At 71.2% G+C, this 56,726-nt stretch carries 47 protein-coding genes (1 of these 47 running past the window's edge); 27 read left to right on the top strand and 20 right to left on the bottom strand.

The genetic code is table 11. The features are described from left to right. Positions 1 to 168: 168 nt before the first annotated feature. Both ACFVS9_RS00540 and ACFVS9_RS00545 read right to left on the bottom strand, forming a co-directional pair. Positions 169 to 1,128: an ATP-dependent DNA ligase gene (locus tag ACFVS9_RS00540; RefSeq protein WP_389929161.1), complete on the bottom strand. Its 960-nt coding sequence runs from the start codon at positions 1,126 to 1,128 to the stop codon at positions 169 to 171. A gap of 152 nt (positions 1,129 to 1,280) precedes the next feature. Continuing rightward, positions 1,281 to 1,799 carry an isochorismatase family protein gene (locus ACFVS9_RS00545; protein ID WP_389929163.1) on the bottom strand — a complete coding sequence of 173 codons (519 nt, stop codon included), beginning with the start codon at positions 1,797 to 1,799 and terminating at the stop codon, positions 1,281 to 1,283. 323 nt (positions 1,800 to 2,122) lie between these two features. Between ACFVS9_RS00545 and ACFVS9_RS00550 the strand changes: the two genes are divergently transcribed. Next, on the top strand, positions 2,123 to 2,527 hold the full coding sequence (locus ACFVS9_RS00550) for a hypothetical protein (RefSeq protein ID WP_389929165.1): 405 nt from the start codon (positions 2,123 to 2,125) through the stop codon (positions 2,525 to 2,527). 348 nt (positions 2,528 to 2,875) lie between these two features. Here the strand turns inward: ACFVS9_RS00550 and ACFVS9_RS00555 are convergent, their stop codons facing one another. After that, positions 2,876 to 4,555 (bottom strand): cellulase family glycosylhydrolase, encoded by a 1,680-nt coding sequence (locus ACFVS9_RS00555; RefSeq protein ID WP_389929167.1) that lies wholly within the window; start codon positions 4,553 to 4,555, stop codon positions 2,876 to 2,878. 726 nt (positions 4,556 to 5,281) lie between these two features. Further along, entirely contained in the window at positions 5,282 to 5,947 is a 666-nt protein-coding gene (locus ACFVS9_RS00560) for a hypothetical protein (RefSeq protein ID WP_389929168.1), read from the bottom strand. Between the two features lie 442 nt (positions 5,948 to 6,389). Here ACFVS9_RS00560 and ACFVS9_RS00565 point away from each other — a divergent pair, with 442 nt between their 5' ends. The 3 genes from ACFVS9_RS00565 (at position 6,390) to ACFVS9_RS00575 (ending at position 10,575) form a co-directional block, all read left to right on the top strand. Then, positions 6,390 to 8,606, top strand: coding sequence for an MMPL family transporter (locus ACFVS9_RS00565; protein WP_389929170.1), 2,217 nt, complete (start codon positions 6,390 to 6,392; stop codon positions 8,604 to 8,606). A 101-nt stretch (positions 8,607 to 8,707) separates the two neighbouring features. Next, the gene (locus ACFVS9_RS00570) at positions 8,708 to 9,901 is read left to right on the top strand and encodes a sensor histidine kinase (RefSeq protein WP_389929172.1); all 1,194 of its coding nucleotides are present in this window, start codon (positions 8,708 to 8,710) and stop codon (positions 9,899 to 9,901) included. Beyond that, the gene (locus ACFVS9_RS00575) at positions 9,898 to 10,575 is read left to right on the top strand and encodes a response regulator (RefSeq protein ID WP_383113088.1); all 678 of its coding nucleotides are present in this window, start codon (positions 9,898 to 9,900) and stop codon (positions 10,573 to 10,575) included. Before ACFVS9_RS00570 ends, ACFVS9_RS00575 begins: the two co-directional genes overlap by 4 nt. 43 nt (positions 10,576 to 10,618) lie before the next feature. Here the strand turns inward: ACFVS9_RS00575 and ACFVS9_RS00580 are convergent, their stop codons facing one another. Then, positions 10,619 to 11,683 (bottom strand): MarR family transcriptional regulator, encoded by a 1,065-nt coding sequence (locus ACFVS9_RS00580; protein WP_389929174.1) that lies wholly within the window; start codon positions 11,681 to 11,683, stop codon positions 10,619 to 10,621. Between the two features lie 363 nt (positions 11,684 to 12,046). Continuing rightward, complete coding sequence (locus ACFVS9_RS00585; protein ID WP_389929435.1) at positions 12,047 to 14,257, bottom strand: HelD family protein; 2,211 nt, start codon at positions 14,255 to 14,257, stop codon at positions 12,047 to 12,049. A 310-nt stretch (positions 14,258 to 14,567) separates the two neighbouring features. On the opposite strand from ACFVS9_RS00585, the gene ACFVS9_RS00590 reads away from it, so the two are divergent. Genes ACFVS9_RS00590 through ACFVS9_RS00605 form a run of 4 tightly spaced genes read left to right on the top strand, consistent with a single transcriptional unit; the run spans position 14,568 to position 18,177 of the window. Beyond that, on the top strand, positions 14,568 to 15,494 hold the full coding sequence (locus ACFVS9_RS00590; RefSeq protein WP_383113090.1) for an ABC transporter ATP-binding protein: 927 nt from the start codon (positions 14,568 to 14,570) through the stop codon (positions 15,492 to 15,494). After that, positions 15,491 to 16,303, top strand: coding sequence for an ABC transporter permease (locus ACFVS9_RS00595; protein ID WP_383113091.1), 813 nt, complete (start codon positions 15,491 to 15,493; stop codon positions 16,301 to 16,303). The genes ACFVS9_RS00590 and ACFVS9_RS00595 overlap by 4 nt, the downstream gene beginning before the upstream one ends. A gap of 48 nt (positions 16,304 to 16,351) precedes the next feature. Continuing rightward, positions 16,352 to 17,575 (top strand): sensor histidine kinase, encoded by a 1,224-nt coding sequence (locus ACFVS9_RS00600; protein WP_389929177.1) that lies wholly within the window; start codon positions 16,352 to 16,354, stop codon positions 17,573 to 17,575. Continuing rightward, the gene (locus tag ACFVS9_RS00605; protein ID WP_383113093.1) at positions 17,572 to 18,177 is read left to right on the top strand and encodes a DNA-binding response regulator; all 606 of its coding nucleotides are present in this window, start codon (positions 17,572 to 17,574) and stop codon (positions 18,175 to 18,177) included. The genes ACFVS9_RS00600 and ACFVS9_RS00605 overlap by 4 nt, the downstream gene beginning before the upstream one ends. 319 nt (positions 18,178 to 18,496) lie before the next feature. Here ACFVS9_RS00605 and ACFVS9_RS00610 read toward each other — a convergent pair whose 3' ends face one another. Beyond that, complete coding sequence (locus ACFVS9_RS00610) at positions 18,497 to 19,108, bottom strand: TetR/AcrR family transcriptional regulator (protein WP_383113094.1); 612 nt, start codon at positions 19,106 to 19,108, stop codon at positions 18,497 to 18,499. A 105-nt stretch (positions 19,109 to 19,213) separates the two neighbouring features. Between ACFVS9_RS00610 and ACFVS9_RS00615 the strand changes: the two genes are divergently transcribed. After that, the gene (locus ACFVS9_RS00615; RefSeq protein WP_383113095.1) at positions 19,214 to 20,410 is read left to right on the top strand and encodes an MFS transporter; all 1,197 of its coding nucleotides are present in this window, start codon (positions 19,214 to 19,216) and stop codon (positions 20,408 to 20,410) included. A gap of 75 nt (positions 20,411 to 20,485) precedes the next feature. On the opposite strand, the gene ACFVS9_RS00620 is transcribed toward ACFVS9_RS00615, so the two are convergent. Together ACFVS9_RS00620 and ACFVS9_RS00625 are read right to left on the bottom strand one after the other, a co-directional pair. Beyond that, complete coding sequence (locus tag ACFVS9_RS00620) at positions 20,486 to 20,695, bottom strand: DUF397 domain-containing protein (RefSeq protein WP_383113096.1); 210 nt, start codon at positions 20,693 to 20,695, stop codon at positions 20,486 to 20,488. Beyond that, on the bottom strand, positions 20,676 to 21,542 hold the full coding sequence (locus ACFVS9_RS00625) for a helix-turn-helix domain-containing protein (protein WP_389929180.1): 867 nt from the start codon (positions 21,540 to 21,542) through the stop codon (positions 20,676 to 20,678). The genes ACFVS9_RS00620 and ACFVS9_RS00625 overlap by 20 nt, the downstream gene beginning before the upstream one ends. 210 nt (positions 21,543 to 21,752) lie before the next feature. Between ACFVS9_RS00625 and ACFVS9_RS00630 the strand changes: the two genes are divergently transcribed. Then, positions 21,753 to 22,379 (top strand): ATP-binding protein, encoded by a 627-nt coding sequence (locus ACFVS9_RS00630; RefSeq protein WP_389929182.1) that lies wholly within the window; start codon positions 21,753 to 21,755, stop codon positions 22,377 to 22,379. A gap of 20 nt (positions 22,380 to 22,399) precedes the next feature. On the opposite strand, the gene ACFVS9_RS00635 is transcribed toward ACFVS9_RS00630, so the two are convergent. Then, complete coding sequence (locus ACFVS9_RS00635; RefSeq protein ID WP_389929183.1) at positions 22,400 to 23,212, bottom strand: hypothetical protein; 813 nt, start codon at positions 23,210 to 23,212, stop codon at positions 22,400 to 22,402. 226 nt (positions 23,213 to 23,438) lie between these two features. On the opposite strand from ACFVS9_RS00635, the gene ACFVS9_RS00640 reads away from it, so the two are divergent. The 4 genes from ACFVS9_RS00640 to ACFVS9_RS00655 all read left to right on the top strand — a co-directional run bounded on the left by ACFVS9_RS00640 (position 23,439) and on the right by ACFVS9_RS00655 (position 28,217). Continuing rightward, a complete protein-coding gene (locus tag ACFVS9_RS00640; protein WP_383113100.1) occupies positions 23,439 to 24,113 on the top strand; it encodes a hypothetical protein in 675 nt (224 codons plus the stop codon). 96 nt (positions 24,114 to 24,209) lie between these two features. Further along, positions 24,210 to 25,634 (top strand): transcriptional regulator, encoded by a 1,425-nt coding sequence (locus tag ACFVS9_RS00645; RefSeq protein WP_389929185.1) that lies wholly within the window; start codon positions 24,210 to 24,212, stop codon positions 25,632 to 25,634. Then, on the top strand, positions 25,631 to 27,463 hold the full coding sequence (locus ACFVS9_RS00650) for a DEAD/DEAH box helicase (protein ID WP_389929187.1): 1,833 nt from the start codon (positions 25,631 to 25,633) through the stop codon (positions 27,461 to 27,463). Before ACFVS9_RS00645 ends, ACFVS9_RS00650 begins: the two co-directional genes overlap by 4 nt. A gap of 151 nt (positions 27,464 to 27,614) precedes the next feature. After that, the gene (locus ACFVS9_RS00655; RefSeq protein WP_383113164.1) at positions 27,615 to 28,217 is read left to right on the top strand and encodes a protein NO VEIN domain-containing protein; all 603 of its coding nucleotides are present in this window, start codon (positions 27,615 to 27,617) and stop codon (positions 28,215 to 28,217) included. On the opposite strand, the gene ACFVS9_RS00660 is transcribed toward ACFVS9_RS00655, so the two are convergent. Then, positions 28,106 to 29,191: a DNA cytosine methyltransferase gene (locus ACFVS9_RS00660; protein ID WP_389929189.1), complete on the bottom strand. Its 1,086-nt coding sequence runs from the start codon at positions 29,189 to 29,191 to the stop codon at positions 28,106 to 28,108. The genes ACFVS9_RS00655 and ACFVS9_RS00660 overlap by 112 nt on opposite strands. A gap of 527 nt (positions 29,192 to 29,718) precedes the next feature. Here ACFVS9_RS00660 and ACFVS9_RS00665 point away from each other — a divergent pair. After that, the gene (locus tag ACFVS9_RS00665) at positions 29,719 to 31,026 is read left to right on the top strand and encodes a DNA cytosine methyltransferase (protein ID WP_383113165.1); all 1,308 of its coding nucleotides are present in this window, start codon (positions 29,719 to 29,721) and stop codon (positions 31,024 to 31,026) included. On the opposite strand, the gene ACFVS9_RS00670 is transcribed toward ACFVS9_RS00665, so the two are convergent. The 5 genes from ACFVS9_RS00670 to ACFVS9_RS00690 all read right to left on the bottom strand — a co-directional run bounded on the left by ACFVS9_RS00670 (position 30,961) and on the right by ACFVS9_RS00690 (position 38,015). Then, positions 30,961 to 31,425: a very short patch repair endonuclease gene (locus tag ACFVS9_RS00670; RefSeq protein ID WP_383113104.1), complete on the bottom strand. Its 465-nt coding sequence runs from the start codon at positions 31,423 to 31,425 to the stop codon at positions 30,961 to 30,963. The two genes, ACFVS9_RS00665 and ACFVS9_RS00670, sit on opposite strands and share 66 nt — an antisense overlap. 48 nt (positions 31,426 to 31,473) lie before the next feature. Beyond that, a complete protein-coding gene (locus ACFVS9_RS00675) occupies positions 31,474 to 32,364 on the bottom strand; it encodes a NaeI family type II restriction endonuclease (RefSeq protein ID WP_389929192.1) in 891 nt (296 codons plus the stop codon). Between the two features lie 52 nt (positions 32,365 to 32,416). After that, positions 32,417 to 35,347 carry a Z1 domain-containing protein gene (locus ACFVS9_RS00680; protein ID WP_389929194.1) on the bottom strand — a complete coding sequence of 977 codons (2,931 nt, stop codon included), beginning with the start codon at positions 35,345 to 35,347 and terminating at the stop codon, positions 32,417 to 32,419. Between the two features lie 76 nt (positions 35,348 to 35,423). Further along, complete coding sequence (locus ACFVS9_RS00685) at positions 35,424 to 36,953, bottom strand: ATP-binding protein (RefSeq protein WP_383113107.1); 1,530 nt, start codon at positions 36,951 to 36,953, stop codon at positions 35,424 to 35,426. A gap of 153 nt (positions 36,954 to 37,106) precedes the next feature. Continuing rightward, positions 37,107 to 38,015: a TetR/AcrR family transcriptional regulator C-terminal domain-containing protein gene (locus ACFVS9_RS00690; RefSeq protein WP_389929196.1), complete on the bottom strand. Its 909-nt coding sequence runs from the start codon at positions 38,013 to 38,015 to the stop codon at positions 37,107 to 37,109. 115 nt (positions 38,016 to 38,130) lie between these two features. Here ACFVS9_RS00690 and ACFVS9_RS00695 point away from each other — a divergent pair, with 115 nt between their 5' ends. From ACFVS9_RS00695 to ACFVS9_RS00705, 3 genes are all read left to right on the top strand, one after another. Continuing rightward, on the top strand, positions 38,131 to 39,768 hold the full coding sequence (locus ACFVS9_RS00695; protein WP_389929197.1) for an MFS transporter: 1,638 nt from the start codon (positions 38,131 to 38,133) through the stop codon (positions 39,766 to 39,768). Between the two features lie 15 nt (positions 39,769 to 39,783). Beyond that, a complete protein-coding gene (locus ACFVS9_RS00700) occupies positions 39,784 to 39,960 on the top strand; it encodes a hypothetical protein (RefSeq protein ID WP_389929199.1) in 177 nt (58 codons plus the stop codon). Positions 39,961 to 40,558: 598 nt separating this feature from the next. Continuing rightward, positions 40,559 to 42,934 carry a SpoIIE family protein phosphatase gene (locus ACFVS9_RS00705; RefSeq protein WP_389929201.1) on the top strand — a complete coding sequence of 792 codons (2,376 nt, stop codon included), beginning with the start codon at positions 40,559 to 40,561 and terminating at the stop codon, positions 42,932 to 42,934. 58 nt (positions 42,935 to 42,992) lie between these two features. On the opposite strand, the gene ACFVS9_RS00710 is transcribed toward ACFVS9_RS00705, so the two are convergent. Then, on the bottom strand, positions 42,993 to 43,202 hold the full coding sequence (locus ACFVS9_RS00710; protein WP_389929203.1) for a DUF4287 domain-containing protein: 210 nt from the start codon (positions 43,200 to 43,202) through the stop codon (positions 42,993 to 42,995). Between the two features lie 236 nt (positions 43,203 to 43,438). Here ACFVS9_RS00710 and ACFVS9_RS00715 point away from each other — a divergent pair, with 236 nt between their 5' ends. From ACFVS9_RS00715 to ACFVS9_RS00725, 3 genes are read left to right on the top strand one after another with little or no spacing between them, the layout of a single operon-like run. Beyond that, positions 43,439 to 43,936, top strand: a complete 498-nt coding sequence (locus ACFVS9_RS00715; protein ID WP_389929205.1) for a hypothetical protein — start codon at positions 43,439 to 43,441, stop codon at positions 43,934 to 43,936. Between the two features lie 5 nt (positions 43,937 to 43,941). Next, positions 43,942 to 46,695 (top strand): caspase family protein, encoded by a 2,754-nt coding sequence (locus tag ACFVS9_RS00720; protein ID WP_389929207.1) that lies wholly within the window; start codon positions 43,942 to 43,944, stop codon positions 46,693 to 46,695. Further along, entirely contained in the window at positions 46,692 to 48,128 is a 1,437-nt protein-coding gene (locus ACFVS9_RS00725; RefSeq protein ID WP_389929209.1) for an extracellular solute-binding protein, read from the top strand. Before ACFVS9_RS00720 ends, ACFVS9_RS00725 begins: the two co-directional genes overlap by 4 nt. 40 nt (positions 48,129 to 48,168) lie before the next feature. Here ACFVS9_RS00725 and ACFVS9_RS00730 read toward each other — a convergent pair whose 3' ends face one another. After that, complete coding sequence (locus ACFVS9_RS00730; protein ID WP_389929211.1) at positions 48,169 to 49,176, bottom strand: SEC-C domain-containing protein; 1,008 nt, start codon at positions 49,174 to 49,176, stop codon at positions 48,169 to 48,171. A gap of 464 nt (positions 49,177 to 49,640) precedes the next feature. On the opposite strand from ACFVS9_RS00730, the gene ACFVS9_RS00735 reads away from it, so the two are divergent. The 3 genes from ACFVS9_RS00735 to ACFVS9_RS00745 all read left to right on the top strand — a co-directional run bounded on the left by ACFVS9_RS00735 (position 49,641) and on the right by ACFVS9_RS00745 (position 51,817). Continuing rightward, entirely contained in the window at positions 49,641 to 49,973 is a 333-nt protein-coding gene (locus ACFVS9_RS00735; protein ID WP_383113117.1) for a DUF6412 domain-containing protein, read from the top strand. Positions 49,974 to 50,060: 87 nt separating this feature from the next. Further along, the gene (locus ACFVS9_RS00740) at positions 50,061 to 50,831 is read left to right on the top strand and encodes a YidC/Oxa1 family membrane protein insertase (RefSeq protein WP_389929213.1); all 771 of its coding nucleotides are present in this window, start codon (positions 50,061 to 50,063) and stop codon (positions 50,829 to 50,831) included. 125 nt (positions 50,832 to 50,956) lie between these two features. Next, positions 50,957 to 51,817: a fumarylacetoacetate hydrolase family protein gene (locus ACFVS9_RS00745; protein ID WP_383113119.1), complete on the top strand. Its 861-nt coding sequence runs from the start codon at positions 50,957 to 50,959 to the stop codon at positions 51,815 to 51,817. An 80-nt stretch (positions 51,818 to 51,897) separates the two neighbouring features. Here the strand turns inward: ACFVS9_RS00745 and ACFVS9_RS00750 are convergent, their stop codons facing one another. Together ACFVS9_RS00750 and ACFVS9_RS00755 are read right to left on the bottom strand one after the other, a co-directional pair. Continuing rightward, complete coding sequence (locus ACFVS9_RS00750; RefSeq protein ID WP_383113120.1) at positions 51,898 to 52,377, bottom strand: heme-degrading domain-containing protein; 480 nt, start codon at positions 52,375 to 52,377, stop codon at positions 51,898 to 51,900. Next, positions 52,374 to 53,480, bottom strand: coding sequence for a Gfo/Idh/MocA family oxidoreductase (locus ACFVS9_RS00755; RefSeq protein ID WP_389929215.1), 1,107 nt, complete (start codon positions 53,478 to 53,480; stop codon positions 52,374 to 52,376). Before ACFVS9_RS00755 ends, ACFVS9_RS00750 begins: the two co-directional genes overlap by 4 nt. A gap of 56 nt (positions 53,481 to 53,536) precedes the next feature. Here ACFVS9_RS00755 and ACFVS9_RS00760 point away from each other — a divergent pair, with 56 nt between their 5' ends. The 3 genes from ACFVS9_RS00760 to ACFVS9_RS00770 all read left to right on the top strand — a co-directional run. Beyond that, positions 53,537 to 54,673 (top strand): ROK family protein, encoded by a 1,137-nt coding sequence (locus tag ACFVS9_RS00760; RefSeq protein WP_389929216.1) that lies wholly within the window; start codon positions 53,537 to 53,539, stop codon positions 54,671 to 54,673. A 380-nt stretch (positions 54,674 to 55,053) separates the two neighbouring features. Next, positions 55,054 to 55,932 (top strand): hypothetical protein, encoded by an 879-nt coding sequence (locus ACFVS9_RS00765; protein ID WP_389929218.1) that lies wholly within the window; start codon positions 55,054 to 55,056, stop codon positions 55,930 to 55,932. Positions 55,933 to 56,074: 142 nt separating this feature from the next. Next, positions 56,075 to 56,726, top strand: the 5' portion of a protein-coding gene (locus ACFVS9_RS00770) for an HAD-IIA family hydrolase (protein ID WP_030636522.1). Its footprint extends 143 nt past the window's final position; 652 of the gene's 795 nt are visible here — the first part of the coding sequence; the start codon lies at positions 56,075 to 56,077; the stop codon falls past the right edge of the window.

Genomic DNA, 56,726 nt, shown 5'->3' on the forward strand with positions numbered 1-56,726 from the left:
GTCCGCCCGCTCCGGCCCGCGAGCGCTCCGGCTCACCCAGTGCCCAGGCGTGCCGGTTCTCCCGCCCGCCAGCTCCCCGGCTCTCCCGCCCATCAGCCCCCGGCCCTCTGGTCCGCCACCTCACGCCCCCCTCGCGACACCGTCACCCGCGAGGGCCGCCCCGGCCGGTCACCCGATGTCGTCCGGCGCCAGGTCCGGGCGCAGCCGGTGCCAGGACGGCTGGCGCAGCCGCCCCGCCCTCGTACGGGTCGAGTACCGCACCTCGCCGACCAGTCGCGGCAGTACCCAGCGCGCGCCGGCGACCGGGGGTGTCTCGTCGAAGGGGCAGGTGTCGACCGCGGCGACGCGGAGCAGTTCCGCGAGCCTGGTCCTCTCGGCGTCGCTCCACCCCGTGCCGACGCTCCCCGCGTAGCGCAGGCCGCCCGGGTGCCGCTCGCCGACCAGCAGGGCACCGGGCAGCCCGCCCAGCCGCCCGCGGCCGGGCACCCAGCCGCCGACGACGACGTCCACGGTGTGCGCGTGGCGGATCTTGATCCACGTACGGGCGCGGATCCCTGGTTCGTACACCGAGGTCAGCCGCTTCGCGATCAGGCCCTCCAGCCCGGCCTCCCGCGTCATGGCCAGGGCCTCCTCGCCGTGCCCCACGACCACCGAGGGTGTCGACCAGCGCGGCCCGTCCAGCCCGAGCCCTTCGAGCCTCGCGCGCCGTTCCTCGTAGGGGAGCGCCACGAGGCTCCGGCCGTGCAGGAACACGGCGTCGAACAGCACCAGATGGGCCGGTACCCGCTGCGCCGCGCGGGCGGCCTTCGCGGGTGATCCGGCCAGGCCCATCCGCGACTGGAGCCGTTCGAAGTCGCTGCGCCCCTGGTCGTCGAGGGCGACGATCTCGCCGTCGAGCACCGCCGGTACGCCGCCGAGCGCGGGCCCGAGCCCTGCCAGGTCCGGATACGCCGGGGTGATGACGGCCCCGGATCTGGCCAGCAGTTGCAGCGATCCGTCACCGGGCAGATAGGCCATGGCGCGCTGGCCGTCCTGCTTCACCTCGTACGCCCACCGGTCGTCGACGGCGGCGGACGGCAGGCGGCCGGGGGTGGCGAGCATGGGGGCGATGCGGGGCAGGGAGACCATGGCAGCAGCCTCGCAGCAGATGCGCCCCCCGGCCGGGTGACACCACGCCCTGCCTCCGTCGGGCCCGGAACGCCCGACAGGTCCGGGCTGCCCGTGATGGCGGACCGGAGTACCGCCCGGCCGTCAGGAACGCGCTTGTCCCGCCGCCGGGTTCAGGCGTCTGCGGGCAGGGCGCCCGTGAACGTGACGTCGGCGGCCCGCGAGGTGACGTCCGCGTCCCGGCTGAGGGGCCACGCGGCGCCCCGCGCGACCGTCGCCGCCGGTACCGCGGCGCTGTCGCCGGGCTCCACGGGGATGCCGTGCGTGGCGTGGGCGTCGTACGGCGGGACGGCACGGTGGCCGAGCGCCACGGCCGTACGCGCTGTCGCCTGCACGCACCTCTCCGGCATGAGGCCGCAGACGGCCGGCGACCGCACTCCGTGCGCGCTCAACAGGCCTTCCCACGCGGATTCCTGGAACGCGTCGTCGTGCGTCTCGCGGATCACCACTTCCCCGGGGCCCGTCACGACGGGTGGTGGAGCTCCCAGCCGGCGGTGTGGGTCCGTCCACGGCTCCGGCCGGTCCGTCGTTCTGGACGTGGACGACGGGTGCCCCGGCAGCCCGCGCCCGGGTGATCCGGTCTCCCGTCCGTCCCACGAGGCGCGCCGCCTCCGGCAGCGCGCCGTCACCACGGACGAACACCCGCCGTACCTCGACAACGGGCAGTGTGCGAGGGCCAGTTGGGCGATCCCTCATATCGCCGTCACGCCGGTCTGGAGGACGACCGCGCTGGGGTCCGGGCGCGCCGTCCCGCTCGGACCGGTGCGACCCAGTGAGGGCGGGGCCGCACTGCTGGAGCGGCCTCGTGCGGAACGTCGGCCCTGGTGTCCCCGCCCACGTGTCCGCCCCGCTCCACCCGGCCCGGAAGACCGCGGTGCGCCAGGCGCGCGCCGCCGGAGCCCGCCGCCGAACAAACCAGTGGGAGCCGCCATGACCTTCTGCGATCCTGACCGACGTGTCCGCACGAAACCGAAGACTGCCCCGCCACCGTGCGTGGCCTCTGACCAGCACCGACATCGACGTGTGCCTCGGTCCGTACATGAGCCGCGTCACGGACCTGCGGTTCCTCACCGGGCAGGACAGCGGGTCGATCGTCCTGGGGGCAGCATGGGTCGCTCCCGAATCCCGCACCTACGGCCGCGGCGTCCACCCGGACTCGGTGGGCTTCTCCATAGACGTCCACCCGGTCGATGCCACCGACCGTGCCGCCACTCGCGATGTCCTGCGGGCGCACGCTCTCCCGCAGCTGCGCGCGTGGGTCGAACAGGGGGTCGCCGCCGACGAGACCTGGCGGCTGACCGGCCATCAGCACTACTGGCGGCTCGTGGACGGCCGCCTCACGCACCGCGACGAAGCGTGAGGCCGGGTCAGGGCGAGGCGTGACCCGGACCCCATCGGCACGCGCACCCCTCAACAGCGACGCCGTATACGTGGGTTCACCGTGAACCGAACCCGAGGGCCCGTGCCGGGACACCGGCCTCAGAACAGGGCCCGAAGAACAGGGCCCGGGAGAACAGGGCCCGGGAGCAGGACGGCCCGGAGAACAGGGCCCGAGGGAGCAGGACCGCCCGAAGAGCAGGGCCCCGGGAGCGGGACCGCCGGGGCAGGGTCTCCGTACCCGCCCGCGTCGGTCCAAGTCCCGGCGCACGGCGCGGGACGACCGACCGGCGGGGGTGGGGGCCCCTGCCGGTCGGCGGTACGGCCGGGGTCAGACCGTCGTGCAGGTGCCTCCGCTCAGCGTGAAGGCGGTCGGCGCCGTGTTCGTGGTGCCCTTGGTGCCGGTGAAGCCGACCGTGACGGAGGCGTTCGCGGCGATCACCGAGGTGTACGCGGCGGGGGCGACGCTGACCGTGGCGCCGGTCTGCGTGGGGGTTCCGCCCCACATGTTCGACACGGTCTGGCCGTTGGCGAAGGCGAAGCCGAGGTTCCATCCGTTGATGGTGCTGGTGCCGGTGTTGCGGATGGTGATCTCCCCCTGGAACCCGCCGGGCCACTCACCGACCACCCGGTATCCGACCGAGCAGCCCACGCCCGGCGTGGGCCCGCTCGCGTCGGTGGTGACGCTCACCGTCGCGGAGCGGGGAGAACGGTTGCCGGCCGCGTCGCGGGCGTAGACGGCGAACACGTACGCCGTCTTCGCCGTGAGGCCGGTCACGGTGACGGTGTTGCTGGTGGAGGACGCTACGGCGGTCTCGGTGCCGCCGCTGACGCGGACGACGTCGTAACCGGCGATGGCAACGTTGTCGGTCGCGGCCGGCCAGGAGAGCGTCGCGGAGGTGGCCGTCACCGCGGAGGCCGTCGGGGTTCCGGGGGCGGTCGGGGGCTGGGTGTCGCCCGGGCCGCCGCCGCTGCCGAAGACCGTGGCCTCCTTGGACGTCTGCGCGATGCCGTTCGCACCGTGGAAGATGCGCTCGCCCCAGGAACTCAGCCGGCTCGGGTCGAAGTCGATGGCCAGGTCGAGGATCGGGTCGGTGTTCCCGCTCCAGGACCAGGCCAGGTAACCGAGGCCGAGGCGCTGCGCGGTGGCCATCATGGTGTCCTCGTCCGGATCCCCCCACTGGTCGGCCGGGCCGCCGAACTCACCTATGAGCAGGGGCAGTTTGGCGTCGACGAAGGCGTTCAGGTAGTCGGTGACCGCCTGGGCCGTGTTGTAGACGCTGTACATGTGGATCGAGAAGATCAGGTTGCCCGTGGTGTCGGCGTCGTAGACGGACCGGGCGTTGGTGCGCATGACGCCTTGCCAGTCCTGGCCCCAGTTGGGCGCGTCGACCATGATGGTGTGGGCGAATCCGGCACTGCGCAGCTTCTTGACGGCAGCGGTCGTCGGCGCGGTCCAGCCGGCGGGGTCGGTGTTGCCCCAGGGCTCGTTGCCGATGTTGATGATGACGTAGTTCTCCTGGCCCGCGAGGACGTCCTTGAGGCTGATCCAGTAGTCGGCCGCGTGGTCGAGGGTGCCCGCGGCGGCGTCCTCGCCGTAACCGGTGGTGTCGTGCACCTCCAGTACGCAGATCAGCCGGTTGGTCTTGCAGTCGGCGATGATGCCGGCGACTTCGGCGGGACCGTTCCTCGTCCAGCGGTGGCCGTCGGAGAGGACGACGCGGACGGTGTTCGCGCCGAAGGCCTTGATGTCGGCCAGCGACTGCGTCTCGCCCGGGTACCAGGTGTGCGCGTGGTTGACGCCACGCATGACGAAGTCGTTGCCGTTGCCCTCCAGCAGACGGCCGTTGCTGATGTGCAGGCCGGTCGCCGCGGCTTCCGCCCGTACGGGCTGCGCCTGCGCCGCTGCCGGTCCGAGCGCGCCCAGCAGGACGACGCCGAGAAGGGCGGCCAGGACCTTCAGCAGGACGGTTAAGGGGCTCTTCCGTGCCGTGCTCGTTGCTGATCTCACTGCGACTCCAGAAAGTGGGCGGCGGGTGGCGCACAACGGGGGGAGAGGACGTGGGAGCGCTCCCATAAAGCCATCTCGGCAGGGGCACGTCAAGACATCGCGCACACTTCGGCGTCGGCGTTCCGGCTGTGCCGTGCCGCGCCCCGGCGGACCCCGCCCCTGTCGGCGCGGGGTCCGCCGGCCCTTGGTGCGACCCGGTGGCCACGAGGGCCCGGGTGGTCGGGCGGGCGTCATCGGTGTGTACGCCGAGCGGTTCCGGTGGCCCCGCTTCACCGCCTCGTCGCTCTCGCGTGTGCGCACCGACCGCTTTCGGGGGGCCCGTTCCGGCGTTCCGCCGGGCTCCCGCGCGTGCCCGACCGCTTCGGGGTGGCCTCGCTCTTTCGGGTTCCCGCGCTTCGAAGGGGCCTGGGTGCGTGGTGACGGCGCTTTCAACGGCAATGTGGTGCGGTGCTATTGACGGCCCGTCACTCGGTGGCCGGGTGTGCACCGGGTGGCCTGCCTCGGCCGCGGCAGCACCGCATCCCCGTCGTCCGCCCGGCCCGGTACGTGCGGCCCGCCCTGCCGGCCGGCGGGCGGCGGGCGATCGGCCGGACGGCCGCCCGCTCCCGGGAGGTGCACGTCACGGCTCGCTGTGCGCCTCCCGGGAGCGGATGGCCCACCCGGCTGCCGTGCGGGAGGCGCGTGGCCCGCAGCACCGGCACGGGTGTGCCGGAAGTTGTCGTGCCGTCAGGCCTTGCTGGTGCAGATCGCGTCGTACGGTCGGCCGGGGCTCGGGAAGAGCTCGATGGGGTTGTCCGCCTCCGCCGGGCACTCCTCGGCGGTCTTGGTGAGGGCGAGCACCTTGTTGCCGCCGGTCGCGCAGGCGACCTCCTTGGCCTCGTCGTTCACGCAGTCCCCGACCACGAGCTGTCCGCCGCCCGCGCCCGCGTCGCCGGGATGGTCGTCGGAGAGGTTGCGGCCGCAGATCGTCTTGCTCGGGAGTCCGGCACTGGCGTCCCCGCCGAAGGACACCTTCACCGAGATGATCTCGTCGGTCCCGGCCGGGCACTCCACGGCTCCGGCGAAGAACTCCCCGTCCTTGACCTCCAGTGCCTTGATCGTCGCCTTCGGGTCGTCGCAGCCGAGGGGCTGGAAGCCGTCCTTCGACTCGCTCGTCTCCGGCCCGGCGCAGTCGCCGACCTTCCAGTCCTTGGCCTCGTGGCTGCCGCCCTTCGACGAACCGCTGCCGCCGTCCGCGAACGGGCCGCAGGCCGTGGTGGCACCGAGGACGAGTGCGAGCGTCAGGGCGCCTTTCGCGCAGCTCCGGAGAACCGTGCGACCACTACGCGCCGTCGGGGAGCCGGTGGCCCTCGGGCGGCTGTTCCCTGGTCGCGTACTGCCGTGGGCGGTCATGCTGCTCCTTGTGTGCGAGGCGTGTCCCGCGCGGCACCCGCTGTGACCCGTGCGGTGGTTCGGGCGTGAGGACGGCCGAGGCGCGCGACGCGGTTCCCCGGACGCTGTGGAATGTCTGTGAACGGCGCCGGGGTGGAACCGGCCTGTGGCGACGGCCGGTTCCCGCTCACCCGGCCTCTGTGTCCCGCACCTGGCTACGGCCTGGCCGCCGACCACCCCGGCCGGCTCGAACGGCCGGCCGTCGCCGACGCGGCACCCGGGGTCTCCACCCGTCCCGTACACCCGCTCCCCCCGGACCGCTCCTTCCTGAGGAGGAGTGCGCGGCACGGCTCGTGCGAGCGCACCAGGAGGAAGTGACGGTTGGCGCATGACGCCGGGAGGGCCCCGTTTCGCGAGTCTTGAGCGGTACCCAGGACCGACCGAATGCGGAGATCCCAGACTCGTGGCTACCTTCCTGTATCGCATGGGCCGCGCCGCCTTCCGGCGCCGCTGGCTCGTGGTCCTTCTGTGGGCGGTGGTCCTCGGCGCCGTCGGGGCCGGTGCCGCCAAGGCGCCCGGCGCCGGTGACGAGGGCACCTCCTTCATGCCGGGCATCGAGGCGCAGAAGGCCTTCGACCTCATAGGGGAGCGCTTCCCCGGCTCGGACGCCAACGGCGCCGACGCGCGCATCGTGTTCATCGCCCCCGACGGGCAGAAGGTGACCGCGGCCGGTCACCGTGCCGCCATCGACTCGCTGGTCGAGGAGGCGGCAGGGCAGCCCCGGGTCGCGAGCGCGGTCAGCCCCTTCCAGGCCGGCGCGGTGAGTGAGGACGGCTCCACGGCGTACGCCACCGTCAGCTACAAGGTCGCGGCGGACGACCTCACCGACGCGGACAAGAAGGCCCTGGAGAACGTCATCGACCAGGCCCGCGGCGCGGGTCTCACCGTGGAGGCGGGCGGTACCGCGCTCGCCACGCAGCCGGCCGCGGGCGGGGCGGGGGAGGCCATCGGCATCGGGCTCGCCGCCGTGGTCCTGCTGATCACCTTCGGTTCCGTCGCGGCGGCCGGGCTCCCGCTGCTCACCGCGGTCATCGGCGTCGGGGTCAGCATGTGCGCGATCCTGGCCCTCGGCAGCACCCTCGGCCTGTCCATGACCACCGGCACGCTCGCCTCGATGCTCGGCCTCGCCGTCGGCATCGACTACGCGCTGCTCGTGGTGTCCCGTTACCGCGAGGAGCGTGCGGGCGGACACGAGGCGCGGGAGGCGGCCGCGCTCGCCGTCGGCAAGGCGGGCTCCGCCGTGGTCTTCGCGGGGCTCACGGTCGTCATCGCGCTGGCCGGGCTCTCCGTGATCGGTGTTCCGATGCTGACGAAGATGGGCCTGTGCGCGGCGGGCGCGGTCGTCCTCGGTGTGCTGGTCGCGCTGACGCTGGTGCCCGCGCTGCTCGGGATGTGGCCGGAGGCCGTCCTGTCCCGCCGGGCCCGGCGGCGCGCGGGCGGCGCCCCGGCCCGGCCCGCCCGGGACAACGGCGGCTCCTGGTGGGCACGGTTCGTGCTGCGCCGCCCGGTGGCGGTGCTGCTGGTCTGCGTCGCCGGTCTGGGCGTGCTCGCCCTGCCCGCTGCCGACCTGCAACTGGGTATGCCGGGTGACGAGGCCAAGCCGGTCTCCTCGACGGAGCGGCGCGCCTACGACGCGCTCGCCGACGGCTTCGGCGCGGGCTTCAACGGTCCGCTGACCATCGTCACCGACCTCGGCGGCGCGGCCGATCCCCAGGCCGCGGCCGCCACGATCGCCGGGCAGATCAAGGGCACGGACGGGGTCGTGTCCGTCTCCCCGCCGCAGTTCAACCCGCAGGGCGACGCCGCGATCTTCTCGGCCGTACCGGCCACCGGGCCCAGCGACGGGACCACCAAGGACCTCGTGCAGACCATCCGGGCGGAGCGGCCGGCCCTGGAGGACGGGACCGGGGCGACCTTCGAGGTCACCGGCTCCACCGCGATGAACATCGACGTCGCCCAGGCCCTCCAGGACGCCCTGGTGCCCTACCTGATCGTCATCGTGGCGCTGTCCCTGGTGCTGCTGATGATCGTCTTCCGCTCCGTGCTGGTGCCCGTCAAGGCCGCCGCCGGGTTCCTGCTCTCGGTGCTGGCCTCGCTCGGCGCGGTCGTCGCCGTCTTCCAGTGGGGCTGGGGCGCCGAGCTGCTGGGGGTGGAGCAGGCCGGGCCCATCATGAGCCTGATGCCGATCTTCCTGGTGGGCATCGTGTTCGGCCTGGCCATGGACTACGAGGTGTTCCTCGTGGCCCGGATGCGCGAGGCGTACGTCCACGGGGAGCGCCCCGCGCAGGCGGTCGTCACCGGCTTCCGGCACAGCGCCCGCGTGGTCGCGGCCGCGGCGGTCATCATGATGGCGGTCTTCTCCGGGTTCGTCGGATCGGGCGAGTCCATGATCAAGACGATCGGTTTCGGTCTCGCCGTCGCCGTGCTGTTCGACGCGTTCGTCGTCCGCATGGCCTTCGTGCCCGCCGTCCTCGCCCTGCTCGGGCACCGGGCGTGGTGGCTGCCCCGGTGGCTCGACCGGATCCTCCCCCACGTCGACGTGGAGGGCGCGAGCCTCACCGCCCGGCCCGCCGGGGCGGCCGACGCCCCGGCCCACGAGCGGGAGCCGGCCCGCACCTGACGCGCACCGACAGCGGGGTGAGCCGCGGCGCCGTGTACGACGGCGTCGCGGTCCCGTCTGTCACCATGTCCCTCAGCCATCCCTACCCGGGAGAACGCGCGATGAGCACCAGCCGGCGGCTACTGACGGCACGGCGTCCCCCCGCCACCGAGGGCATGACGGTCGGCCTGCTGTTCGCGGTCGCCGTCGGCGGCTGCCTCCTCTCCTACTGGGTGGCGCCCGGCCCACCCCCGCTGTGGCCCGCCGTCCTGCTGTGCGCGCTGGCCTGTGCGGCACTGCCCTGGAGGCGCGGCCACCCGCTCCCCGTGCTGGCGCTGGCCACCCTGAGCATGGTGGCCGTGTCCGCGCTGGGCCATCTCGTGACGGCCCTGGTGATGGCCCCGCTCATGGCCGCGCAGTACTCCCTGAGCCTGCGCGGCCACCGCAGGACGGCGTGGACGTGGGCGCTCGCGGCGACGGCGGTCATGGTCGTCTCCGGGCTGTTCCACAGGGGGTTCCAGCACGAGTGGGTCATCAGCCTCGTCAACCCGGCGGCCTGGGTCCTGCTGTCCGCCGCGCTCGGGAGCTACGTACGCGTGCGACGCGAGTACGCCGCGGCGCGCACCGAGCACGCGGCCCGCGAACGCGAGGAGGAGGCGCGGCACCGCGTCGTCCAGGAGCGCATGCGCATCGCGCGGGAGCTGCACGACGTCGTCGCCCACCACCTCGCCCTGGCCAACGCCCAGGCGGGCACGGCCGCCCACCTCGCACGGGCCGATCCCGAGCAGGCGTACGAGATCCTGGGCAGGCTCTCGGAGACGACGGCCGCCGCCCTGCGTGAACTCAAGTCCACGGTCGGCCTGTTGCGCCAGGACACCGACGCCGACGACGGGCTGGCCCCCGCGCCAGGTCTCGGTCAGCTGCCTGACCTGGTCGCCGCCTGCGCGGCCGCCGGTCTGGAGGTCACGGTCGCCGTGGACGGCCGGCCGCGGTCCCTGCCGCCGGGGCTCGACCTGACGGCGTACAGGATCGTGCAGGAAGCCCTGACCAACGTCACCAAGCACGCGGCGACCCGCACGGCGCGGGTCAGGGTGGCGTACGCCCCGCAGTTCCTCACCCTCACGGTCACCGACGAAGGCGCCGCCGTCCGCCCCGCGGACCGGCCCGGACCCGGTCACGGTTTCGGGCTTCTCGGCATGCGCGAGCGTGCCCTCGCCACCGGCGGCACCTTCCGGGCGGGGCCCCGCCCGGAAGGCGGCTTCGAGGTCGCCTGCACCCTGCCCCTGGACAGCCACGACGAAAGCACCTCCCCATGACCATCCGCGTCCTGCTCGCCGACGACCAGGCCCTGTTGCGGGCCACCTTCCGCATCCTCATCGAGTCGGACCCCGCCATGACGGTGGTCGCCGAGGCCGCCGACGGCCGGGAGGCGATCGACCTCACCCGCGAACACCGGCCGGATGTCGTCCTCATGGACATCCGCATGCCCGGCACCGACGGTCTGGCCGCCACCACCGGCATCTGCTCACGGCCGGAGCTGGCGGCCACCCGTGTCCTGATCCTCACCACGTTCGAGAACGACCAGAACGTCGCCGAGGCCCTGCGCGCCGGTGCCAGCGGGTTCCTGGGCAAGGACGTCGGCGCGGACGTCCTCCTGACCGGCATCCGCACCGTGGCGGCGGGCGAGTCCCTGCTCTCCCCGACGGCGACCCGCGCGCTCATCACCCGCTTCCTCGCCGCCCCCGACGACACGCCGCTCGCACCCCCCGAAGGGCTCGCCGCGCTCACGGACCGCGAACGCGAGGTCATGGCGCTCGCCGCCCACGGCAAGTCCAACACCGAGATCGCCGAACACCTGGTGGTCAGCCCCCTGACCGTCCGCAGCCACATCCAGCGCGCCATGAACAAGCTGCACGCCCGCGACCGCGCCCAGCTCGTCGTCGTCGCCTACCAGAGCGGACTGGTCCGGCCACGCCCGTACGGCGGCTGACGCGACAACCGGAGAACGGCTCCGCACGCCACGGGCCTTGTGGTCACGGGGACCTGAGCAGGTTCCGCAGTCCGGCGGCGAACGTGCGGACGTCCTCCTCGCTGGGCCTGCCCACGGGTGCCTCGGGTGCGGTGTCCCGGCCGGAGGTGCGGCACGGGCGGCAGAGGCCGTCGGGCAGTGCCTCGGGGCGGCCCGGGGCGCCGCACCTGACGCATTCCAGCATCACGCGGTGCACGGGCGTGCCCGGTGCGGGTGGCGCCGGGGCGGTGGGGACGTGCGGCGGGATCTTGTCGGCGAGGCGGCGGCGGACGAGGCCGACGGGGGATCCGACCCGGGCGGGCAGCCCGGCGGTCAGTGCCCGCGTGAGGTAGTCCGTGTCCACGCCGCGCGCCAGCCACTCGGCGGCTCCGGCCTCCAGGGCGGCGCAGTCGGCGGCGGACAGGGCGAGGCGGGAGTCGACGAGGCCGAGCCGCGCGAGCGCGAGATAGGCGGGGGAGGGGGTGCCCCCGGCCGCCGGGGCGGTGCGCTGCCGTGGCACGGCGGGGGCGGCGGGAGCGGCCGGTCCGGGAGGCGCGGCGGGTGCCGTCACGGGTGCGGGCCGTCCCGCCACCGGCTCCGTGGCCTCCGGAGCGCCGTCGTCCGTCGGCGGTCCGTCCACGGGAGCCTGCGGGCACGGCGGCGCGGGGGCCGGAGCCGCGGCTTCCGGGGGCCCGGGCACCTCGGCGGCGGCCCACCACTCGTTGTCCCGGGCGGTACGCGACCAGAACGTCCGGGACACCCAGCGCACCTGGCCCGGTTCGCCGACGAGGCACCGCACGCGGCGCAGATGACCGGCGGTGGCCAGGGCCCTCAGCGCCGAGCCGACGGCCTGCTGGCCGTACAGCGGCAGTTGCCCGGCGAGGCTCTTGACGTCCATCGCGGCGCCGTCGGGGAGGTGGTCGATGAACCCGGCGATGTACCGCTCACGGGCGGGGAGCAGGGCGAAGTGACCTGGATCAGCGGGAAGTTGGTCGGGCATCGAGCGCTTGCCGTAACCGGGCCTGGCCATCGGGTACGGGCGCGAGGATGCGGGTGCTCGCAGGGCGAGGCTAGGGTGCTGGATAGCCACGGGATCGTCCTAGGGTGCGATCTTGCGGTGAGACCCCGGCTTGGTGCTACAACACCGCGTCGGGGTCGTTTGGTTCTCGCACCGTAAGCAGTCGCCACGTTCCGCCGCAAGTTGCTCACTATTAGTCATACTTGCTGGCCGTGACGGGTCGGGGAGGTCAGGGAGGGTTTCCTGAACCCCCCTCTTTTCCCACCGGTCAAAGGCATCGCTCGGATCCCGTACCTCGGATCCCGGCGCCCGGGTCCCGAAGCCCGAGCTCCGGGCGGAGGCCCTGATTCCGGGCCCCGAAAGGATGACCGGGCCGGTCCCGGCGCTCGGGTCCCGGGGCCCGGGTTCCGAGCGCCGGAGCGCCCTGACGCACCATCAGTGCAGCGATCCGGGCAGCTCCTCCCGGTGGACGATGCCGAGGTGCTGGGTGGCACGGGTCAGGGCCACGTACAGGTCGCTCGTCCCGAACCGGCCGGGCTCCACCACCAGGACGTGGTCGAATTCGAGCCCCTTGGCCTCGCGGGGGCCGAGCAGCACCACGGGGCGGGTGAGGTCGGGTTCCGCGCCGGCCGTGATCCCGTCGAGGGGCGCCGCGATCTCCTCGTGCAGCTCGCGCGGCGCGATCACCGCGAGGCGTCCCTCCTCGGGCGTCAGCTCCTCCACGGCCCGCGCCACCGCGCCCGCCAGGTCCGGTCCCGCGTCCCGGATCCACGGCGCCTCGCCGGTGGAGCGCACCGAGCCGGGCGGTTCGAAGGACGGGTCCTGGGCCCGTACGACCCGGGCCGCCAGCTCCATGATCTCGGCGGGCGTACGGTAGTTGACCCCCAGCCGTACGTGCTCGAAGCGGTCGCCGACGTACGGCTCCAGGATCCGCTCCCACGAGCCGACACCCGCCTCCTCGGACGTCTGCGCCGGGTCGCCGACCAGGGTCAGCGAGCGGGTCGGTGACCTGCGCATCAGCAGGCGCCAGGCCATCGGCGACAGCTCCTGGGCCTCGTCGACGATGATGTGCCCGAACGCCCAGGTCCGGTCGGCGGCGGCACGCTCGGCCGCGCTCCGGTGGTCGGCCTCCTCGTGCCGCTCGGCCATCCGCTCGGCGTCGATGATGTCGTGGGCGGCCAGGACCTCGGAGTCCTCCTCGTCCTCGAACTCGTACGTCTCCGAACCCCGGGACAGCTCCAGGACGCCCTGCGCGTAGGCGACCCGCTCCTGGCGCTCGGCCTCGGCGGCGGCCCGCGCGGCGCTGTCGTCGTCCCCCAGCAGCTCGGCCGCCTCGTCGAGCAGCGGAACATCGGCCGGGGTCCACTCCCCGCCCGGTTCGCGGCGGATCGCCTCCGCGTCCTCGTCCGGTACGTACACCGGCTCGGACAGATAGCCGGAGAGGAACTCCTCGGGGGTGAGCACCGGCCACAGCTCGCCGACGGCCGCGTGCACCTCCGCGCTCGTGGCGACGCCCTTGCCGAGCTGGGCGACGTCGTCAGGGCCCAGGAAGTTGGGGCCGCCGTACGGGTCCGCGCCGATGCGTTCGGTGAGCTGCTCCGTGAGCGCGTCGATGACGCGGAACGTGAAGTACGGACGGGCCAGGTTGTGCGGCAGCCGCGTCTCGCGGGCCGCCTGCCGTGCCTCGTAGGCGATCTCCCAGTCCAGGACCAGGTCACCGTCGTCGTGCGGGACGATCAGGGGCGCGCCGGGCTCGGGCAGCGCCTGCCGGTCGCGTACGGCGAGGGCGAGCGCCTCGGCCATGCCCGCGCCGCCCTTGACGGCCGCCGCGCGGGGCGTGTCGGTGCCACGGGCGTGCACGCCGGGAAAGAGCTCGGCCTGGGTGGCGAGCATGACGCCGGTCTCGCCGAGCGCGGGCAGCACCTCGCCGATGTAGCGCAGGAACGCCGGATTGGGGCCCACGACCAGGACCGCGCGCTTGGCCAGGAGCTCGCGGTGCTCGTACAGCAGGAAGGCCGCCCGGTGCAGCGCGACCGCCGTCTTGCCCGTGCCGGGGCCTCCCTCGACCACGAGGACACCACGGTGCGGGGCGCGGATGACGCGGTCCTGCTCCGCCTGGATGGTCCGCACGATGTCGCCCATACGACCGGTGCGGGCGGAGCTGAGCGCGGCGAGCAGCACGGCGTCGCCGCTCGGGTCCTCGAAGCCGCTGCGCTCGCGGTCGCCCAGGTCGAGGATCTCGTCGTGCAGCTCGGTCACCGTGCGGCCCTCGGTGGTGATGTGTCTGCGCCGGCGCAGCCCCATGGGCGTATGGCCGGTGGCGAGATAGAAAGGCCGGGCGACCGGGGCACGCCAGTCGATCAGAAGAGGGGTGTGTTCGGTGTCGTCCTCACGAATTCCGATACGGCCGATATGGTGCGCGGCGCCGTCGCGAAGATCGATACGGCCGAAGCACAGCGAGCCGTCCACCGCGTTCAGGGAGGCCAGCAGGCCGGAACGCTCGGCGACGAGCACATCGCGTTCGAGCCGCGCCTGCAAGCCGTTCCCCACCGGCACCAACGCGTCCTCGACGCGCCGTGCGGTGTCCCCGCGCAGCTCGTCGACACGGTCGTAGAGCCGGTCGATGAATTCCTGCTCCTTCTGCAATTCGACGTTTTCGCGAGTTGACAAAATCGCTCCCTGCCGGATATGGTGTTTCTAGTGGCCCCCGGTGAGGGGCCTTTTCTGTGGGCGCACAGAACCACTCAATATACGTGAGGAAATCCCCGGTCCGCAATTCAGGGACAGGGGATTTCGTGCGTCCGGCGCCCGTTGCCCCGCGCCCCCGGAACCGGGCCCGCTGCCCGTCCCGCGGCCCGGCTGCCCGGCACGCGACGGTCCCGCATGACAACCGTCATACGCACCTGATGACAGAGCGCACTGCCGCCCGCCCCGTACCGCCGGGAGGGTGGAGGGCATGGACACAGTCATCGAAACCGTCGGACTGAAACGGAGCTACCGGGACTTCGACGCCGTGCGCGGCATCGACTTCACGGTCGCCCGCGGGGAGCTGTTCGCCCTGCTGGGCACCAACGGAGCGGGAAAGACCTCCACCCTCGAACTCCTGGAGGGCCAGGCCACCCCCACCGGCGGGTCCGTCAGAGTGCTCGGCCGCGACCCGTTCCGCGAACGGTCGGCGGTGCGGCACCGCATCGGTGTGATGCTCCAGGAAGGCGGCTTCCCGCCGGAACTGACGGTGCTGGAGACCGTCCAGATGTGGGCGGGGTGCACGAGCGGCGCCCGCCCCGTCGACGAGGCCCTCGCACTGACCGACCTGTCCGGCCGGCGCAAGGTGAGGGTCAAGCAGCTCTCCGGCGGCGAACGCCGGCGCCTGGACCTCTCCCTCGCCCTGCTCGGGCGTCCCGAGGTGCTGTTCCTCGACGAGCCGACCACCGGCCTGGACGCCCAGTCCCGCCGGGACACCTGGGAACTGATCCGCGAACTGAAGCGCCAGGGCACGACCGTCCTGCTCACCACGCACTACCTGGAGGAGGCCGAACAGCTCGCCGACCGGCTCGCGATCATGCACCAGGGGCTGATCGCCACCACCGGGCGCGTCGCCGACGTGGTGGCCGAGCGGCCGGCCCGGATCAGCTTCCGGCTGCCCCAGGACCGCCTCCTCGGCGAGCTGCCCCCGCTCCCGGCCATGGGAGTGACCCGGCACGAGACCGTCGGGGAGACGATCCGCCTGGAGACCCGCGACCTCCAGCGCACCGCCACCGAACTGCTCACCTGGGCCCACCGCACCGGCGTCACGCTGCACGGCCTCGACGCCCGGTCCGCATCACTGGAAGAGGCCTTCATGGAGATCGCCAAGGGCCTGGACGACGGGGAGACACGATGACGACGACCGCGCCCGCCCGACCGCTGGACACCGCCCCGCCCGTGCGACGCGGCTCCGCGTCCCGCATGGCCGCGCTCGGCCGCGCCGAACTGAGCCTCCTCCTGCGCAGCAGGGCGGCCCTGATCACCGCCCTCCTCGTACCGGCCGTCACGACCTTCTCGATGCGGGGCGTGGTCGACGGCCTGGACCTGGACGGCACCGGCCTGTCCATCGCCACCGTCCTGCTGCCCGGTTCGCTGGGACTGGCGCTGATCTTCTCCGTCTACACGAACCTCGTCGGGGTGTACGTCACACGGCGCGAGAGCCTCGTGCTCAAGCGGCTGCGTACGGGCGAGGTCCGTGACTGGGAGATCTTCGTCGGCGGGGCGCTCCCCGCCCTGCTGCTGGCACTCGTGCAGTGCGTCCTGCTCGTCATCGGCCTGACGGTCGTCCTGGACGCGTCCGCGCCACCCGCACCGCACCTGCTGGTGCTGGGACTCGTGACCGGTGGGGCCATGCTCGTGGCCGCGGGCGCGCTGACCGCGGCCATCACCCGGACGGCGGAGAGCGCGCAGCTCACGTTCCTGCCGTTCTGGCTGCTGAGCATGGCAGGCTCAGGGATGTTCGTACCGCGCGAGGTGCTGCCCGGCCTGATGGCCGACATCAGCACCTGGCTGCCCTTCTCGCCGGTGATGGACCTCCTGCGAGGCGGCTGGACGGGTGAGCTCGGCGTCGCGGACCAGGGCCGCGCGCTGCTCCTCGCCCTGGCCTGGACGGGAGTGGCCGTCCTCGGTGTGCGGCGCTGGTTCCGGTGGGGCCCGCGCGGCTGACCCCGGGCCGCCGCGTGCGACGGCCGCCGGAGGGGGAAGTCGAGGATCATGAGCGTGAGTGTGAGCGTGGAGGACTGGGTGGAGCGGCTGAGCGGGGCCGACGGCCCCGACCGGTACCGCCACTACGCGGTGGGCAGCGTCGGCTTCCTCGCCGTCAGCGAGATCGCCCTCTGGACGATCTGGGTGGTCCAGTCGGACGGGGCCGGTGCGGCGTCGGCCGCCGTGGCCGCACTGGGCGCGGTGCACGCCGCCCTCCAGTTCATGCTCTGGCGGGTCGCCCTGCGCCACTACCTCACCGCCGCCGGACGGCCCGTCCCGCTCGTCACGGTGTACACGGCGCTGACCGTCGTCATGGCCGCGCTGGGCTGCGCACTGCTGTCCTCCGGCCGCATCGACGACGGCGACCTGACGGCCTTCCTCGTGTGGCTGCTGATGTTCTGGGCCGGTCCGCCCGCCCTCGCGCTGTCGCCCCGCCGGGGAGCCGTCCTGGTGGCGGCCGTCGCGGTCGCGTGCCTGACGGGCGCCGGCGTGGTGGGGCTGGCGGGCCCGTCCCTGCTCCTCGCGGTCAGCGCCAGCGTGTTCATGGTGCCCTTCATGGCCGTCGCGTCCCGGGCGTCGGGCTGGAGCGTCCGGCTGATCGAGCAACTGGCCGCCGCACGCGAGACGCAGGCGCGCCTGGCCGTCGCCGAGGAACGACTGCGCTTCGGCCGCGACCTGCACGACGTACTGGGCCGCAACCTCGCCGTCGTGGCGCTCAAGAGTGAACTCGCGGCCCAACTGGCCCGCCGCGGCCTGCCCGAGGCGGAGGAGCACATGGTGGAGGTGCAGCGCATCGCGCGGGACTCCCAGCGCGAGATCCGCTCGGTGGTCCGCGGCTACCGCACCGCCGACCTCCACACCGAACTCGTCGGCGCCCGCTCCGTGCTGGAGGCCGCGGGCATCGACTGCCGTATCGAGTACGGACCCGCCGACCGCCTGCCCACGGCCGTCCAGTCGGCCCTCGGCTGGGTGGTGCGCGAGGGGACGACGAACGTGCTCCGCCACGCACAGGGCGCCTCCCGCTGCACGATGGCCCTGCGCACCGCGGGCCCGACGGAGGCGCTGCTGGTGGTCGAGAACGACGGAGCGTCCGACACCCCGTCCGGCGCCGGAACGGGCCTGACCGGCCTGAAGGAACGCCTGGCCGGCACGGGCGGCACACTGGCCACCGAACAGCAACCCGGCGGGATCTTCCGCCTCACCGCGCGCATCCCCTGGGAGGAGAGCGAATGATCACGGTCCTGCTCGCGGACGACGAGCATCTGATCCGGGGGGCGCTCGCCTCCCTTCTCACGCTGGAGGACGACATCACCGTCGTCGCACAGGCCGGGACCGGCGACGAAGCCGTGGCCATGGCCACGGCGCACCGCCCGGACGTGGCCGTGCTCGACCTCCAGATGCCCGGCCTGGACGGCGTGGCGGTCGCCGCGCGCCTGCGCGAGGCGGTGCCCGGGTGCGCCGCGATGATCGTCACCAGCCACGCACGGGCGGGAGCGCTGAAACGCGCGCTGAGCGTGGGGGTGCGCGGCTTCGTACCCAAGACGGTGTCCGCGCACGACCTGGCGCAGATCATCCGCACCGTGCACCAGGGGGGCCGCTACGTCGACCAGGAACTCGCGGCCGACGCCATCGCCGCCGGCGAGTCACCGCTGACACCCCGCGAGGCGGAACTCCTGTCGTACGCCGAGGACGGGGCGCCGGTCGCGGACATCGCGGCCCGCGCCTCACTGTCCAGCGGAACCGTACGCAACTACCTTTCCTCCGCCGCGATGAAGCTCGGCGCGGAGAACCGCCATGTCGCGGCCCGCGTCGCGCGGGAGCACGGCTGGCTCTGAGGGGATGGGGCGGGGGCCGGTGGGGCGGCGCTCGGCGGGGCGAGGCGGGCGGGCGCCTGTGCGGGGCGGGTTGGGCTGAGGCGGGTTGGGCTGAGACGGGGAGGCGGGGGCGCGGGGGCGCTGCGGTTGGTGCTGCCGTTGGTGCGGGTGCGGGTGCGGGTGCGGGTGCGGGTGCGGGTGCGGGTGCGGATGGCGGTCGCGGTCGCGGTACTGGTTCCGGTGGCGCCGGCGCCGGCGTTGGCGGTGTTGGTGCTGGTGCTGGTGCTGGTGCTGGTGCTGGTGCTGGTGCCGGTGGCGGGCCTGCGGCCGGGGCCGAGCGTCAGCTGCCGTCCGTCGTACCCCAGTTGGCGAGGACGGCGTCGGCCGCCGTGTGCAGATGCGCCGCCGGGGTGCCGTCGCACACCTGCGTGGAGACGCCCAGCAGGAAGCCGTGGATCATCGAGGTCAGGCCGTCCACATCGGTGTCCTCGGCGAGCTCGCCCGCGGCCACACCGCGCACGGCGCACGCCCTGATGCGCGCCCGGTCGACCGCACGCCGCGCCGCCACGACCTCACGGACCCCGGCCTCGTCGGCCCCCGGCGCGCGTACCGTCCCCGCGAGGGCGACGAGGCATCCACGGGGGTGGGACGGGTCGGTCTGCATGCTGATCGACCCGTGGAGGAGCCCGGACACGGCCTCGCGGGGACTGATCGCCTCATCGGCGATGACATCGGTGACACGGCCCGGCCCCGCGACGTAGTGCTCGACGGCCTTCTCGAACAGGCCCTCCTTCGACGCGAAGGCGCCGTACAGGCTCGCGGAGGACAGCCCCGTGGCCTCACGCAGCTGGGCCAGCGAGGTCGACTCGTAGCCCTGCTCCCAGAAGAGCAGCATCGCCGCCTCCAGGACGGCGTCCATGTCGAAGGAGCGGGGACGGCCTGCGGGGGACATGGCGAACCTCCTCTATTGCGGACTGACTGTTCCAGTTTGACACCGGCGGACACCCCCGTCAATATCGGATCGTTCGATCCATAACTGATTGAGGGAGTCCGGACCATGACGGCGACGTGCCCCACCCCACCGATCCACGAGCGGTCGCGGCCCGCGCTCCCCGTTCCGGCGCTGCTGGTGATGGCCTGGACCGGATTCATCGTGATCATGACCGAGACGCTGCCGGCCGGACTGCTCCCGCAGCTCTCCTCCGGCCTCGGCGTCTCCGAGGGCAGCGCCGGGCAACTCGTCAGCGCCTACGCGCTCGGGACGGTCCTCGCGGCGATACCCGCGATCACGCTGACACGCGGGACACGGCGGAAGCCGCTGCTCCTGGCGGGCCTGCTCGGGTTCCTCGTCGCCAACGCCGTCACCGCGGTGGCCCCGACGTTCGCCGTCGCCCTGGCCGCCCGGTTCATCGGCGGGGCCTTCTCCGGCCTGCTCTGGGGCATGCTGGCCGGCTACGCACGCCGGATCGCCGCACCCGAACACGCGGGGCGCGCCCTCGCCATCGCCATGACCGGGACCCCGGTCGCGCTCGCCGTGGGAACCCCCCTCGGCGCCTGGCTGGGGTCCACGGTCGGCTGGCGCTGGTCCTTCGCGGCGATGTCGCTGCTCAGCATCGTCGTCGTGGCCCTCGCGAAGTACCTCGTACCCGACGCCCCCGGACAGCCGGCGAGGACGGGCGCCAGGCTCGGCCGGGTGCTGCTCATCCCCGGGGTGGCGACCATCCTCGGCGTCGTCTTCGTCTGGATGCTCGCGCACAACCTGCTCTACACCTACATCGCCTCCTACCTGCGCCAGGCGCACCTGGCGCTCCGACCTGACCTCACGCTGCTCGTCTTCGGCGTCGCGGCGCTGGGAGGAATCTGGATCACCGGGGTCCTCATCGACCGGGCGCTCCGCCGGCTCACCCTCGCGAGCGTGGCCCTGTTCGTCGTCGCCGGCGTGACGCTCGCGGTGGCCGGGCACTCCACCGTGATCACGCTGTCGGCGGTCGTCCTGTGGGGCATCGCGTTCGGAGGCGCGGCCACGCAGTTGCAGACGGCCATGGGCGAGGCCGCGGGCACCGACGCCGACGCGGCGAACGCGATGCTGACGACCGCCTTCAACCTGGCGATCTTCGCGGGCGGAGCGGCGGGAGCCGTACTCGTGGACGGACCGGGCGCCCGCACCCTCCCGGCCGCGATGACCGCACTCGCACTCGTCGCCCTCGCCGCGACCGGCTCGGGACGCCGCGCGGCGTTCCCGGCGGGGCGGTGACACTGACCGGTGCGCAAGGTGTGCCAGGCGTCGCAGCGGAGGGAAACTCGCCGCCGGGACACCTGGCTTCACGCCTCAGCTGAGCTGACCACTACGCAAGGACCCGACGAATTCGGCCCATGCCGCGGCGGGCACATGGAACCGCCCCTCGTGCGGGCGGGTGCTGTCACGTACTGAGGTGCCGGCGCTGGCGAAGGCCGCTTCTACGCACTCCGTCTCGTTGCCGCCGCTGTACGACGACTTGAACCAGGCGGACTCCGGAACCTCATTGCTCGCTCTTGTCATCGTTCAGGTCCTCCTTGGCACGGCTGATCAGCTCCCGTGATGCCTCGATATCCAATGCTTGTGCGCGCAGATATTCGAACGCAAGCCGGTACCGGGTCAGTTCCACGTCCTTCTCCATGAAGAGGGATCCGACGTGGAGGTCCACGTACACCACATCCAGGGAGGGCTCCGGGCCGCCGAGGATGACGAAACTACCGAGTGCGGCACTGTGCGCACCGCGCGAGAAGGGCAGGATCTGCAGCGTCACGTTTCCGGACACGCTGCTGGTGAGCAGGTGGCCGAGCTGTTCGCGCATGATGGCGGGAGAGCCCATCACTCTGCGCACCACGGACTCGTCAAGAATCGCCCAGAGGTGCGGAGCGTCGGGCCGGCTGAGGATCTCCTGCCGACGCATGCGGATGTCCACGAGGCGGTCAATCTCCTCAGCGGAGCGGCGCATCTCGTTGGCCTGCTGGAGAGCGGTTGTGTAACTCCGCGTCTGGAGGAGGCCGGGGACGTACACGCAGGAGAAATGATCCTCACGCACTGCCTCGTCTTCGAGGGTGAGCATGAGGTTCATCGTCTCCGGGATGTGGTCGGCGAAGGAGCTCCACCACCCCTGCTGCTTCGCGTCCTTGGCCAGGGAGACGATTACCGCACGTTCAGCGTCACTTGCCCCGTACTCGCGGCACAGAGCGTCGATGACGAGCCACTTGACCGGGCCCTCCGTCGTTTCATAGCGACTGACAGTGGCCTTGGAAACGCCGACGAGCCGACCGGCGTCTTCGAGGGTCATCCCCGTGCGGGCGCGGAGTTTGCGCATCGTCGCGCCCAGATGGCGCCGACGAGTGGTGGCCCTGGCTGACATGGGTGTCCTTCCGGTAACGCCGGAGACGGCCCGGCGGCCTCAGAAGGCTAGGGCTGACGCGACATTCGGCACCAACAGGTTCACTCGACAGTGCGACGTGAGAAGTTACACCGCGAGAGGTTACGGTGACATACTGCCACCGAAGGCCACTCAGCGCGGTCGTTTGGATACGGCGGGCGCAGGGCTGACGTGGCGCCGAAAGGAGAGCGCATGCCCGAATACGACGCTGGTTCCCCGCTCCGCAGCGTGCTGCCGTTCGAGGCCGAACCGGCGAGGGTGCGGAATCTGCGGAACGCGGTGAGAGGGCAGCTCACGGACTGGGGGCTCGCGGCTATGGCTGACGAGGCGGAACTGGCGGTGAGCGAGCTTGCCTCCAATGTGATCAAGCACGTGGGAGGAGGGACCGCCGCCACTCTCGTACTGGAGCACGCCGGCGAGCGCCTGCGGATCGAGATGCACGACATGAGCCGTCGCCCGCCGGTCCTGGTGCCGTTGGCGCGCGACGACGAGGAAGGCGGCCGAGGGCTGCGGCTGCTGGCCGGCGTCACGGCCGACTGGGGCACATCGCTGACGGTGACGGGCAAGGCGGTCTGGTGCGAACTCTCAGCGGGAGCCGCGCTATGTTGTCGCCGGATGCGGCGGGCCGAGGCGGTGCTGACGAGGTATCAGGGCGACGTAGGTGCGCCGGCCGCTCTGCGGAGCAGGTCAGCACAGGCCCTCGAGGAATCCGCTACCGGTCTCATCGCGGACATCCTGCACTGGGTCGTGGCCAGGGGCGGCGACCCAGACGGCTTTCTGGACCGTGCGCAGATGCATTTCGAGGCTGATGCCGCCTGAGGCGGAGCGATGCGGTGCCCTCAGCTGACCACCGTGGCAGCCGCAAGGATGAAGGCGACGTCCTCCTGCCGGCCGGCATGACTGAAGGCGGCCGCCACGTTGAGCACGGCCTGCCTGTCAGTTCGTTCGGCGACGTTGATGAGTATCGTCTCGGCTGCTGCGCGCAAGCCTGCCGATTGGCACGACACGACGGCCTCCAGGACGCCGCTCGCGGAGTACGTGGTACCGGCCTGCCAGAGCAGGAGGTCTGCGTCACGGTTCTGTCCGTCGGCGAGGTAGCGGGCCACTAGCCCGGTCTCCGTCCAGGTGAGCTCTGCGGCGCCGGAGGGGTGCCGGTCCCCCTCGGTGCGGGGGACCGGCACCCTCATATGCGCTCGCCGCACGGAAAGTTCGCGCCGACGGGCCAGGCGGCGAAGACGCCGGGCTCGCGTCACCGGCGATTCCCGGACGCGGTGCGAAGCCGGCAGTACTGCGTCCCCTGCGTCTTGCCCTTCCGGGCCAGGCGGATACCCGACGGTGCAGCACTCGCAGTGCTTCCTCTGGGCATGGGTACGCATGTCCAGCAAGGCGTCAAGGGTATGTGGAAGAGGCTCGTGCCCTGCGGCGTCCTTCTCGATGACCGCGTAGAAGTCCCGCAGCAGAGGTGTCTCGGGGATGCGGCCACCGTTGAGATGGTTTGACAGGGTCGTGGGCGCCTGGTGGGCATCCCTGGCGATCTCCGCCTGGGTGCGTGAACTGCGCTCCCGGACCTCACGCATCGCCGTCACCAGGGTCCGATGCGCCGCTGTGATGGTGCCCGGCAGCTCTTTCCACTTCTTTCGCTGAGGTGTCACGCACGACTTCCGTTCGTCTTCGGCGGCGGCGCTAAGGCTCCTCATTGTGTCGCGGGAAGCCGTGTACTGACCGGAGTTGAGATTTTCCGTTTCCCCTCGAAACCTCGTAGAGCCTGGCGTGATGTCCCGTCATGCGAGAAGACTGGCGTTGGCTGCAAGGGGTGCCAGCGAGAGTGTTTCTGGCACCTCAACCTGCCGTCATGTGCCTGACATGAAGGGATGCGGAATGACTCTGCCGTCGTGGCGGGATCAGCAGTTCGGAACCATGAAGCGTGCCGCGCTGTGGCTGGTGACGGTCGTGGGCGAGGGGAACGTGTTCACCAAGGAAGACGTGAAGAACGCCTTTCCCGGAATCAGCCAGGCTGACCGGCGGGTGCGTGACCTGCGTGACTATGGCTGGCAGATCGATACTCACAGGGAAGACGGACAGCTGGGCCAGAGCGAACAGCGATTCGTTTCCCAGGGGCAGCCGGTCTGGGTGAAGGCCACGAAGGACAGCTCGTCCATCACGGACACTCAGCGGCGGAAGATCCTCGCGGGCGATGGCAACCGCTGCCGGTCGTGCGGGATCACCCCTGGGCAGGCCTACGCCGGCTCGTTCGAGACGGCCCAGATCGACATCGCCCGGCGCAAGGTGAGGCACAACGGCAGCAGCCAGGTGGAACTCGTCGCGGAGTGCAACCGGTGCCGCGTCGGCGGACGCGGGCTGGAGGCGGACCTGGACACCGTGCTTGACCGGGTCTCCAAGCTCGGAGGTCTCCAGCGGCAGATGCTGGCGGACTGGGTTGCGGCGGACGAGCGGGAGTTCGGAGTGGTGGAGCTGCTCTGGGGAGACTTCCGTACGCTGCCGGCGGAGTCCAGGGACAAGGTCCGGAGCGCACTCGGGCTGCCGCCCGCCTGAAGCGCTCCAGCAACGCCGTGGTGGGGCCGCTCCCGCGAGTGACCCCACCGCCGGGCAGATACGCATCTTTTGCCGTGAACCAGAGGAGAACGCACTGTGAGCAGAGCTGTCGGGGACTTCGGGCTGCCGCCCCACGCCGCCGAGAACAAGGAGATCGTGGAGCAACGCCTTGGTGATGTGGCCGCCGGCGCAGGACTCCAGGAGACCTTGACCATCGAATGGCGTACGAAGCCGCAAGTGGTACAGGTCATCGACATGCCGGTGCACTCGCTCTACTACAACCCGGGGACTCACCGGATTCGCGCTCAGCGCAGCTTCGACGTCCAGCAGGACCGCCGGCTGGATGAGGATCCGTGGAGCGATGAGAGCCAGTCCTACCTTGATCTCCTTCTGAAGGCTGAGCCCTCTGATCCCACGAAGCGGGACAAGGACTTTGACGAACTGCGGCAGAGTCTGCAGGACTTCCGTCAGAACGAGCCGGGGCTGATCACGCGGGAGGGCGTTCTGGTCAACGGCAACACCCGGGCGGCGGCTCTGCGTGAGCTCGGCGTTGCCGATATCCGGGTGGCTGTACTGCCCGAATCCTGCACGTGGGCGGATATCAACAAGGTCGAACTCTCACTACAGCTCAGGCATGACACCCGGCGCCCGTACTCCTACATCAACCGGCTGCTCACCATCGATGAGCAGGTCGAAGCTGGCCGGCCGCTGAAGGAGGTGGCCCGTGACTTCCGGATCAGGGAGTCGACGGCCGACCAGGATCTCTGGGTGCTCTCCTGCCTCAGGGACCTGAGTGACAGGTCCGCGAACGGGGACGTTCTTCTTCGGTTGCTGGACTTCGAGGACGCCCAGGAGAAGCTTCGCGAGGTGCACCGCGCCTACGCCAAGGAGTCGAAGGCTGATCCCAGGAGCGCTGAGCTGCTGAAGGAGAGCCGTCTCGCCGCTATCGTTATGGACTTCTCGAAGACCGATGTCCGGCTGATCGAAGCGAACTTCCGGTCGCGGTATCTGGATCAACGGCTGCCGGACGAGCTCAAGCCGGCGCCCGCCGTGGCTCCCGCGCGTGTCATTCCGGGGATTAACCGTGCGGTGAGGGCCGAGGCACCAGAGGTGGCGGCTGCTCGGGCGTTCACGGACTCGGTTCTCCGCGCGAAGGCCGTTGTCCGGTCGAAGGACAAGGTCTCCGTGGCCCAGCTGGAACAGGCAGCCGCTACTTTCGACGCAGCCCACAGGGCGGTTGAGGACGCTCTTGAGCCGGCTGGCAAGGACGCCCGTGTGCGCAAGCGGAAGCAGGCGGCCCCTGACAGGCTCAACGATGCCTGCCAGGACATCGAGCAGTGCATTACGGACATGATCCTCGCGAGTGGTTCACGGAGCCTGGACGAGGAGGCACTGGATGAGGCCGTCCTCAAGCTGAGAACCACTCTGACGAAGCTCGCCCGCGCCACCGCGGGGAGCATCACGGTGCCCGGTGAAGGCGTTGAGTGGCTGCGCGATGCGGTGCGGCAGGATCAGCCGTGACGACAAGTGCAGAGGAACCGTCCCTGCATATCGGCTTCGACGTCTCGCGGACCAAGGCTGTCCTGCGTTCCCCCGAGCCGTACCGCGGCGACCTGATCCGCCTGGCTGCCAGATTTCCAGGGGCCGGCCTGCGCGGCCGGCTCAGCCTGGAGCTGTCCCTCGACGATTTTCTCGTCGGTATTGACGTTCTTGCGGACTGGCCGTTCCCGGAGTCCGTCGTCTGGGCGGATGAGCTGAGCGCTCTGGTCGGAGAAGTCCTGGACGATGCCGATCAGGCCGAACAGCGGATCCAGGCTCCCAGCCCTGCTCCCGCCTGGGACGACAGCGCTGTGGCGGTGGCGCTCGGCATCACCTGGCGCGCCGGCCTCACGGAGTTCCAACGGCGCGACATCGCCCAGTTGCTGGCGCTGCAGCACGGGGCCAATTTCAGTGTCCCTGGCGCGGGGAAGACCCGTGTGGGGCTGGCCGTCTACGCGGCGATGCGTGAGCGTGACGCGGTGCGACAGCTGCTGGTCGTCAGCCCGAAGTCCGCATACGAGTCCTGGCTGACGGAGAGCGAACTCTGTTTCCAGGAACCGCCGCTCACCGCGGTCATGGGAAAGAACCCGGATTTCAGGGCTGAGATCCTCATTGTGAACTATGAGCGTCTCGACAAGTCGCTGGCCTCACTCGCGTCGTGGCTGCGTGGCGCACCGTCCATGATCATCCTCGATGAAGCCCATCGGATGAAACTGGGGGCGCAGGGGACGTACGGAAGCGCGTGTATGGCTCTCGGGCCCCTCAGCCGCCGCAGGCTCATTCTCACAGGGACTCCCGCACCGAATGGCGCGCGGGATCTGGAGAACCTGCTGTCCTTCGTCTGGCCTGGACACGGCCGAAGAGTGGTGACACAGGCTGTTGCGGGCGGTGACCTCGCGCATGCCAGTTCGGTGCTGCGGCCGCTTTTCACGCGGACGACGAAGAGTGAGCTGGGACTGCCCCCCTTCGAGACTCGTATCCGCCGTTTGCAGATGCCGGATCTGCACCGTGAGGTGTACGACGCACTCGTCGGGCGCTTCACGTCAAGGGCTGAGGCGTCCCGTGCCGACTTCGACGCACTCGGCAAGGCGATGCTTCGCCTGCTCATGGCTGCCACCAGCCCCGCGTTGCTTGTTGAGGGCGGAAGCCGGTACGAACCACTTGCCTACCGGGTACCGCCGCTCGATGTTCCGCAGGACGAGTCGCTGTACTCGCTCATGCGGAGTCTGCCAGCGCATGAACTCTCGCCGAAGTACAAAGAGGCACTCAATATCGTTGCGACGAATGCTTCGCTCGGCCGTAAGACGCTGGTCTGGACTACCTTCGTACGCAGCATCACCACGATGCAGAAGCTGTTCGCGGGTTACCAGCCCGCTGTCGTGCACGGTGGAACCCCGGATCGCGAGGAACAGATCAGACGGTTCCGCGAGGATCCGGACTGTCACGTACTGCTGTCCAACCCGGCGACTCTGGGCGAAGGAATCAGCCTGCACCATGTGTGTCACGACGCGGTCTACGTAGACCGGGACTTCATGGCGGGGCGCTTCCTCCAGAGCCTCGACCGCATTCACCGCCTCGGTCTCGCTCCTGACACACAGACGCGGGTGACGGTTCTGGCGGTGGAGGGCACGATCGACGAGGTCGTGGCTATGAGGTTGGAGGAGAAGCTCGAATTCATGGGCCGGATCCTGGACGATCCGTCCGTTCAGCAGCTGGCGGACCTCGAGGACGAGCCGTCTGGATCCGCCGGTATGGATATGGCTGACGTCCGCGCGCTGCTGAGACACGTCGATGCCGTCGCAGCTCACTGAGGCCACGCGCCGTGCGGCGCTCCGCTGGCTGAGTGAGCTGCGCGTCGCCGGCGTACCGCGTGCCCGGGCCTTGTTCACGCACCATCCACGCTACGCGGACCTCACTCCGGCTCAGTACGCGGAAGGTCTTGCCTGGCTCAGGCACAGTGGCATGCTCACCTGCGCTGGACGCCCCGTTGTGGATATCGGTGACCATGAACTGAACACCGTGGAGGTCGCGGCAGGGGTTCCTCAGTTCCGTTGGAGCCAGGCTGCGGAGGAGGCGAGGAGAGCCGTGGGCGCAGCCGGCGAGCAAGCGCTGCTCCGGATTCTGCGGCAGGGCGGTGTGCCGCAGGTCCGGCACGTCGCGGCGCGGTCCGATGCCTACGGGTACGACATAGAAGCCGCGCGATCCCGAACCGAGTGTGCGCACGTGGAGGTCAAGGCCACCACGGACCCGACCAGGCTGGTGATCCATCTGTCACGCCACGAGTACGACGTCATGGTGCGTGACGCCGAATGGTGCCTGGCCGCTGTGCTTGTCGGGGTCGATGGCAGTGCCGTGAATGTGGCCACCGTGTGCCGGAGGTGGCTGCATTCGGCTGTCCCGGCGGACCGGGCGGAGAGCGGGCGATGGGAGTCCGCCCGACTGGAGGTTCCGGCCTACGCCATCGTGCCGGGACTTTCGACCGACACATGGCGGCTGGTCCCTGACGAGCTGCTGCCGATCCAGTCCGTCTGGGCCTCACGGTCACCAGCGCCGCAGCCTGCCTGAGCCAGGGCGGTTGCGATACTGCGGCCCACAGCCGCTGCTACAGGAGGCGGGAACGCATTCCCCACCTGCCGGTAGGCGGCAGTCTTGCGACCAGTGATGATCCAGTCTGGAGGGAAACCCTGAAGCAATGCCATCTGAGCCACGGTGAGCTTCACCGGCAGAGAGGCGCCTGGTAGAGGCGGATCGTCGGCCACGCTGGAGCCGTTCACACCCAGTGCAGCCCATGCCTGTCGTGCCCGGGAGGGCCCGAGATCCGGTCCACCGTGCTTGCGGGAACCGCCGCACAGTGTCGGTGCGATGCGTGTCGCGGAGTCGGCCCACTCCCGGGCCAGCTCCCAGCCCCGGGAGGCCATGGACGGATAGAGTACGCCGCCCACTGAGGGAGCGGTGTCCGGACAGGTCGTGGGAGCCGGCCAGATGAAGTGTGTGAAGGACTCCGGCCGCATCGCGACGAGTACGGCCCGCGGCCGCAATTGTGGCACGCCGAAGTCACAGGCCCGGAGCAGCTGCCAGTCTGCGGTGTATCCGAGGTCCGCCAGGCGTCGGAGCACCTCCCCGCGGTAACCGTCGAAACGCGCCTGCGTGATTCCCTTGACGTTCTCGATCATGAGCGCTTGCGGCATCAGCCCGGCCGTGAGCCGGAGCACGTCAGGGAAGAGATCGCGCTCGTCTGCCGCACCGAGCCGCTGGCCTGCCAGCGAGAAGGGCGGGCACGGCACGCCGGCGGCGAGGAGTGACACGGTCTGTTCCTGGCGGTGCCGCTGGATGTCCGCAGCGGAAAGAGCGCGTAGGTCCCTGTGCAGGACCTTCCAGCTGGGGCGATTGGCCCTGAGCGTGCGGACGGCATCGTCATCCACTTCAACAAGGGCCGTGTGGGTGAAGCCGGCGCGCTCCAACCCCAGTGCCTGGCCTCCCGCACCAGCGCAGATCTCCACGCATGTGGGAGTCGTTGGCCGCCGTGCGGCGCTGGGCATCGAGACCATTCTGGGTTCTCCTGTTTCTTGCCACTGGCAAGTGCCAGTACTCGTAGGTTGCCGACCTGGCTTGGGCGGGGGGAGGCAAGTCGGAGGAACCACTCGGAGCACCTACAGGTCGAATGTCCGTTTGGATCAACTGTTGTCTTGGTGAATGTTCAGGTCCAGTGGTCGCATACCTGGCAGGCTCGACGGGCTGAGCCGCAGGCTGCCAGGCGGATAGGGCGACCGGGGCCCGGCAACAGCCTCAGCCGGGTGCTTCCCGGGTAGGCTCCGGCTGGGAGCCGAGGCTGATTGAGGCCCTCCCTGATCATGTGCGACGCGAGTTGGCGGGGCCGTTCCACCGTTGGCACGCCCGCGAAACCGGGCCCTGGCAGAACCTGGAGGGACTGCCAAGGACGGCTGGGCGGCTGTGCTTGCCGAGGATTGAGTGGGTGTCGTACCCAGGTGCGACACTTGGCCTCTCTGTCAGCCATTACTTAGAGGAGCCGAAGCCGATGGGCCGCCAGTCCCGCCAGGAGGATCCGATGGGTCCCAGCGACCACCTGCTGACCTCGATCGAGATTTGCGCGGGGGCGGGAGGGCAGGCCATCGGTCTTCACAAGGCCGGTTTTAAGCACCTGGCGCTCGTCGAGATTGATCAGCACGCCGTTGCGACCCTCAAGGAGAACATCAAACTCCTGGACGGCTGGAGCTGGGAGCGCGAATATTGTGATGTCATTTCAGGTGACGTTAATGATTTCCTCCCGCTTCCCGATGAGGGAAACCCTGAAGCTGGCCTGAAGAATCCAGTTAAATTCCTCGGTAAACCCCTCGCGAAGGGCGACTTGGACCTGCTGGCTGGCGGCGTTCCGTGTCCTCCCTTTTCGCATGCAGGGAAGCAGCTCGGGAAGGATGACGAGCGTGACCTCTTCCCCCGCATGCTGGAGCTCGTTGAAGAGCTGGACCCCAAAGCGGTAATGATTGAAAATGTTCGCGGTATCAAGGATGCGAAATTTGTAGACTATCGCACCTACATTGAAGCGCGGCTTCAGGGCGGGCGGGCTAAGCATCCCGAGACCGGTGAGGAGCAGGACTTCGATGGTTTCGGCTACAAGGTGTGTGAATGGGAAGTCCTTGAAGCGAGCGATTTCGGCGTTCCGCAATTGCGCCCACGCGCGGTTCTCGTCGCCATCAAGGAATCAGTTCTAGGCGATATTAAGTTTGTTTGGCCAACGCCTACTGGCCGCCCCAGGAGTGTCTTCGAGGCGCTTCGGGAATCAATGGAGGATCGTTACCGGCCGTACTTGGAAATGGGCGGGAATATTGCTGAGGACGCCCGACGCTGCCTCGATAAATGGAAGAGTGAGGCGTCTTCCGCTGCTTCGGTCAAGAAGGACGGCGGTATTGCCCCCACCCTGGTGGGCGGATCCAAGAAGCATGGGGGAGCGGACCTGGGTCCCAGTCGCGCCAAGGCTGCCTGGAAGCAGTTGGGTGTTTCCGGTATGGGTGTGGCTAACAACTATGAAATCGGTCTGAAGAAGAAGAGTCAGGGGCGTGACCTGTTCGGTCCTATTGGCCCGATGCTGACCGTCGATCAGGCTGCCATTATCCAGGGTTTTCCGCCCGAGTGGATTTTCACCGGAGGTAAGACCGCTCAGTACCGTCAGGTTGGAAACGCCTTTCCGCCTCCTGTCGCTGAGGCGGTGGGGCGGGCAGTTGCTGACGTGCTGCGCGAGGCCCGTGAGCGTGACGAGCGCGACCGCGCGAAGGCAGAACCGCAGAACTCGCTACCCGGGCAGGCCGTGCCTCCGCTCGCGGACGGTGTTGACGATCGACAGGGCGCAGGCGTCTGAGTTCTGGTGCTCCCAGAAGCGCAGAACGAGCCAGCCGGCCTCGGCGAGCCGGTGATCGGTGTCCCGGTCGCGGGCTACGTTCCGGGCAACCTTCTCTGACCAGTAGCCGGGATTGGTCTTCGGCGGGACGTAGTGCTCGGGGCAGCCGTGCCAGTAGCAGCCGTCGACGAACACGGCAACCTTCGCCGGGCGGAAGACCAGGTCTGCCGTCCGGCGAAGATCTGGAAGGGGCCTGGCCGCGACACGGTAGCGGAGTCCGTTCGCGTGAACGAGCCGACGGATCAACTGCTCAGGCTTGGTGTCCCGGCTCCTGATGGCCTGCATGTTTCTGCGCCTTGAGGCAGAGGAAGCCCACGACCCCTCCGGCGGGACCCAGGCTTCGGGCTCAGGCACTCTCATCCACTCCTCTTCGGCGCCGCCTGCGCTTACCTCGCGGCCGAGGGCTGTCTACCGGTCCTCTCCGGCCGTTTCGTCGCGCAGTGCGATCCACTCTCCGGCCCCGAGGGCGATGCCCCGAGCCGCCGCCTCACTGCGGGAGTCAACCCAGTCACCGCACAGGATTGTAAGTCCTTCCTTAACTGCCTCATCCCGCGCTTGCCTGGCCCGTCGCATGGGATCGTCCCTGCCTGCGCCGACGGTAAGAATGACGTTTCGTGGAATGATGTGTCCTTCAAGAAAGCGAAACATCATCAGGAGGCGTTTCACCTGTCCTGGCTTCTCCGCCAGGACCTGGGCTGCTTCCTCGTCGTTCAGATGACGCAATGGATTAACTGGAAGATCCGCCCAGTCGTAAAGGGGAACGCTCCAGTTGTTGCGGGCATCGACTGCTAGCCCACGTTTCCCGTCCTTGTTCCCTGCTCCTCGATAAAGCCAGGATCGGTGGGTGCGTACGAGCCATGACCTGTGGCGGTTCTTTTTGAGTTGTATCTGTGTGCAAATGCAGAGCTGGCAGTGTGCTTCTGTAGGGATTGACCAGTTGTTTCCAATGGTAGCTTTGATGTCAACCGGAGCGCCAGCAATCAGCGTGTCCAGGGGCTTGGTCTTCGGCAGGCTGAAAACTCGTAGTACTTCATATTCCAATTTGGCGCCGACGGATGCGCGTTCACCGGGATGCACATCGGGTGACTTGAGGTCGAATCGCCCTGTCCGTCCGCCATCGAGAACATAATCGATTGAATTCCTGATTGCCTCGGTGTAAAGGTGGGCTGTGGGGTGACTGTTCAGCCAGGACAGTACGGCCTGCAGTTCCGCGTCGTCATCAGGTCCGGCCAATACATGCTCAGAAACGTCTGAGTTGGTGCAGACCTCGCCTGGTTCCTGAAGGATGAGTCGCGCCACGGAAGTTCTCCTGTCCCTGGTCCTGTATGTCCCTGCCCGTCGTCAATGGGCCTTAATTTGAATTGGTGATTGGCTCATTGGCCCGAGTCGAATCGATCGCCCTGAAGCGGACATAGGGCACCGGCTTGCTCAGGGGGTCAGTCGCGGGAATGAGCGCGCAAGCCAGGACGATCTTGGCCGGATCGACACCTCCTGCGACCACAAGACCGGCGGGGTCACCCAAGTCCGGATCGACCACCGGATAGAGAAGCACTGCTCCGCGTCGTGGCTGGTGGAAGTGCGAGGCGAAGGGATCATCCTCGCTCGGAGGGCGGAGCCCAGCGATCCGCTCGGCGGACTGGCGGTGGGACACGCCGGAAATTCGGTTGAAGACACCGCGGGCGTTGCGCTTGCGCTGTACCAGGGTGAGCGGCCGTGAGCCGAGGATGCCCGCTGCCGTGCTCGTGATACCAGAGGTCTGCGGGAGGATCAGGGCCCAGTCATCGGTGGCACAGCCAACGTCACTGTTGTCCTTGAGATAGGTGAGGTGAGGCTCAAAGAGTTCAGGGCGGCCCCAGGCCAGCGTGCTCATGATGCCGAGGAACTGATCGTGGCTGAGTACCGCTGTCCTGGCTTGATAGCGGACGTAATTACCCCGGTCCTCCTCGGAGAGGGTGACGAACACGGAGCTGTCTTCACTCAGAGCGTTCAAGGCCGGCAGCCAGACTTCCGCGTTGTGCCGCAGCTCAGCCCCGTCCGTCGGATACGCCGTGGGCTCCACCCACTGCCCCGGTGACCGGATCTCCACCAGCTCCGCGTTGAACATCTTGTTCCGGGCCGCCGGCTTGAGCCAGGACAGGTGCTGCGACACCAGCGGCGGGATCTGTGCCGGGGTGACCTGCGGTTTTCCGTCCATCAGCGTGGCGTAGCGGGTGAGCTGGGCGCGGAAGGTCTCCTCGTCGCGGCAGATCGCCTCGAAGGCCTCATAGAGGTCGACGGTCTTCTTCTTGCCCATCGGTACTTCGCGGCCGATGTAGAGGCGCACCAGGTCACGGTAGCCGGGGCGGAACCCGAACCAGCGGCCCATCTGCATGAGAGTGTCGGACTGCTGGGTGGTGCGCCGGTAGTACGTGACCGTGAGGCCCTCGATGGTGAAGCCTCGGGAGAGCTTCGTGCCGCCGACCAGGATCTTCCACACGTGTGGAGTCCGGTCGAAGTCGAGCTCGGCCTGTTCGTAGTCGCGTTCGGTAGCACCGTTGACGATGATCACCGGTTCGCCGCCCGAGTTGATCAACTGGCGTGCCCGCGAGACGTACGGCTTCAGGTCGTCGTACGACGTGGGGGTCGGCAGGCCGTCGTCCGCGAAGCGCTGGAAGTCGGAGGCCAGCAGAGCGGCGAGACGTGCGTGGCCCTCCTGGCCCGTGTACGCCGACCGGTGCCACATGGAGTTGATCCGCAGGGCCAGGGCCGCGTGTTCCCGCTGCTGCACGGATTCGTGGACCAGCATCGTGTGGTGGCGGAACGCGCCCTCCGGCACGCCGCGGTCCGCCCGGTACAGCTTCAGCGCGCCGGTGAGGACGAAGGCGTCCAGTGCTTCCTGGAGGCGGTCGCCGGTGTCGTCGTAGATGCCGCGTACGTGCGTCTCCTCGGCCGTCCCGTCGGACTCCAGATCGTGGAAGTCCTGCACCCCCATGTAGCCGGTGGGCCTGGGGAGCGAGATCAGGAAGTCCCTGGGGAAGATGTCCTCCTCGTCGCCGGGGTCGACGAAGACGTTAGCGAAGGGCGTCGCCGTGTAGCCGACGTACTGGGCGCGCGGAAGCAAGCCGAGGAGCTGTGTGATCTGGCCGTTGATGGCCTTCCGGGCGACCTTGCCGTCCTCCCACTTCTTGGGATCCGTCGTGTTCACGGACGCCTGGTCGGACTCGTCGTCGATGATCAGAGTCGGGACCTCGGACAGGATCGGGCCGATCTTCTTCAGATCCTTGATGAGCTTGGCCAGGACCGAGGAGTTCTTCTTCACCACCATCACGCGTGCGGCCGCGCCATGCAGGTTGTCCGGGGAGTACAGAGGCTGGGTGCGGTCCTGCTTGTCGAATTCGAGGGCCCGGATGCCGGTTTCCAGGCTCTTGTAGTCGTTGTCCCGCGTCGTGAGGCGCTCGATGTCGAACGCCCCTCGCGTCGACGGGCGGCCGCCATGGCTCACGAACTTCGCCGGCCAGTCCTCGTCGTCCTGGTAGTCGACACCGATGAGCGCGTCCGTGTCGGCGGGGTCCGCGCCCCGCAGGATGTTCTCGCGGCCGATCAGCTCCATGTCCATGCGGCGCTGGGTCTGACCCCGCAGGAGATTCAGGGTGCCGCCGAGGATGATGACCAAGCGGTAGCCGGCGTCGATGGCCTTCGCCGTGACGCCCGTGAAGTTCGCCGTCTTGCCCGACTGGACATAGCCGACGACCAGCCCCCGGGCACCGTAGGCCTCCGTGCGGGTGGGATCGGACAGACGCTCGACCACGGCGTGACTGGCTTCGTCCAGGCTCGACACGGCCGCGTCGGACCAGCCCTTGCGGCGCAGTGTCTGCTCGTAGGAGTTCCAGTAGAAGGCGCGTGCCGCCGCTGCGTCCCTGGAGTACCAGGACGTGAATTCCTTGCTTATGACGGTGGCGCCGGGTTCTTTGAACACCGGCACGGCCTCGTCCAGGGCCTTGCGCAGGTCCGCGCCGAAGCCGAGGCGGTCAAAAGCGTCGGTGCGCCGGGCATCCGTGCGGGCCGGGGCATCGGACCAGTCCGTCTGCTCCGCCAGGTCCCATTTGGTCAGCGTGCGGTGCCAGAGCGCGATGAGTTCGTCCCCCGGGCCGGCCGCGACGAGCCGGTCCCGGAAATGACCGAGGTCGATATCGGCCGGTTCCTCCGACTCCGAGAGCGCGAAGGCGAGCTTCGCGAATGCCTTCGGGCCCCGGCGCATGGCCGCGAGGACGTCACCGTGCAGATTGAACAGATGGTCGGTCATGGCAAGACGGCTTTCTCGGAGGCATGGCAGGCGTGGCAGACATGACGGGCATAGCGCGGGCGGATCCTGGCAGGGTTCAGCGGGTCATTTCGCAGCGTGCCGCTGTCACCAGGACGCTGTTCCACAGAGCGATCTTGTCGGCTCGCGTGGCACGGACCCGGGACTTCTGGAAGATCTCCTCCACCATCAGATAGAGCATGCTCTTGACGACCGGAGCGTCGTTGAGCCCGCCCCTGCGGTCACCGTTGAAAGCCGTCCGGTACAGCTTGTTGAGCCTGATCTCACGCACGTCGCGGTCGAGTTCGAAGAAGAGATCCGGTGCCAGGGACGCCCAGCGGAAGGTGATCGGTTCCTCACCCTCCAGCTCCGGCAGTTCGTCACGCAGGGTCCTCCGCAGTTTCGGATCGAGCCCCTTGCCGGCGGGGATGACCGCGTCGCGCGTCACTTCGGTGACCCGCTTGGCAGCCTCCCGGTACGTCGACTGCGCCTCCTGGACGTACTCGCCGAATGTGTGGCCCGTCCCGTCCTCCGCCCGCTCCAGGCCTCGGGCGAAGGCCGGGGTGACCGTTACGCCGTCCTTCTTGACCGTCAGGCTGAAGACGTCGTTCGCCCCGGCAGGGAGATCGATCGCGATGCGGGCCAGCGCCAGGTGCCCCTCGGCGCTCCGCGTGCTGTTCCAGCCGCCGGCCTGGACCAGCCTGTTGTTGCGGTAGATGTAGAAACCCTGACGCTCGGCGAGCGGTCCGATGCCGCGGAAGCTGACCAGCGGGGACTTCGGCTGCCAGATGTGCGCGGTCAGTGCCACGTCTCCGACGCCCTCGACGGGAGCGGTGTACGTACGCGGGTAGCCGGCCCTGCCGGGAAGGCGGTAGCCGAACGGGTCGATCGGCTGCACACCCCGGTGGTCCAGCTCCTCCTTGGTCGTGACGTCCTCGACCACGATGTCGACGTTGAACGCCTCGTCGGCCAGGAAGCGGTGCAGGTGGAGTCCGAGATGGGTCTCCAGCTTCTCGATGGCGTCGTCGAGATAGCGGTCGGCCTGCCCGGCGGTGATCGTGTCGAAGGCCCGGACTCTGTCCCAGCGGACGATGGTTCCGTGCCAAGCGATCATGCCGTCGTACCGGTCGACGAGATCCTGGCAGTACCCGGGGTCAACGATGTCGCAGGTGAAGTCGGCCTGGGCGCGTGCCGTCAGCCACCGGCGCCCGGTGGACGGACTGCGCTTGGTGCGGCTGATCACGGTCAGGGAGTCCGCGTGTGAGAGCGAAGCGGCCTTGAGGCCCGCGCCGAAGTGGCCGAGCGCGGTGTCTCCGTACTCCTGCCTGCCGCCCACCGTCATAGCGGTGTCGAGTGCCTCGTCGTTCATCCCCTGGCCGTCGTCCACGACCAGGAGGCTGACCAGGCGGTCGTCGTCCCTCAGGAAGCTGATGACGACGTTGTGTGCACCCGCGTCGATCGAGTTGTCGACGAGGTCGGCGATCGCCGCCTCGAATCCGTAGCCCTGATGCGAGAGAGATTCCACGTAACGGGCGGCGGGCGGGAGCCTCTTGCTGCCGGCCGTCGGGATCTCGTACTGCCAGTCCGAGGACGGCTGATAGGGCGACATGACTTCCTCGCACAGACAGAACGGGGCCCGTGAGGGGGATGAGCGGCCCGAGGTGAGTTGTTGAATGTGATCGTATTGCAAAGGTGCGACATGGAGGGGAATCTCTGATGAATCCGGGGCAGGGCTGATACAGGTTCGAGACGATCGGCCACTTCAGGAGCCCACCCCCTCCACCAGCACCTCCACCCCGTCCAGCACCCGCTCCAGGCCGAACTCGAAGAGGGTGCCCAGTTCCAGTTCGAAGCCGTCGGTGCCGAAGAGGGTGGACAGCACCGGGTAGGCCGCGGTCGTCTGGATCGCGTCCATGCGGGGTTCCATCGACGTCATCCACTCGTCCGCCGTCATACCGCTGTCCTGGCGGGCCTGGGTCTCCAGTTCCACCGCCATCGCGATGCCCTGGGCGTAGCCGAGCATCGTGAGGTGGACGTGGAGCATCTGTTCCGGGGTGAGGCCGAGGCCGGTCAGGGCCGTCAGGACCCGTTCCGTGTACCGCATCGCGTTCGGGGAGGCCGTCGGGCGGGTGAGGCCGGCCAGGGCCCGGGCGAGCCAGGGGTGTCGGGCGTACTGCTTCCAGAGCCAGCGGGCCTCCCGTTCCAGCAGCGGGCGCCAGCCCGTCGGGCGGGGGCCGGGCGGGCCGTCGCCGAAGACCTCTTCCGCCATCAGCCGTACGAGCTCGCCCTTGCTCGGGACATGGCGGTAGAGCGCCATGGTGGACGTGCCGAACTCCGTCGCCATGCGCCGCATGGAGAGCGCGGCGAGGCCCTCCGCGTCCACGAGTGCGATGGCCGTGCGGATGACGCGGTCACGGCTGAGCGGCCGGCCCCGCGTCGTGGCCCGCTCCCGGCCGCTCTGGGCGACCACGGTGCCCACGCCGGGTACCGCCCGCACCAGCCCTTCCCGGGTGAGCGCGCCGAGCGCCTTCGTCGCGGTGGCCATCGCGACGTCCCACTCCCGCGTGATCCGGCGGGTGGAGGGGACCGCGTCGCCCGGAGCGAGTTCCCCCGAGGCGATACGGCGGCGGATCTCCCCGGCGATGCGGAGGTAGGGCGGTTCGGGCGTCATGGCCTGACCGTACTAGTGCACCTGGGCATGGCCTGCCCCGGCCGGCTGCGGGTTCCGTCCGGTGCACTAGGCCGCTGTTTGCGGTGTACGGGACGGGCCCGCTTCCGTGCCGCGTATGGAGAACTCACCCGGCCCCCGCGCGGGCCGCAAGGAATGGACCGCCTTGGGCGTCCTCATGCTGCCGCTGCTCCTCGTCTCGATGGACGTGTCCGTCCTCTACTTCGCCATCCCGTACGTCAGCCAGGACCTGGAGCCCAGTGCCACCCAGCAGTTGTGGATCCTCGACGTGTACGGCTTCGTGCTCGCCGGGCTGCTGATCGTCATGGGCGACCTCGGTGACCGCATCGGGCGGCGCAGGCTGGTCCTGGCGGGGGCCGCCGTCTTCGGCGTGGCCTCGGTGGCCGCCGCGTACGCGCACTCCGCCGAGGTGCTCATCGCCGTACGCGCGCTCCTCGGAATCGGCGGGGCCGCCCTGATGCCCTCGACACTCGCCCTGATCCGCACCCTCTTCCACGACGCGGAGCAGCGTGCGAAGGCGGTGACCCTCTGGACGGGCGTCATGACGGCCGGCATCTCGCTGGGGCCCGTCGTCAGCGGGCTGCTGCTCGAACACTTCTGGTGGGGATCGGTGTTCCTCGTCAACCTGCCCGCCATGGTGCTGCTGCTCGTACTCGTGCCCCTCCTGGTGCCGGAGACCGCGACCGTCGTTCACGGCCGCTTCGACGTGCTCAGCGCCGCGCTCTCGCTGGGTGCCCTCCTCACGGTCATCCACGGCATCAAGGAATGGGCCCGGCACGGTTACGAGTTGCTGCCCGCGCTCTGCATCGTCGTGGGGCTCGTGCTCGGCGCCGTCTTCGTACGCCGCCAGAAGCGCCTCACCCACCCGATGATCGACCTCGGCCTGCTCGGACGGCGTACCTTCGGCGGCCCGGTGTCCGCCGGCCTGCTCGCCATGCTCGCCACCGTCGGCATGGCCGTCTTCTTCACCCAGTACCTCCAGTCCGTGCTCGGCCTGGGCCCACTCACCGCCGCCCTGTGGAGCCTGGTCCCGGCGGCGGGTGTGGCCGTCATGGCGCCGGCGGGCGCCGCGCTCGCCCTGCGGACCGACCGCGCGTACGTCATGGGGGGCGGCTTCCTCCTGGCCGCCTGCGGGTTCCTCTGGCTGACGCAGCTGCGTACGGACTCGCCCCTGTGGTTCGCCCTCACCGGCGGGGCCGTGTACGCGGGCGGGCTGGTCGCCGCCATGACCCTGGCCAACGAACTCGCGCTGGGCGCGGCCCCGCCCGAGCGCGCCGGGTCGGCGGCGGCCGTGCTGGAGTCGGGGCAGGAGCTCGGAGGGGCCCTGGGCATGGCGGTCCTGGGGTCCGTCGGCGCCGCCGTCTACAGCCGGGACATGGCGGACGCCCTGCCGGCGGGAACGCCGCACGCCGACGTGGTGGGCGAGACCCTGGGCGGAGCGGCGGCCGTCGCTGCCGAACTTCCCTCCGCGACGGCGGACGCCGTGCTGACGGCCGCGCGGGACGCCTTCACCCACGCACTGGACGTCGCGGCGGTCGGCGCGGCCCTGGTCATGGTGGGTGCCGCCGCCCTCTCGGTCGGTCTCCTGCGGGGAGCGGGCGGGGTGATCACGCCCTCGTCGGCGCCGGATGTCGGACTCAGCGGTTCGGGCACAGTCCCGCACCGGGGAACCTGCACCGGCCAAGTGGCATGTCCGGCAGCCCCGTTGGGCACTGGTGACCAGGAAGTCATCTAGGGGAATGATGGGTAAATGTCACCTGTGAGCGTCCACGTGAAGCCCAAGACCGGCAAAGAGATCACACTCGACGACCTGCGTGAGCTGGTGGAGAAATCCACAGGCGTGCCCGGCAAGAGCCCGGTCCTCGTCACCGTCAACAGCGGCCGGCCGGCGAAGGCCAGTTGCATCGACATCGACGTGGTGGACTGAGCCCGGCCTGAATCGGCGAGCGGAAGCAGGGATCCCGGACCGGCCGCAGTGTTCCGGGCCGGCCGCAGGGTTCCCGGGCCCGCCGCAGTGTTCCGGGCCGGCCGCTGTCACCGGGACATCGCGCGCATCGCCAGTGTCGTCGTGGCCGTGGCGGAAGTCCGCCTCCGCCTCCGCCGCCTTCACCAGGGCGGGCGGGGACAGCGCGGCCGGTCCCGACCGCGCTGTTCACGGCCCCTCGGGCCCGTGGCGCCACCCACCTGGACCCCGGCCCGGACCCCGGCCCCGCACTGTTCACGACCCCGCACTGTTCACGGCCCCCCGGGCCCATGGCCCCCACCGGACCGGAACCCGACCCGGATCCCGACCTGGACTCCGCCCGGAACCCGGCCCGGACCCCGCCCGGATCCCGCCCGGATCCGACCTGGACTCCGCCCGGACCCCGGCCCATGCCCCGCCCGGGACCACGGCCAGGGCGGGGCCCGGGCCGTGCCCCTCCGGTCGCGGGGCGCGGACCTGGGACCGATGCTGGTTGCGTACGTGTCGAGGTGTGCGGAGCCTCGGTCCCGGTTCCCCGTGAGGGGGCGAAGGAGTCGCGCTCATGGCTGATGCGCCCTTGATGGTCGTCGACGGCGCCGGAGTGGTCACCGGGTGGAGCCGGGCGGCCGAGCGGCGCTTCGGGCCGGCCACCGCCGACGCTCTGGGCATGCGCGTGATGGACGTACTGGCGCGCGACTCCCGCAGGGCGGGTCCCCGCGCGGCGGGCGACCCCCGGCGCGCGGGCGACACCCGCAGACCGTACGGCTCCCGGCGTACGGGCCCGGCGGACGCCGGGCTGCGGCTGGAGCCGCTGGGCGGGAACGGCTGGGCCGTCTGGGCGACCGACGGGAACGGCGGCGGGCCGGGCCGCGACGACGCCATCGGGGCGGCGCTGCTGGACGTGATGTTCACGCAGGCGCGCGTACGCGTCCACGTACTCGATCCGGAGCTGCGCCTCCTGCGGATCAGCGACCCCTCCGCGGACCCCGGCACGGACGAGAGCGGCAGGCTGCGCGGGCGGCCGTTCCGCGAGGTGTGCGCCTTCGAGGAACCCGAGCGCGTGGAGTCCTTCATCCGGGAGGTCCTGCACACCGGCGTGCCCGGTGTCGAGCGGCCGTTCCGGGCACGCCGCGAGGGCGTACCCGGCGGAGGGCGGCGCACCCTCGCCGTGACGGCGTTCCGGCTCCAGCGGGGGAACGGCGCGCGGCCCGGCGACGAGGGCGAGGTACTGGGCGCCGCCGTGTCCGTGGTCGACGTCAGCGAGCAGGTCAGACGCCTGGTGCGGGACACGGCGCTCGACGCGGTACGCGACAGCGTGGGCCGGACGCTGGACGTCGACGCCACCTGCCGTGACCTCGTGGACGCGCTGGTCCCCGGCTACGCGGACGTGGGCGTCGTCGAGGTCGTCGACGCGGTGCTGCGCGGTGAGACGCCCGAACCCGGTCCGCTCGGCCTGGAGGTGCCGCTGCGGCGCGCCGCCTACGGCGGACGCAACCCGGCGGCCCACCCCGTCGGTGACACCCGCCCCGTCCTCCCCGGTACCCCCTACCACCGGGCCCTCTCCGACCTGAAGGTCCGCGTCATCCCGCTGGAGGACGCCCCGTGGGCCGACGCCGACGCCGCCCGGGTGGGCTCCATCCGGAACATCGGCGCGCACACGCTGTTGGTGGCGCCGCTCACCGTGCACGGGGCGGTCCTCGGGCTGGTGAGCCTCTACCGGTGCGGTGACTCCGAGCCGTTCGACGAGCAGGACGTCCCCGTGGCGGCGGCGATGGCCTCCAGGGCCGCACTCGGCATCGACAACGCACGCCGGTACGTCCACGAGTTCACCATCGCCAGTGCCCTCCAGCGCCGGCTCCTTCCGCAGCCCACCGCGCCCCAGCCCGCCGTCGAGACGGACCACCTGGTGCTGCCCGGCGGCGACGGCGGCCACTGGTTCGACACGATCGCCCTCTCCGGCGCCCGTACGGCCCTCGTCCTCGGCGAGGTCTCCGAGCGCGGCATCCACGCGGCCACCACCATGGGCCAGTTGCGCACCGTCGTGCACGCGCTGGCCGCCCTGGACCTGGAGCCCGACGAGCTGATCGCGCGCCTCTACGACACGGCGGCCCGGCTGGCGGGCGAACGCGCCCAGCTGCCCCCGAACGATCCGCTGCGCCAGGAGCCACTGGCCGCGACCTGCGCGTACGCGGTCTACGACCCGTTCACCGAGACGTGCACCGTCGCCTCGGCCGGCCATCCCGCCCCGCTCGTCGTCGAACCGGACGGAGCCGCCTACGTGGTGGGCCTGTCCGTGGGGCCGCCGCTGGGGACCACGGACCGCGCCCCCGTCGCCGCGGTCGCCCTCCCGCTCCGCGAGGGCAGCCTGGTCGTGCTCCACAGCAACGCGCTGCGGGGCCACGCCCAGTCCTCCTCCGGCGCGCTGCGCCAGGCGCTCGCACCGACGGACCGGCCGATGGGGGAGCTGTGCGAGGCGGTCGCCCGCGCCCTCCCGGACGGCGCCGACCTCCGGGGCGCGGCCCTCCTGCTGGCCCGGACGCACGCCATGCCCCGCGACCGGTACGCCGCATGGGAACTGCCCTACGACAGGTCGGCCCCGGCGACCGCGCGCCGCCTCGCGCACAAGACGCTGGCGGACTGGCACCTGGAGGGCGACACGGGGGACGCGACCGAGCTGATCGTCAGCGAGCTGGTCACCAACGCCGTGCGCTACGGCAGTCCGCCCGTGGAGCTGCGTCTCATCCTCGACCGGGGCCTGACCTGCGAGATCCGGGACGGCAGCACCACCGCCCCGTACATGAAGTACGCCGGAGCGGTCGACGAGGGCGGGCGGGGACTCTTCATCATGTCCCAGCTCGCCTCGCTGTGGGGCACCCGGTACGCCCCCGAGGGCAAGACCGTCTGGTCCGAGCAGACGATCCCCGGGGACCAGGCCTGAGGCGTCCGGGCCCCGGGGGCGGCCGGCCCCGGGACGCGTGAGCCGCCGGGCCCCGGTCCTACGCGTCCTCGGCGAGCGTGTGCGCCACCAGCGCGTTGGCGTGTCCGTGGCCCAGGCCGTGCTCGGTCTTGAGCCAGGAGACGATCTCCATGTGCCTGGTGAGGGGCGAGGAACGGATGAGGTCCTTCCACTCCGCGATCGGGCGCCCGTACCTCTCCTCGATCGAGGGGAAGTAGCTCGCGGGGCCCTTCGCTGCTCCGGCTGCCATGTCGTCGTCTCCTGTCGTGGTCCCTCGCGGCGGGGCGCCCCGAGGTGATCGTCGTCCCGTCGGTGGGTAGGACCGCGGGCGGGCCCGGAACTGATCGGTCGGCGTACCACCGGCTCCGGGCCGCTCGCACCGGTCCCGGGGGAAACGCAACAAAGGGGTGCCCTGTGTCAACGCCCGTGAAATAATCGCGTGTTCGGTTACCAGCCCCTCGCGGGGCAAGGGCGACGGGGGCACGCATGACGGACCGGGCCGGCACGGGCGCACGCGGGACGGGTCAGGAGACGGTCGAGTTACGCATCGCCGTGAGCGGGACGCACACGCGGCGCGACGACCTGGAGGACCTCCGCACCTGGCTGAGGAGCGCGCCCGCCCTGGAGGACGCGCTCGAACGGGGCGAACTCACCCTGGCGCACAAGGACTCGCTCACGCAGACCGAGGCGATGAGCGGTGAACTGATCCAGGACATCATCCTCGTCGTCTCCGTCGAGGTGGCGCGTTCCGTGTCCGAGAACGCGTGGCGGTCCGTGGAGACCTGGCTGCGCAACCGGCGCAGGTTCGCCGACCCGGAGGAGACGCCCCGCGTCACCCTCGACGGGCCCCCGCAGGGGCCCGAATCCGGCCTGAGCCGTGACACCGACCACGACGGGGACCCCGAAACCCCTCCCGATCCCGATCCCGGTGCCGGGCCCGGACGGAACCGACCGCGCGGCGGCGACGAGCCCGGAGAGGTCTAGCGGCCGTGCCGCCGTACGACGCGCGCGGCGAGGGGAACAGGGCCAAGCGGCACCGAGCCGTACTCATCGGGGTCGAGCACTACGGGGGCGCCCGGAACGACCTGCCGGCCGTCGCCGCCAACCTGCGCCTCATGCGCGAGGCCCTCACCGCCGGACGCACCGGCGTGCTCGGTCCGGACGACCTCGTCGAGATCCCGGCGAGCGGTGGCCCCGGGGCCACCGTCGATCCGCTCCGGGTGCGTGCCGCGCTCACCGAGGCCCGCGAGGAGGTCACCGGGCTGCTGGTGGTCTACTTCGCCGGGCACGGCATCGTGCGTCCCGACGGCAGCGACCTCAACCTGATGTTCACCGACTCACGGGTGACCAGGGACCGGCACCACCCCTTCGTGGACACCCTGTCCTGGCGCGACGACGTCATGCCCGTGCTGCGGTACGCCCGCGCCGACTGGGTCGTCGTCATCCTCGACTGCTGCTTCGCCGGCAACGCCCTCGGGGCGTTCGGCCCCGCGGCCGGGCAGAACTTCGCGCTGCTCACCGCGGCGGAACCGGGCGTGGAGATCCCGCCCGGTGACCCGGGCGGCGGCACGGAGTTCACGGCCGCCCTGCACCGGCTGCTGACGACGGGCGAGGGGGAACCGGTCACCTTCACCCGGATTGTCACCGGGATACGCGAGGCGATGGCGCCGTACAAGGCCGTCGACGGGCATCCGTGGATCCCGGACGAGCGGCGGCACGGCGACGACGTGGTGCTCGCGCACGCGGCGGATCCCGGGCGGCCCACCCCGCCGGAGCGCCCGCCCCCGCGGCAGGACGGCGTGCGGAGGACCACCGGGAGGCGCCGGCCGGGGCTGCCCGCCCCGGCCCTCCTGCGCCGCCTGCCTCCCGCCCTGGTCCGCCGCATGACGCGTACGACGGCCCTCGTCCTGGCGGGCGCCGTCGCCCTGGCCGGGGCCGGCGCCTGGTACCTCCTGGGCGGGGCGCGCGGCGGCGGCTGCGACTCGCCGCTGGAACTGCGGGTCCTCACCGATCCCGATCTGCGGCCCACCGTCCAGAAGGCCGCCGACGCCTACCCCAAGCGGGACGGTGACGGCTGCCGGGCCGTCAGCATCAACGTGTACGACGCCAAGGCCACCGACGCGGTGGCGGCCTTCCGGTCCTCCTCCCTCTGGCAGGAGCCGCCCGCCGCCTGCCCCGCCTCCGGCGACTGCCTGCGGCCCCAGCGGGACGTCGGCGCGCAGCCCGACGTCTGGATCCCGGCCGCGGGCAGCGCGTGGCAGCGGGCGACGGCGGGGACGGGCGGTGACACCTCCGCCCCGGCCGGGACCTCCACCGGGCCCGGGACCTCGGCCGCCGCGGCGACCTCCACCGCACCCGGGACCTCCGCCGCCGCGCCCAGGAGCGTCGTGGGCCTCCACCGGATGGGCTCCATCGCCTACACACCGATGGTCCTGGGTGTCCCGGACACCATGAAACTGGCCCAGAGCATGCAGACCGGCGACCCCCTCCACGCGATCATCGGCGGGCTGGAGACCGGCCAGGCGGTCAGGATCCTGCGCCCCGACCCCGAGGACACCGAAGGGGCCCTGCTGGCGACCGGCGCGCTCTACGCGGCTTCGAGTGCCGGACAGGTGTCCACGCTCGAACAGGGCATGGCGCAGGACCTGCCGTCGCTGCCCTCCACCGCACGCGAACTGATGTGCGCCCTCGCCGACGGTACGCACAACGCCCTGGAGGACCAGGCGGCGGTCCTCGTGCCGGAGCAGACCCTGGCGCAGTTCAACCTCTCGGCGGGTGAGCCCGGACGTCCCTCCTGCGCCACGGAGGCACTGGCCCACCGGGTGGCCCACTACCCCTCCGACGTACCGATGCTGGACCTCCCCTTCGTCCGGGTCACCTGGGCCGGTGCCGACCGGGACGCCGAGGCCCGGGCGTCGGCCGTCGAGGACTTCCACCACTGGCTGGCCACCGACCCGGTCGCGCGGAAGTGCTTCACCGACGACGGCTTCCGCAGCGTCGAGAAGGGCGGCCCCGCCCCGCCCGGCGAGGACTCGGTGCTGCGGTCCGAGGACAACGCGACAGCCGTACGCGAACGGCTCCCGGTGACCGGCACCGACGCGGACACCGGCGCGTCGGCGTCGCTGAACGCCGCCCTGAGCCGCTACCGGCAGGCGCTCGGCCCCGGCAAGGTGCTCTACCTCCTCGACAACTCGACCTCGATGGAGGACCAGCGGGTCTGGGACGGCCCCGGCGGCGCCAAGGAACTGGTGGTCCGCTCGATGAGTTCCCTGGGCGCCCGGGACTCCTTCGGGGTGCGCATGACGGCCGTCCGCCCGGGCGAACCGCCCACGGAAATCGTGGAGTTCCGGCAGAACGACAGGGCCGGCGCGCGGAAGGCCGTCGCCGGCGCGAGGACCGCCGCTCTCGACGCCCGTATCGCGGAAGGGCTCCGGGGAGCACTCGGGACACTGCGCCAGGACCCGGCCGCGGGGGAACAACCGCGACTCCTCGTCCTGGTCACCGACGGCGAGGACTTCGAGGCGGTGGCGAAGAGCGAACAGGAGAAGCTCGTCGCGTCGGCGAGGCTGACGCCGCTCGTCAGGATCGTGACGGTCTCGCTGCGGGACGGAGCCTGTGCGGCCGGCCGGTTCGGTGACCGGCTCGCCGCCGCGAGCGGCGGGCGCTGCCTCGACCCCGCCGACGACATCGCGGTCGGACTGGTGGCGGAGGTCGCCAAGGCGGGTACGGGGGACGCGGAATGACCTGGGGCGAGGGCCGCACCGGACGCCGCCGGGCGAGGGCCGCCGTGGCGCTCGGCGGCCTGCTCGCGCTCGTCTCCGCCGCCTGCACGGGAGGATCCGGTGCCACGGACCGGTCCGGCCAGGACCAGGGCGCGGAGGGGCCCCTCGTGGTCGCCAGCGGCCTCGACGTCACCGGGTCGGGCAGCGTGCGGCAGCAGCTCATAGAGGAGTGGAACCGCCTGCACGCCGGGGCGGCGGACCGGCAGGCCAAGCTCGTCGAGCTGCCCGGCGGCGCCGACCAGCAGCGCAGCCAGCTCCTGGGCGCCCTCCAGTCCGGCAGCGCCCGCTACGACGTGGTGAACCTCGACATCACCTGGATACCCGAGTTCGCCGAGGCCGGGCTCATCAGCCCGCTGCCCGACACCGCGACCGGGTCCGCCGCCGACGACGCCGACTTCATCCGGCAGGTCCACGCCACCACCGTCTGGAAGGGCCGTTCCTACGCCCGGCCGTTCAACACCGACGTGGGGCTGCTCTACTACCGGCCCGACCTCCTGACGGCGGCCGACATCAAGGCGGACAAGCAGCCCACGGCCACCTGGACCTGGGACCAGCTCTACTCCACCGTCAAGACCCTCGGGCTGAACCCGGTGCGCGCCGACGAACGGGCGGGCTGGACCACGCAGTTGAAGCAGTACGAGGGGCTGACCGTCAACACCGTCGAGGCGTTCGCCGACGCGGGCGTCCAGCTCGCCGACAGCGAAGGTCGGTACGGCTCCAGCGCGGCGGAGCTGAAGAAGGGGCTCGACTCGCTCCTGGACCGCGTCGGCCGGGGCCGCGTCCAGCCCGCCGCGACGGCGTCCGACGAGACGGCCTCACTCACCGACTTCGCCGAGGGCCGTGCCGTGTTCCTGCGCCACTGGCCCTACGCGTACGGGGCCCTGGAGGGCCTGCTGGAACCGGACGCGTACGCCGTGAACCGGCTGCCGGGCAAGGCCGTGCTCGGCGGGCAGAACCTCGCCGTCACCGCCGACTCGGCCCGCGCCGACGACGCCCGCGCCCTCGTCACCTTCCTGACCTCGCGGGAGAGCGAGCGCTGTCTGCTCGACGCGGGCTTCGCGGCGACCCGGACCTCCGTGTACGCCGGCGCCCCCGAACCCTGCTGGCCCCGGGTCGCCGCCGCCCTCCGGCCCGCGGGGGCCTCGCCGAAGGCGGCCGTGGCGGGGGAGGGCGCCCCGAAGAAGCAGGGGCCGGAGGCACGGAAGGCGTACATCCGGCTCCTCGGTGCCGCGCTGACCGAGGCCGTGCAGCGACCGCGCACGCCGTACTACGGCGCGTTCACACAGGTGCTCCAGTCCCATGTGCACGCGCTGCTCGCCGCGGAGAGACCCGACACCGCGGAGGCCGCCGAGGCGCTGGACCGTGAGCTGAGGAACGTGTTCGCGGGCAGGTGAGGGGCGCAGCCCCCCACCCGCCGAAGGCGGACCCTCCCGGTCAGCCGGCCCCGTGGCACGTGCCGTACGTGCGCTCCGAACCGCACCAGCACGCCGCGCCGCGCGCCGGCGGCCACGGGACGGCGCGGCCGCGGGCCGCGAGCGTCGTGGCGTACTGGGGGAGCAGATCGGGGTCGGACGGGGAGGCGGCCTCCGAGGCGGCGAACGCCTCGTAGGAGGGGACCGTGCCCGTCACGATGCCGAGGTTGGGCGTCCCGGCGGCGTGCAGATCCCTCAACGCCACTTCCAGGCGCGCCAGATGGTCCGCGTGCGAGACGTACTCCTGGGCCAGCTCCGGGTAGGCGGCGAGGAGTTCGCGCAGCTCGTCCTCGGGCCAGTGCAGTACGGCCACCGGGAACGGGCGGGACAACGCGCTCCGGTAGGTGCCCAGTTCGGCGCGGAGACGGTTGATCTCCGCCTGGAGCTCGTCCGGATCCGACGAGCCGAGGGACCACAGGCGCTTCGGGTCGTGCAGCTCGTCCAGGGGTACGGCGGCCGTGTGCAGGGTGTCGGCCAGCTCGTCCCACGCGTCGTGGGCGACGCCCATCAGCCGGCGGACCCGGTGCCGTCCGATCAGCAGCGCGTGCGTGGTGTACGGGACCTCCTCGCCCGGCGCGAGGAGCAGGGTCAGCGCCGTCGAGAAGAAGTCGTGGGCCGCCTCCAGCTCGTCGTGCGCCTCCAGCGTCTCCGCCGCGATCTCCCACGGTGCCGGGTCGAGCGGACCGGCGGTGCGGATGCCGTCGATGATCGCGCGGGCCTCCGCCTCGTGGCCGTACTCCCAGAGGTTGGCCGCTTTGAGGGCTTTGACCCGGTGGGGATGCTCGATGGCGATATCGGTGGAACCGAGCATCTCGTCGTAGAGGGTGCTCGCGCGGGCGCGCTCACCGGCGAGCTCCAGATGGGCCGCGGCCTGGAGGAACAGCGGTTCGTGGTCCTCGCGATACTGCGCCGCGGTGCGCAGCAGGCGCTCGGCTTCGGTGATGTGGTCGGCAGGGGTGTCGGGGCGCATGGCCACACGGTACTGCGGGAGGCTCGCGACGTGGAGGGAGCCGGACGGAGCGCTGATGAAGCCCGGAGGACGACAGGGAGAACTCTCGGCCGAGGGGCTGGTGACCGGGTCCGGGTCCGGGGCGGGGACGCGGAGCCGCCGGGCGTCGGGGAGCCCACGGCCTCACCCCGGCCGCCGACCGTGAGCCGCACGGCCCCCGGTCCGGCCGCCGACCGTGAGCCGTGCTCGGCCCTTTCGAGGGAGAGGACCCCCGCCGCAGGCCGACCGGACAGTGGCACCGCCCCGTCGGCCTGCGGAAACACCGGCGCACCGCCCGGGGGCGAAGCGATGCGGCCCGGCCGCCGGCCCCGGTGATCCCGACGGCCGTGCGCTGCTCGCCCACGGCCGCTCCTTCAGCCGCTGGACGCCGATCGTGTATAACGGCTGGAGGACATGACCGAGCGCGCGTGAGAGGGGGAGGGCAGATGAACGACGACATGAACCGTGTACGCCGGGCACTCGTCCGCCTCTTCCGGCCCGCCGCCTTCCTCGTCCTGTTCCTCACCGAGGTCCTCCTCGCCGAAGGCGGCAGCCTCTCCGCCGCCGTCGCGCTCGCCGCCACCGCGGCCGCCGGCTCGGCGCTCCTCGTCTGCTCCGTCATCAGCGCCCGCTGCGCCTGCCCCGTACCCCGTACGAGAGTGCGCACGGCCATCCGCGACCGCGAGAAGCGCACCGCGTTCCTCCCGCAGCGGGATCCCGACGCACGGGGCCGCACCAGGCCCCGAGCACCCGGGACCGCCCTCCTGACGGCCGCGTAGAAGGCGCACCACCACCCCCTTCCTGCGCGGGTCGTCCTGCCGAGTCGTTCACTCCCCGGCACGACGAGACCCCCGGAGGGCTCATCCATGTCCGCATTCATGTCCGCTTTCGCGAGCCTGGTCGGCGCGTTCGCCGACCTGCTCCACCCCCTCTTCCAGAGCGCGTCCACCGCCGCCGCGATCGTCCTGTTCACCGCCCTCGTGCGGCTCGCCGTCCACCCCCTCTCGCGGGCGGCGGCACGCGGGCAGAAGGCCCGCACCAAGCTCCAGCCGCAGATCGCCGAACTGCGCAAGAAGCACGCCAAGAACCCGGACCGGATGCAGAAGGCGCTCATGGAGCTCCACGCGAAGGAGAAGGTCTCCCCCTTCTCCGGCTGCCTGCCGAGCCTCCTCCAGATGCCCGCCTTCTTCCTGCTCTACCACCTCATCTCCAGCCAGCGGATCGGCGGCAGCCCCAACTCCCTGCTCGGCCACGAACTCTTCGGCGCCCCGCTCGGCGAGCGCTGGCGCGACGCCCTCGCCGACGGCGGGCCGTTCGGCGGGCAGGGGCTGGTCTACCTCGCGCTCTTCGTGATCGTCGCCGCCGTCGCCACCTTCAACTACGGACGCACCAAGCGGCAGATGGCCGCGAACCCCATGACACCGGCCACCGGCCCCGACGGCCAGCCCGTACCCGGCATGGGCGCCATGACGAAGGTCATGCCGCTGATGTCCTTCCTCACCCTCCTCTCCGTCGCCTACGTGCCGCTGGCGGCGGCCCTGTACATCGTCACGAGCACCACCTGGACCGCCGTCGAGCGCGCCGTCCTCTACCGGGACGCCCCGGCGCCCGAGGCCGCCGTCGCCCCCGCGGTCTGAGCGGCCCGGGTCCAGTGCGTGAACAGGGTCTTGCGGAGTGATCCGATGTCTTGGAGGATCGGCCAAGCCTCTCGCTGGCCGCAACCCACCGACGGGCTCGATCTCGACCAAGGGGAGATGGACCGTTGAAGCTTCTTCGCGTGGGTACGGCGGGCTCGGAACGCCCCGCACTGCTGGACCGTAACGGGACCTTGCGGGACCTTTCCGGCCTGGTCAACGACATCGACGGCGAGCTGCTCGCCGACGCCTCCGCGCTGGCCCGGGTGCGCGAGGCGGCACAGACGCCCGACGTTCTGCCCCCGCTCGACGCGAACGGCCTCCGGGTCGGACCGCCCCTCGGGCGGATCGGCAAGATCGTGTGCATCGGGCTGAACTACCACGACCACGCGGCCGAGACCGGGGCGGCGATCCCCGCCGAGCCGATCCTGTTCTTCAAGGCCCCCGACACCGTCGTCGGCCCCGAGGACACCGTGCTCGTGCCGCGCCGCAGCCGCAAGACCGACTGGGAGGTCGAGCTCGCCGTCGTCATCGGCCGCACCGCGCGCTACCTGGACTCCGCCGAGGAGGCCCTCGGGCACGTCGCGGGATACGCGACCTCGCACGACGTCTCCGAGCGGGAGTTCCAGATCGAGCGCGGCGGCACCTGGGACAAGGGCAAGAACTGCGAGACCTTCAACCCGCTGGGCCCCTGGCTCGTCACCGCGGACGAGGTGCCCGACCCCCAGGCGCTGGGACTGAGGCTCTGGGTCAACGGGGAGCTGAAGCAGGACGGGACGACCGCCGAGCAGATCTTCCCGGTCGGCGAGGTCGTGCGCTACCTGAGCCACTTCATGACGCTCTACCCGGGCGACGTCATCAACACCGGCACCCCGGCGGGCGTGGCCATGGGCCGGCCGGAACCGAAGCCGTACCTCCGCGCGGGGGACGTGGTGGAGCTGGAGGTCCAGGGGCTGGGGCGCCAGCGCCAGGAGCTCAAGGACGCGTAGGCCCGGCACGGCCGCCGGGACCACCCGGCGGCCTCACCACCCCGTCAGGACGCGTGGACACCCGCCGGCGGGTGCGCCCCTCAGCCCTGGGGGCGGGCCGTGAACTGCTCCAGGGCCTCCACCACCAGGGCGTGGTCCTCGGCCTGCGGCAGACCCGACACCGTGACCGAGCCGATCACGCCCGCGCCCTCCACGGCGATGGGGAACGATCCACCGTGTGCGGCGTACGTGTCCAGGTCCAGCCGCGAGGACGCCTCGAACGTGGTCCCCTTGGCCCGGAAACGCGTACCGACGAGGTACGAGCTCTCCCCGTACCGCTCCACGACCCTGCGCTTGCGGTCGATCCACGCGTCGTTGTCCGCGCTCGAACCAGGCAGCGCCGCGTGGAACAGCTGCTGGCCGCCCCGCCGGATGTCGATCGCGACCGGGGCGTGCCGGTCACGGGCCAGCGCGACCAGCAGACCACCCAGCGCGTACGCGTCGTCGTAACCGAAGCGCGGCAGCGTCAGGCGCCGCTCCTGCGCGATCAGCTCGGAGATGGTCGGTGCGTCGGGGCTCATGCCTGCTTCTCCTCGTCGTGGTGGGGAAGGAGGGTCACGGACACGCCTTCACGGGCCGAGCGCCGCGCCGCCTCCAGGACGTCCAGCGAGGCGGCGGCCTGTAGCGCCGTCACCGGGTTCCCGCCCTCGCCGCGCAGGGCTGCGGCCACGGCGGCGTAGTACGCCGGGTAGTCACCCGGCACCGTGCGGACCGGGTCGCCGCCACCGGTCAGCGGGGACTCACCGGAACCCAGCCGGCCCCACATCTCCACCGGCTCCTCGCCCCACGGCTCGCCCGCCACCGGACGCGCGCCCTCCCGCAGGGCGGCCTCCTGCGGGTCCAGGCCGTACTTCACGTACCCCGCCCTCGAGCCGAGCACCCGGAAGCGCGGGCCGAGCTGCGCCGTGGTCGCACTCGCGTACAGGTGCGAACGCACCCCGTTCACGTGCGTGATCGCGATGAACGTGTCGTCGTCGGCCGCCGCGCCCGGACGGCGTACGTCGGACTCCGCGTACACCTGCACCGCCGGCCCGAACAGCGTGAGCGCCTGGTCCACGACGTGGCTGCCCAGGTCGTACAGCAGTCCGCCGATCTCCTCCGGGTCGCCCGACTCGCGCCAGCCGCCCTTCAGGTGCGGACGCCACCGCTCGAAGCGGGACTCGAAGCGCTGCACCTCGCCGAGCTCGCCCTCCGCGATCAGACCGGCCACCGTGAGGAAGTCGTTGTCCCAGCGGCGGTTCTGGAAGACCGAGAGGAGAAGCCCCCGCTCCGCCGCCAGCCCCGCCAGTTCCCGCGCCTCGGCCGCCGTACCGGCGAGCGGCTTGTCCACGACCACCGGCAGCCCGGCCTCCAGGGCCGCCCTCGCGAGCGGGACATGGGTCCTGTTCGGCGACGCGATCACGATCAGGTCCAGCTCGTCCGCGCGCGCCCACAGCTCCTCGGGCGAGGCCGCCGGGCGGACGCCGGGGAACTCGGCGCGGGCCCGCGCCCGCCGCTCCTCGTTCGACGTGACGACCGTGTCGAGGACGAGGCCCTCGGTCGCCGAGACCAGCGGGGCGTGGAAGACGGAACCCGCCAGGCCGTAGCCGACGAGCCCGACGCGAAGAGGAGCGTTGGCAGTCATGCCGACCACTTAAGCAACGCTGTTGCCAAAGTGCAAGCGATAGGGACAATGGTGACGTGAACAGGAGCAACAGCAGGAGCGGCGGAGCGAATCTGCCGGCCCTTCGCCACCACAACGCGTCGCTCGTCCTCGACCTGCTGCGCGTCGCCGGTGAGGGGGGCATCAGCCGGCTGGAGCTCGCCGAGCGCACCGGACTCACCCCGCAGGCCGTCAGCAAGATCACCACCCGGCTCCGGGCGGAGGGCCTCGCCGCCGAAGCCGGCCGGCTCGCCTCCACGGGCGGCAAGCCGCGCACCGTCCTGCGCCTGGTCCCGGACGCCGGACACGCCGTCGGCCTCCACCTGGACCGCGACGAGCTCACCGCCGTCCTGGCGGACCTCTCCGGTGCCACGGTCGCGGTCCGCACCTGCCCGCTCGACCTCGGAGCCCCGGCCGCCGAAGTCCTCGCCACGGCCGCCCACGCGGTGCGGACCCTGCGGGCGGGCGCACCCCGGACCCCGGGAACCGCGGACCGGCAGGTCTTCGGCGTCGGCGCCGCCCTGCCGGGCCCGCTGGACCACCGCAGCGGGGTGCTGCACCGGGTCACCGGCTTCCCGCAGTGGGACGGCTACCCGCTGCGCGACGCCCTCGCCGAGCGCACCGGGCTCCCCGTCGTGGTCGACAAGGACACCAACGCCGCCGCCCTCGGCCTCGCCCTGCGGGGCCGCGCCGGAACCGACTTCGCCTACCTCCACCTGGGCACCGGCCTCGGCGCCGGACTCGTCCTCGGCGGGGCCGTGCACCGGGGCGCCCGCACCGGTGCCGGGGAGTTCGGGCACCAGACCCTCCAGCTGGACGGCCCCCCGTGCGGCTGCGGCGGGCGCGGCTGCGTCGAGGCGCTCTGCCTGACCGCCGACGCCGGCGGCGACATCGCGGAGGCGGCCAGGGTCCTCGGCGCCGGGGCCGCCAACCTCGTCGGGCTGCTCGACATCGACCGGGTCGTGCTCGGCGGCCGTACGGTCGCCGCCCACGAGGACGCCTACGTCAGCGGGGTCCGCGCCGTCATCGAGGAGCGCGCCCGGCGGGAGGGCGCCGCCGTCGTACCCGTCACCGTGGCGGGCGGCGGCGACCGCCCCGTCGCCGAGGGAGCGGCCCAACTGGTCCTCGCCCCGCTCTTCGGCCGCGCGGGGGAGGGCGGCGGCCAACGGGGCTGACCGGGGTCCGCGCCACGGCCCGGGGTGCGTGACCGCTCCCGGTGGCCCGCCTGACCCGACCCGGACGGTGCGGGACCCGTCACCGCACGGTCCCGGTCGCCGCCTCACCGGGGCGGGCCGGCGGTGCGGAAACCCGTCACCCGGACAGTGGGACCCCGTCATCGGCCTGGGCGCCGCGCCGCCCTTGTCCCACCGCGCGGGGCCGATCGAGCGGAACATGCCCCCCGAACGGGCGGTGCGCCCCGCCGGGAGGTGGCGGCCCCTCGCGCGCGCGTGGCAGCGTCGCGGGCCCAGACCGACCGGCGAACACGGGGGCAGTGTCGCCGCCGCGGCCGGTGGCCCCCGCCCCGGCCGTTCGCGAGCAGCGAAGGGTGCCCCCCATGTCCAGCAAACCCCCCGCACGACTGCGCGACGGCCGCGCCCTCACCCGCCTCGGGCTGGCCGCGGGCCTGGTCGTCCCCGCCGGTCTCCTCGGCGTACCGGCCGCCATCGCCATCCCGGTCACCACCCCTGCGGTGACCGGCGTCGCCGCCGGAGCCCTGGCCGCCGACGCCCCGGCGCTCCCCGCCTGCGGTGATCCGGACGGCGAGGACTTCCCCATCAGCACCCGGATCCACGGCGGCCCCGACACCTACGCCTCCGGCGGCGGCTACGGCACCTGGTACCTCGACCTGACCAACACCACCGACCGGTCGTGCACCTCCATCCACCCCGTTCTCGTGCTCACCGACGAGGACCGGACACTGACGGCCGAGCAGATCCAGCTGGAGTTCACCGAGCAGGCGCACCCCGACGAGGAACACCGCGTGAGCTGGGAGTCCACCGACCGCGACGAACAGATCGGCGTCTTCGGCGGGGGCGAGCAGGACGACGGCTTCCCGGGCTTCACCGTTCCCGCGAGGAAGACCGTGACGGTCCGGGTCCGGATGGCGTTCACCTCCGACACCCGGCCGGGCAACGTCACCGCCCACGCCGCGATCGTCCAGCGGCGTGACGCCCGGGACGACGACGGGCGCACCGGGGCCGACGGGGACTGGGTGGGGGAGTCGGACGCGTACTCCTTCGCCGTCGTCGACGGCGGCACCGAGGCACCCGGGGACGTCGGGACCACCGTGGACGCGGAGGGCGACCCCGTGCCCGGACTCGCCCGCACCGGGCCGGCCCGCGCGCGCTGGGCCGGCGCCGCGTCCGGGACCCTCCTCCTCGCCGGAGCGGCCGCCGTGATCTGCTCCAGGCGCCTGCGCCGGAGCGGCCGCTGACCGGCTCGCCGTTTCCCCGTGATCAGCCGGTTCCGTCCGGCGGAACGGGCAGCCTAAAATCGGGGGCGTCGGCGCTGCACAACGCGGTGCCGCCGGCGTCCAGCACCCCGAGTGCACAGCGCGTACGGCAGGAGCCCGTCACATGGCAGAGCGCAAGCCGATCGAGTCCTGGCTGACCGACATGGACGGTGTCCTCATCCACGAGGGCACGCCGATCCCCGGGGCCGACGCCTTCATCAGGCGGCTGAGGGATTCCGGACTGCCCTTCCTGGTCCTCACCAACAACTCCATCTACACCGCCCGAGACCTGCACGCGCGTCTGAAGCGCATGGGCCTGGACGTGCCCGTGGAGAACATCTGGACCTCCGCCCTGGCCACCGCCCAGTTCCTGGACGACCAGCGGCCGCGCGGCACGGCGTACGTCATCGGCGAGGCGGGGCTCACCACCGCGCTGCACGACATCGGCTACGTCCTCACCGACCACGAGCCCGACTACGTCGTCCTGGGGGAGACCCGGACCTACAGCTTCGAGGCGCTCACCAAGGCGATCCGCCTCATCAACGGCGGTGCCCGCTTCATCTGCACCAACCCGGACGAGACCGGCCCGTCCGCCGAGGGCCCGCTCCCCGCGACGGGTTCGGTCGCCGCGCTGATCACCAAGGCCACCGGCAAGGCGCCGTACTTCGCGGGCAAGCCCAACCCGCTGATGATGCGTACCGGGCTCAACGCCATCGGCGCCCACTCCGAGACCTCCGCGATGATCGGCGACCGGATGGACACCGACGTGCTCGCCG

Source organism: Streptomyces sp. NPDC058008, from assembly GCF_042886395.1.
In the GTDB taxonomy this organism is placed as follows: domain Bacteria; phylum Actinomycetota; class Actinomycetes; order Streptomycetales; family Streptomycetaceae; genus Streptomyces.

What these genes read in the sequence shown, in the direction of transcription:
- ACFVS9_RS00715 (WP_389929205.1), top strand. Translation starts at nt 43,439, where the DNA reads ATGACGGACCGGGCCGGCACGGGCGCACGCGGGACGGGTCAGGAGACG.
- ACFVS9_RS00765 (WP_389929218.1), top strand. Translation starts at nt 55,054, where the DNA reads ATGTCCAGCAAACCCCCCGCACGACTGCGCGACGGCCGCGCCCTCACC.
- ACFVS9_RS00735 (WP_383113117.1), top strand. Translation starts at nt 49,641, where the DNA reads ATGAACGACGACATGAACCGTGTACGCCGGGCACTCGTCCGCCTCTTC.
- ACFVS9_RS00710 (WP_389929203.1), bottom strand. Translation starts at nt 43,202, where the DNA reads ATGGCAGCCGGAGCAGCGAAGGGCCCCGCGAGCTACTTCCCCTCGATC.
- ACFVS9_RS00750 (WP_383113120.1), bottom strand. Translation starts at nt 52,377, where the DNA reads ATGAGCCCCGACGCACCGACCATCTCCGAGCTGATCGCGCAGGAGCGG.
- ACFVS9_RS00560 (WP_389929168.1), bottom strand. Translation starts at nt 5,947, where the DNA reads ATGACCGCCCACGGCAGTACGCGACCAGGGAACAGCCGCCCGAGGGCC.
- ACFVS9_RS00690 (WP_389929196.1), bottom strand. Translation starts at nt 38,015, where the DNA reads ATGACGCCCGAACCGCCCTACCTCCGCATCGCCGGGGAGATCCGCCGC.
- ACFVS9_RS00740 (WP_389929213.1), top strand. Translation starts at nt 50,061, where the DNA reads ATGTCCGCATTCATGTCCGCTTTCGCGAGCCTGGTCGGCGCGTTCGCC.
- ACFVS9_RS00730 (WP_389929211.1), bottom strand. Translation starts at nt 49,176, where the DNA reads ATGCGCCCCGACACCCCTGCCGACCACATCACCGAAGCCGAGCGCCTG.
- ACFVS9_RS00705 (WP_389929201.1), top strand. Translation starts at nt 40,559, where the DNA reads ATGGCTGATGCGCCCTTGATGGTCGTCGACGGCGCCGGAGTGGTCACC.
- ACFVS9_RS00725 (WP_389929209.1), top strand. Translation starts at nt 46,692, where the DNA reads ATGACCTGGGGCGAGGGCCGCACCGGACGCCGCCGGGCGAGGGCCGCC.
- ACFVS9_RS00660 (WP_389929189.1), bottom strand. Translation starts at nt 29,191, where the DNA reads ATGCCCAGCGCCGCACGGCGGCCAACGACTCCCACATGCGTGGAGATC.
- ACFVS9_RS00610 (WP_383113094.1), bottom strand. Translation starts at nt 19,108, where the DNA reads ATGTCCCCCGCAGGCCGTCCCCGCTCCTTCGACATGGACGCCGTCCTG.
- ACFVS9_RS00630 (WP_389929182.1), top strand. Translation starts at nt 21,753, where the DNA reads ATGCCCGAATACGACGCTGGTTCCCCGCTCCGCAGCGTGCTGCCGTTC.
- ACFVS9_RS00600 (WP_389929177.1), top strand. Translation starts at nt 16,352, where the DNA reads ATGAGCGTGAGTGTGAGCGTGGAGGACTGGGTGGAGCGGCTGAGCGGG.
- ACFVS9_RS00700 (WP_389929199.1), top strand. Translation starts at nt 39,784, where the DNA reads ATGTCACCTGTGAGCGTCCACGTGAAGCCCAAGACCGGCAAAGAGATC.
- ACFVS9_RS00625 (WP_389929180.1), bottom strand. Translation starts at nt 21,542, where the DNA reads ATGTCAGCCAGGGCCACCACTCGTCGGCGCCATCTGGGCGCGACGATG.
- ACFVS9_RS00670 (WP_383113104.1), bottom strand. Translation starts at nt 31,425, where the DNA reads ATGAGAGTGCCTGAGCCCGAAGCCTGGGTCCCGCCGGAGGGGTCGTGG.
- ACFVS9_RS00540 (WP_389929161.1), bottom strand. Translation starts at nt 1,128, where the DNA reads ATGGTCTCCCTGCCCCGCATCGCCCCCATGCTCGCCACCCCCGGCCGC.
- ACFVS9_RS00755 (WP_389929215.1), bottom strand. Translation starts at nt 53,480, where the DNA reads ATGACTGCCAACGCTCCTCTTCGCGTCGGGCTCGTCGGCTACGGCCTG.
- ACFVS9_RS00570 (WP_389929172.1), top strand. Translation starts at nt 8,708, where the DNA reads ATGAGCACCAGCCGGCGGCTACTGACGGCACGGCGTCCCCCCGCCACC.
- ACFVS9_RS00665 (WP_383113165.1), top strand. Translation starts at nt 29,719, where the DNA reads ATGGGTCCCAGCGACCACCTGCTGACCTCGATCGAGATTTGCGCGGGG.
- ACFVS9_RS00685 (WP_383113107.1), bottom strand. Translation starts at nt 36,953, where the DNA reads ATGTCGCCCTATCAGCCGTCCTCGGACTGGCAGTACGAGATCCCGACG.
- ACFVS9_RS00680 (WP_389929194.1), bottom strand. Translation starts at nt 35,347, where the DNA reads ATGACCGACCATCTGTTCAATCTGCACGGTGACGTCCTCGCGGCCATG.
- ACFVS9_RS00695 (WP_389929197.1), top strand. Translation starts at nt 38,131, where the DNA reads ATGGAGAACTCACCCGGCCCCCGCGCGGGCCGCAAGGAATGGACCGCC.
- ACFVS9_RS00590 (WP_383113090.1), top strand. Translation starts at nt 14,568, where the DNA reads ATGGACACAGTCATCGAAACCGTCGGACTGAAACGGAGCTACCGGGAC.
- ACFVS9_RS00620 (WP_383113096.1), bottom strand. Translation starts at nt 20,695, where the DNA reads ATGACAAGAGCGAGCAATGAGGTTCCGGAGTCCGCCTGGTTCAAGTCG.
- ACFVS9_RS00615 (WP_383113095.1), top strand. Translation starts at nt 19,214, where the DNA reads ATGACGGCGACGTGCCCCACCCCACCGATCCACGAGCGGTCGCGGCCC.
- ACFVS9_RS00575 (WP_383113088.1), top strand. Translation starts at nt 9,898, where the DNA reads ATGACCATCCGCGTCCTGCTCGCCGACGACCAGGCCCTGTTGCGGGCC.
- ACFVS9_RS00595 (WP_383113091.1), top strand. Translation starts at nt 15,491, where the DNA reads ATGACGACGACCGCGCCCGCCCGACCGCTGGACACCGCCCCGCCCGTG.
- ACFVS9_RS00640 (WP_383113100.1), top strand. Translation starts at nt 23,439, where the DNA reads ATGACTCTGCCGTCGTGGCGGGATCAGCAGTTCGGAACCATGAAGCGT.
- ACFVS9_RS00605 (WP_383113093.1), top strand. Translation starts at nt 17,572, where the DNA reads ATGATCACGGTCCTGCTCGCGGACGACGAGCATCTGATCCGGGGGGCG.
- ACFVS9_RS00655 (WP_383113164.1), top strand. Translation starts at nt 27,615, where the DNA reads ATGCTCACCTGCGCTGGACGCCCCGTTGTGGATATCGGTGACCATGAA.